Source organism: Serratia sp. CY83965, assembly GCF_052166375.1.
GTDB classification, from domain to species: Bacteria; Pseudomonadota; Gammaproteobacteria; order Enterobacterales; family Enterobacteriaceae; genus Serratia; species Serratia marcescens.
This window is the reverse complement of the sequence record NZ_JBJNOV010000007.1, coordinates 1-56466: the sequence shown is the minus strand read 5'-3', so window position 1 is coordinate 56466 and position 56466 is coordinate 1. Positions and strand designations below refer to the sequence as shown.

Annotated in this window: 50 protein-coding genes and 1 riboswitch; of the genes, 24 read left to right on the top strand and 26 right to left on the bottom strand. The window is 59.3% G+C overall.

The annotated features are described in order from the left end of the window. Positions 1 to 108 precede the first annotated feature (108 nt). Positions 109 to 1125, top strand: a complete 1017-nt coding sequence (gene adhP / locus ACJ8PL_RS15055; RefSeq protein WP_016927758.1) for an alcohol dehydrogenase AdhP — start codon at positions 109 to 111, stop codon at positions 1123 to 1125. Between the two features lie 55 nt (positions 1126 to 1180). On the opposite strand, the gene exaC is transcribed toward adhP, so the two are convergent. After that, the gene (gene exaC, locus ACJ8PL_RS15050; protein ID WP_016927757.1) at positions 1181 to 2701 is read right to left on the bottom strand and encodes an acetaldehyde dehydrogenase ExaC; all 1521 of its coding nucleotides are present in this window, start codon (positions 2699 to 2701) and stop codon (positions 1181 to 1183) included. A gap of 277 nt (positions 2702 to 2978) precedes the next feature. Between exaC and ACJ8PL_RS15045 the strand changes: the two genes are divergently transcribed. After that, the gene (locus ACJ8PL_RS15045) at positions 2979 to 4754 is read left to right on the top strand and encodes a sigma-54-dependent Fis family transcriptional regulator (protein ID WP_416170190.1); all 1776 of its coding nucleotides are present in this window, start codon (positions 2979 to 2981) and stop codon (positions 4752 to 4754) included. A gap of 55 nt (positions 4755 to 4809) precedes the next feature. Here ACJ8PL_RS15045 and ACJ8PL_RS15040 read toward each other — a convergent pair whose 3' ends face one another. Then, positions 4810 to 5727 carry an ABC transporter substrate-binding protein gene (locus ACJ8PL_RS15040; RefSeq protein ID WP_016927755.1) on the bottom strand — a complete coding sequence of 306 codons (918 nt, stop codon included), beginning with the start codon at positions 5725 to 5727 and terminating at the stop codon, positions 4810 to 4812. 149 nt (positions 5728 to 5876) lie between these two features. On the opposite strand from ACJ8PL_RS15040, the gene ACJ8PL_RS15035 reads away from it, so the two are divergent. Further along, complete coding sequence (locus ACJ8PL_RS15035; RefSeq protein ID WP_016927754.1) at positions 5877 to 7073, top strand: MFS transporter; 1197 nt, start codon at positions 5877 to 5879, stop codon at positions 7071 to 7073. On the opposite strand, the gene ACJ8PL_RS15030 is transcribed toward ACJ8PL_RS15035, so the two are convergent. Further along, on the bottom strand, positions 7070 to 9163 hold the full coding sequence (locus ACJ8PL_RS15030) for a putative bifunctional diguanylate cyclase/phosphodiesterase (RefSeq protein ID WP_033640356.1): 2094 nt from the start codon (positions 9161 to 9163) through the stop codon (positions 7070 to 7072). The genes ACJ8PL_RS15035 and ACJ8PL_RS15030 overlap by 4 nt on opposite strands. A gap of 907 nt (positions 9164 to 10070) precedes the next feature. On the opposite strand from ACJ8PL_RS15030, the gene ACJ8PL_RS15025 reads away from it, so the two are divergent. Further along, a complete protein-coding gene (locus ACJ8PL_RS15025) occupies positions 10071 to 13106 on the top strand; it encodes an autotransporter domain-containing protein (protein ID WP_442531258.1) in 3036 nt (1011 codons plus the stop codon). Positions 13107 to 13245: 139 nt separating this feature from the next. Here ACJ8PL_RS15025 and pqqF read toward each other — a convergent pair whose 3' ends face one another. From pqqF to ACJ8PL_RS14985, 8 genes are all read right to left on the bottom strand, one after another. After that, positions 13246 to 15561 (bottom strand): pyrroloquinoline quinone biosynthesis protein PqqF, encoded by a 2316-nt coding sequence (pqqF, locus tag ACJ8PL_RS15020; RefSeq protein ID WP_442531257.1) that lies wholly within the window; start codon positions 15559 to 15561, stop codon positions 13246 to 13248. Positions 15562 to 15563: 2 nt separating this feature from the next. Then, a complete protein-coding gene (gene pqqE / locus ACJ8PL_RS15015) occupies positions 15564 to 16700 on the bottom strand; it encodes a pyrroloquinoline quinone biosynthesis protein PqqE (RefSeq protein WP_033640350.1) in 1137 nt (378 codons plus the stop codon). Continuing rightward, positions 16693 to 16971 carry a pyrroloquinoline quinone biosynthesis peptide chaperone PqqD gene (pqqD, locus tag ACJ8PL_RS15010; RefSeq protein WP_442531256.1) on the bottom strand — a complete coding sequence of 93 codons (279 nt, stop codon included), beginning with the start codon at positions 16969 to 16971 and terminating at the stop codon, positions 16693 to 16695. Before pqqD ends, pqqE begins: the two co-directional genes overlap by 8 nt. After that, complete coding sequence (gene pqqC, locus ACJ8PL_RS15005) at positions 16971 to 17726, bottom strand: pyrroloquinoline-quinone synthase PqqC (protein ID WP_015376769.1); 756 nt, start codon at positions 17724 to 17726, stop codon at positions 16971 to 16973. Before pqqC ends, pqqD begins: the two co-directional genes overlap by 1 nt. 9 nt (positions 17727 to 17735) lie before the next feature. Beyond that, positions 17736 to 18647: a pyrroloquinoline quinone biosynthesis protein PqqB gene (gene pqqB / locus ACJ8PL_RS15000; protein ID WP_442531255.1), complete on the bottom strand. Its 912-nt coding sequence runs from the start codon at positions 18645 to 18647 to the stop codon at positions 17736 to 17738. 58 nt (positions 18648 to 18705) lie between these two features. After that, positions 18706 to 18783 (bottom strand): pyrroloquinoline quinone precursor peptide PqqA, encoded by a 78-nt coding sequence (pqqA, locus tag ACJ8PL_RS14995; RefSeq protein ID WP_004937827.1) that lies wholly within the window; start codon positions 18781 to 18783, stop codon positions 18706 to 18708. A gap of 117 nt (positions 18784 to 18900) precedes the next feature. Then, positions 18901 to 19950, bottom strand: coding sequence for a dipeptidase (locus ACJ8PL_RS14990; RefSeq protein WP_442531254.1), 1050 nt, complete (start codon positions 19948 to 19950; stop codon positions 18901 to 18903). A gap of 81 nt (positions 19951 to 20031) precedes the next feature. After that, on the bottom strand, positions 20032 to 20694 hold the full coding sequence (locus tag ACJ8PL_RS14985; protein ID WP_016927746.1) for an O-methyltransferase: 663 nt from the start codon (positions 20692 to 20694) through the stop codon (positions 20032 to 20034). Positions 20695 to 20787: 93 nt separating this feature from the next. Here ACJ8PL_RS14985 and ACJ8PL_RS14980 point away from each other — a divergent pair, with 93 nt between their 5' ends. Continuing rightward, positions 20788 to 21429: a TetR family transcriptional regulator gene (locus ACJ8PL_RS14980; protein WP_442531253.1), complete on the top strand. Its 642-nt coding sequence runs from the start codon at positions 20788 to 20790 to the stop codon at positions 21427 to 21429. Between the two features lie 7 nt (positions 21430 to 21436). Here ACJ8PL_RS14980 and ACJ8PL_RS14975 read toward each other — a convergent pair whose 3' ends face one another. Both ACJ8PL_RS14975 and ACJ8PL_RS14970 read right to left on the bottom strand, forming a co-directional pair. Beyond that, positions 21437 to 22369: a LysR family transcriptional regulator gene (locus ACJ8PL_RS14975; RefSeq protein ID WP_147882045.1), complete on the bottom strand. Its 933-nt coding sequence runs from the start codon at positions 22367 to 22369 to the stop codon at positions 21437 to 21439. A 69-nt stretch (positions 22370 to 22438) separates the two neighbouring features. Continuing rightward, positions 22439 to 23134 carry an AraC family transcriptional regulator gene (locus ACJ8PL_RS14970; RefSeq protein WP_442531252.1) on the bottom strand — a complete coding sequence of 232 codons (696 nt, stop codon included), beginning with the start codon at positions 23132 to 23134 and terminating at the stop codon, positions 22439 to 22441. On the opposite strand from ACJ8PL_RS14970, the gene ACJ8PL_RS14965 reads away from it, so the two are divergent. Further along, positions 23124 to 24161 carry a cyclase family protein gene (locus ACJ8PL_RS14965; protein WP_232036934.1) on the top strand — a complete coding sequence of 346 codons (1038 nt, stop codon included), beginning with the start codon at positions 23124 to 23126 and terminating at the stop codon, positions 24159 to 24161. The genes ACJ8PL_RS14970 and ACJ8PL_RS14965 overlap by 11 nt on opposite strands. A 3-nt stretch (positions 24162 to 24164) precedes the next feature. Continuing rightward, positions 24165 to 24692 (top strand): carboxymuconolactone decarboxylase family protein, encoded by a 528-nt coding sequence (locus ACJ8PL_RS14960; RefSeq protein ID WP_442531251.1) that lies wholly within the window; start codon positions 24165 to 24167, stop codon positions 24690 to 24692. Positions 24693 to 24768: 76 nt separating this feature from the next. Here the strand turns inward: ACJ8PL_RS14960 and ACJ8PL_RS14955 are convergent, their stop codons facing one another. The 3 genes from ACJ8PL_RS14955 to ACJ8PL_RS14945 form a co-directional block, all read right to left on the bottom strand. Next, positions 24769 to 26238 carry a pyridoxal phosphate-dependent decarboxylase family protein gene (locus tag ACJ8PL_RS14955; RefSeq protein WP_028127421.1) on the bottom strand — a complete coding sequence of 490 codons (1470 nt, stop codon included), beginning with the start codon at positions 26236 to 26238 and terminating at the stop codon, positions 24769 to 24771. 18 nt (positions 26239 to 26256) lie between these two features. Beyond that, on the bottom strand, positions 26257 to 27639 hold the full coding sequence (locus tag ACJ8PL_RS14950) for a diaminobutyrate--2-oxoglutarate transaminase (RefSeq protein WP_004937838.1): 1383 nt from the start codon (positions 27637 to 27639) through the stop codon (positions 26257 to 26259). 505 nt (positions 27640 to 28144) lie between these two features. After that, positions 28145 to 29365: an NADH:flavin oxidoreductase/NADH oxidase family protein gene (locus ACJ8PL_RS14945; RefSeq protein WP_442531250.1), complete on the bottom strand. Its 1221-nt coding sequence runs from the start codon at positions 29363 to 29365 to the stop codon at positions 28145 to 28147. Positions 29366 to 29435: 70 nt separating this feature from the next. On the opposite strand from ACJ8PL_RS14945, the gene ACJ8PL_RS14940 reads away from it, so the two are divergent. Next, on the top strand, positions 29436 to 29843 hold the full coding sequence (locus ACJ8PL_RS14940) for a MerR family transcriptional regulator (RefSeq protein ID WP_016927737.1): 408 nt from the start codon (positions 29436 to 29438) through the stop codon (positions 29841 to 29843). On the opposite strand, the gene eno is transcribed toward ACJ8PL_RS14940, so the two are convergent. From eno to ACJ8PL_RS14925, 3 genes are read right to left on the bottom strand one after another with little or no spacing between them, the layout of a single operon-like run. Beyond that, positions 29840 to 31123, bottom strand: a complete 1284-nt coding sequence (gene eno / locus ACJ8PL_RS14935) for a phosphopyruvate hydratase (protein ID WP_442531249.1) — start codon at positions 31121 to 31123, stop codon at positions 29840 to 29842. The genes ACJ8PL_RS14940 and eno overlap by 4 nt on opposite strands. A 16-nt stretch (positions 31124 to 31139) precedes the next feature. Next, the gene (locus ACJ8PL_RS14930) at positions 31140 to 31568 is read right to left on the bottom strand and encodes a hypothetical protein (RefSeq protein WP_016927735.1); all 429 of its coding nucleotides are present in this window, start codon (positions 31566 to 31568) and stop codon (positions 31140 to 31142) included. Between the two features lie 3 nt (positions 31569 to 31571). Then, positions 31572 to 32537 carry a DHHA2 domain-containing protein gene (locus tag ACJ8PL_RS14925; RefSeq protein WP_421085870.1) on the bottom strand — a complete coding sequence of 322 codons (966 nt, stop codon included), beginning with the start codon at positions 32535 to 32537 and terminating at the stop codon, positions 31572 to 31574. Between the two features lie 40 nt (positions 32538 to 32577). Then, positions 32578 to 32653: riboswitch (Fluoride riboswitch) on the bottom strand. Positions 32654 to 32829: 176 nt separating this feature from the next. Here ACJ8PL_RS14925 and ACJ8PL_RS14920 point away from each other — a divergent pair. From ACJ8PL_RS14920 to ACJ8PL_RS14910, 3 genes are all read left to right on the top strand, one after another. Beyond that, entirely contained in the window at positions 32830 to 34710 is a 1881-nt protein-coding gene (locus ACJ8PL_RS14920) for a diguanylate cyclase domain-containing protein (protein WP_016927733.1), read from the top strand. A gap of 70 nt (positions 34711 to 34780) precedes the next feature. After that, positions 34781 to 35629, top strand: a complete 849-nt coding sequence (locus ACJ8PL_RS14915) for an AraC family transcriptional regulator (RefSeq protein WP_016927732.1) — start codon at positions 34781 to 34783, stop codon at positions 35627 to 35629. Between the two features lie 53 nt (positions 35630 to 35682). Beyond that, a complete protein-coding gene (locus tag ACJ8PL_RS14910) occupies positions 35683 to 36090 on the top strand; it encodes a DUF2000 family protein (RefSeq protein WP_442531248.1) in 408 nt (135 codons plus the stop codon). Positions 36091 to 36139: 49 nt separating this feature from the next. On the opposite strand, the gene ACJ8PL_RS14905 is transcribed toward ACJ8PL_RS14910, so the two are convergent. After that, positions 36140 to 37009, bottom strand: coding sequence for a LysR substrate-binding domain-containing protein (locus ACJ8PL_RS14905; protein WP_016927730.1), 870 nt, complete (start codon positions 37007 to 37009; stop codon positions 36140 to 36142). 181 nt (positions 37010 to 37190) lie between these two features. Here ACJ8PL_RS14905 and ACJ8PL_RS14900 point away from each other — a divergent pair, with 181 nt between their 5' ends. From ACJ8PL_RS14900 to ACJ8PL_RS14885, 4 genes are all read left to right on the top strand, one after another. Next, the gene (locus tag ACJ8PL_RS14900; protein WP_228988389.1) at positions 37191 to 38363 is read left to right on the top strand and encodes an MFS transporter; all 1173 of its coding nucleotides are present in this window, start codon (positions 37191 to 37193) and stop codon (positions 38361 to 38363) included. 77 nt (positions 38364 to 38440) lie between these two features. Next, positions 38441 to 39358 (top strand): phosphotransferase enzyme family protein, encoded by a 918-nt coding sequence (locus ACJ8PL_RS14895; protein WP_162883463.1) that lies wholly within the window; start codon positions 38441 to 38443, stop codon positions 39356 to 39358. Positions 39359 to 39591: 233 nt separating this feature from the next. Beyond that, the gene (locus ACJ8PL_RS14890; protein WP_015377878.1) at positions 39592 to 39909 is read left to right on the top strand and encodes a cupin domain-containing protein; all 318 of its coding nucleotides are present in this window, start codon (positions 39592 to 39594) and stop codon (positions 39907 to 39909) included. Positions 39910 to 40266: 357 nt separating this feature from the next. Then, positions 40267 to 41058, top strand: a complete 792-nt coding sequence (locus ACJ8PL_RS14885) for an AraC family transcriptional regulator (protein ID WP_016927725.1) — start codon at positions 40267 to 40269, stop codon at positions 41056 to 41058. A gap of 41 nt (positions 41059 to 41099) precedes the next feature. On the opposite strand, the gene ACJ8PL_RS14880 is transcribed toward ACJ8PL_RS14885, so the two are convergent. Further along, positions 41100 to 41996 (bottom strand): NAD(P)/FAD-dependent oxidoreductase, encoded by an 897-nt coding sequence (locus ACJ8PL_RS14880; protein WP_442531247.1) that lies wholly within the window; start codon positions 41994 to 41996, stop codon positions 41100 to 41102. Positions 41997 to 42152: 156 nt separating this feature from the next. Here ACJ8PL_RS14880 and ACJ8PL_RS14875 point away from each other — a divergent pair, with 156 nt between their 5' ends. The 5 genes from ACJ8PL_RS14875 (at position 42153) to ACJ8PL_RS14855 (ending at position 48940) form a co-directional block, all read left to right on the top strand. Beyond that, positions 42153 to 42767 carry a TetR/AcrR family transcriptional regulator gene (locus ACJ8PL_RS14875; protein ID WP_016927723.1) on the top strand — a complete coding sequence of 205 codons (615 nt, stop codon included), beginning with the start codon at positions 42153 to 42155 and terminating at the stop codon, positions 42765 to 42767. A 74-nt stretch (positions 42768 to 42841) separates the two neighbouring features. Further along, entirely contained in the window at positions 42842 to 43951 is a 1110-nt protein-coding gene (locus ACJ8PL_RS14870) for an efflux RND transporter periplasmic adaptor subunit (RefSeq protein ID WP_079449708.1), read from the top strand. Then, entirely contained in the window at positions 43948 to 47058 is a 3111-nt protein-coding gene (locus ACJ8PL_RS14865) for an efflux RND transporter permease subunit (RefSeq protein ID WP_240294065.1), read from the top strand. Before ACJ8PL_RS14870 ends, ACJ8PL_RS14865 begins: the two co-directional genes overlap by 4 nt. Next, positions 47051 to 47227 (top strand): hypothetical protein, encoded by a 177-nt coding sequence (locus ACJ8PL_RS14860; protein WP_197724949.1) that lies wholly within the window; start codon positions 47051 to 47053, stop codon positions 47225 to 47227. Before ACJ8PL_RS14865 ends, ACJ8PL_RS14860 begins: the two co-directional genes overlap by 8 nt. Before the next feature lie 177 nt (positions 47228 to 47404). Beyond that, positions 47405 to 48940 carry a phospholipase D family protein gene (locus tag ACJ8PL_RS14855; RefSeq protein ID WP_016927720.1) on the top strand — a complete coding sequence of 512 codons (1536 nt, stop codon included), beginning with the start codon at positions 47405 to 47407 and terminating at the stop codon, positions 48938 to 48940. Here the strand turns inward: ACJ8PL_RS14855 and ACJ8PL_RS14850 are convergent. Both ACJ8PL_RS14850 and ACJ8PL_RS14845 read right to left on the bottom strand, forming a co-directional pair. Beyond that, positions 48900 to 49277, bottom strand: a complete 378-nt coding sequence (locus tag ACJ8PL_RS14850) for a thioredoxin family protein (RefSeq protein ID WP_079449711.1) — start codon at positions 49275 to 49277, stop codon at positions 48900 to 48902. The genes ACJ8PL_RS14855 and ACJ8PL_RS14850 overlap by 41 nt on opposite strands. After that, the gene (locus ACJ8PL_RS14845) at positions 49274 to 49696 is read right to left on the bottom strand and encodes an MAPEG family protein (RefSeq protein WP_079449712.1); all 423 of its coding nucleotides are present in this window, start codon (positions 49694 to 49696) and stop codon (positions 49274 to 49276) included. The genes ACJ8PL_RS14850 and ACJ8PL_RS14845 overlap by 4 nt, the downstream gene beginning before the upstream one ends. A 185-nt stretch (positions 49697 to 49881) precedes the next feature. Here ACJ8PL_RS14845 and ACJ8PL_RS14840 point away from each other — a divergent pair, with 185 nt between their 5' ends. Together ACJ8PL_RS14840 and ACJ8PL_RS14835 are read left to right on the top strand one after the other, a co-directional pair. Then, entirely contained in the window at positions 49882 to 50196 is a 315-nt protein-coding gene (locus tag ACJ8PL_RS14840; protein ID WP_016927717.1) for an ArsR/SmtB family transcription factor, read from the top strand. 245 nt (positions 50197 to 50441) lie between these two features. After that, positions 50442 to 51527, top strand: a complete 1086-nt coding sequence (locus tag ACJ8PL_RS14835) for an NAD(P)-dependent alcohol dehydrogenase (protein ID WP_016927716.1) — start codon at positions 50442 to 50444, stop codon at positions 51525 to 51527. Positions 51528 to 51590: 63 nt separating this feature from the next. On the opposite strand, the gene ACJ8PL_RS14830 is transcribed toward ACJ8PL_RS14835, so the two are convergent. From ACJ8PL_RS14830 to ACJ8PL_RS14820, 3 genes are all read right to left on the bottom strand, one after another. After that, complete coding sequence (locus ACJ8PL_RS14830; protein ID WP_016927715.1) at positions 51591 to 52532, bottom strand: sugar phosphate isomerase/epimerase family protein; 942 nt, start codon at positions 52530 to 52532, stop codon at positions 51591 to 51593. Between the two features lie 10 nt (positions 52533 to 52542). Continuing rightward, on the bottom strand, positions 52543 to 53718 hold the full coding sequence (locus tag ACJ8PL_RS14825; protein ID WP_097102035.1) for a Gfo/Idh/MocA family protein: 1176 nt from the start codon (positions 53716 to 53718) through the stop codon (positions 52543 to 52545). 67 nt (positions 53719 to 53785) lie between these two features. Then, positions 53786 to 54709, bottom strand: a complete 924-nt coding sequence (locus tag ACJ8PL_RS14820; protein ID WP_033640306.1) for a substrate-binding domain-containing protein — start codon at positions 54707 to 54709, stop codon at positions 53786 to 53788. 317 nt (positions 54710 to 55026) lie between these two features. Between ACJ8PL_RS14820 and ACJ8PL_RS14815 the strand changes: the two genes are divergently transcribed. Further along, positions 55027 to 56037, top strand: coding sequence for a LacI family DNA-binding transcriptional regulator (locus ACJ8PL_RS14815; RefSeq protein ID WP_097102031.1), 1011 nt, complete (start codon positions 55027 to 55029; stop codon positions 56035 to 56037). 36 nt (positions 56038 to 56073) lie between these two features. Beyond that, positions 56074 to 56466: hypothetical protein (locus ACJ8PL_RS14810; RefSeq protein ID WP_442531246.1), on the top strand; the 393-nt coding region annotated here is incomplete at its 3' end.

Genomic DNA, 56466 nt, shown 5'->3' with positions numbered 1-56466 from the left:
GATTCATATTTAATTATTTGTTTTTACACAAAACACGCGGCGCTTGCCCTCGCCGAATACAGTCACTACATTAACAACTGTACTTCCCACACTGCTAAGGAAAACACCATGAAAGCTGCCGTAGTGACGAAAAACCATACCGTAGACATTCAGGATAAAGTGCTGCGCCCGCTGAAGCACGGCGAAGCGGCGTTGAAAATGGAGTGTTGCGGGGTGTGCCACACCGATTTGCACGTGAAAAACGGCGATTTCGGCGAGGTGCCGGGCATTACGTTGGGGCATGAGGGTATCGGCGTGGTCTCCGCCGTCGGTGAGGGCGTCACCTCGTTAAAAGTGGGTGACCGCGCCAGCGTCGCCTGGTTTTACCAGGGGTGCGGCCATTGCGAATACTGCGTCAGCGGCAACGAGACCCTGTGCCGCTCGGTGAAAAACGCCGGCTACAGCGTTGACGGCGGTATGGCGGAAGAGTGCATCGTGGTGGCGGACTACGCGGTGAAAGTGCCGGATGGGCTCGATTCTTTCGCCGCCAGCAGCATCACCTGCGCCGGCGTCACCACCTACAAGGCGGTGAAGATTTCCGATATCAAACCGGGGCAGTGGATCGCCATTTATGGCCTTGGCGGGCTGGGCAACCTGGCGTTGCAGTACGCCAAGAACGTGTTTAACGCCAAAGTGATCGCCATCGACGTCAACGACGGTCAGCTGGAGTTCGCCAAACAGATCGGCGCCGATCTGACCATCAACTCCAAAACGCAAAACGCGGAGGAGATCATTCAACAGCAAACCGGCGGCGCTCACGCGGCGGTGGTGACGGCGGTGGCGAAAGCCGCCTTCAACTCGGCGGTGAATGCGGTGCGCGCCGGCGGTAAAGTGGTGGCCGTGGGGCTGCCGCCGGAGAGCATGGATCTGAGCATTCCGCGCCTGGTGCTGGACGGCATTCAGGTGGTGGGTTCGCTGGTGGGCACGCGCGAAGATCTGAAGGAGGCGTTCCAGTTCGCCGCCGAAGGCAAGGTGACGCCGAAAGTGACCAAGCGGCCGCTGAGGGATATCAACGCCATCTTCGACGAGATGAAGGCGGGCACCATTCGCGGTCGCATGGTGATCGATCTCGGCATGGCGAAGTAGGCCACGCGCAACAAGAAGGCCACCTGCGGGTGGCCTTCTTGTCATTACGCCGGGTTCAGAACAGGCCCAGCGGCTTGGCGTCGTAGCTGACCAGCAGGTTTTTCACCTGTTGATAGTGCGACAGCGCCGCCTTGTGGGTCTCGCGCCCGATGCCGGAGTTCTTGTAGCCGCCGAACGCGGCGTGCGCCGGGTACAGGTGGTAGCAGTTGGTCCATACGCGCCCGGCCTTGATCGCGCGACCCATGCGGTAAGCGCGGTTGATGTCGCGGGTCCACAGCCCGGCGCCCAGCCCGAACTCGGTGTCGTTGGCCAGCGCCAGGGCTTCGGCCTCATCCTTGAAGGTGGTGACGCCAATCACCGGCCCGAAGATCTCCTCGCGGAAGAAACGCATGCTGTTGTTGCCGGTAATCAGCGTCGGCTGCAGGTAGAAACCGTTTTGCACTTCGTCGCCGCGCTGGGCGGGCTCGCCGCCCGCAACGATTTTGCCCCCCTCGTTTTTAGCGATGTCGATGTAGGACAGGATCTTGTCGTACTGCTGTTTTGACGCCTGGGCGCCGATCATGGTCTCGGTGTCGAAGGGATCGCCCTGGCGGATGGTAGCGATACGCGCCAGCACTTTCTCCATAAACTGCGGGTAGATGGATTCCTGGATCAGCGCGCGTGAAGGGCAGGTGCACACCTCCCCCTGATTGAAGAAGCCGAGCACCAGCCCCTCAACCGCCTTGTCGATAAACTCCGGTTCCGCCTGCATGATGTCTTCAAAATAAATGTTCGGCGATTTTCCGCCCAGCTCGACGGTGCTGGGGATGATGTTCTCCGCCGCACAGGCGAGGATGTGGCGGCCGACCGGCGTGGATCCGGTGAAGGCGATTTTTTCGATGCGTTTGCTGCGCGCCAGCGCTTCGCCGGCCTCGCCGCCGAAACCTTGCACGACGTTGAGCACGCCCGGCGGCAGCAGATCGCCGATCTCTTCCATCAGCACGCTGATGCCGAGCGGCGTTTGTTCCGCCGGCTTCAGCACCACGCAGTTACCGCCCGCCAGCGCTGGCGCCAGTTTCCAGGCGGCCATCAGCAGCGGGAAGTTCCACGGAATGATCTGGCCGACCACGCCCAGCGGTTCATAGATATGGTAAGCCACGGTGTTCTGGTCGATCTCCGCCGCGGTGCCTTCCTGCGCGCGCAGGCAGCCGGCGAAGTAACGGAAATGGTCGACCGCCAACGGCAGATCGGCATTCAGGGTTTCGCGGATCGGTTTGCCGTTGTCCCAGGTTTCGGTCAGCGCCAGCATCTCCAGCCGCGATTCGATGCGATCGGCGATCGCCAGCAGCACGTTGGAACGCTCCTGCACGCTGGTTTTGCCCCAGGCGTCCGCCGCCGCATGCGCCGCGTCAAGCGCCAGCTCGATGTCTTTGGCGTCGGAACGCGGGAATTCGGCGATCGGCTGGCCGGTCACCGGCGAGGTGTTGGTGAAGTAGTTGCCGGATACCGGTTCGACAAATTTGCCGCCAATGTAGTTGCCATAGCGTTTACGGAACGAAACCAGCGAGCCAGGCAAACCGGGGTGAACATATTTCATGTGAAGCACCTCTCTGCAGATGATAACCGGCGCTATTGCGCTGCGCCTGTGAGTGCGGCCTGTCGCCGCAGCACAGAGAAGCACGCCCCGTGCCAGATTAGCGATGGACGTAGCATTAGTAAAAAAATGGCTATTTATTAAAAAGTTAGGCATTGACAGGGGTAAGGAAATCGAGCGGTGCCGCGGCCGCCGATGATTTTTTGTGTCCCGTGTCGCAACGCCTGGTACACATTTATGATACACATTTGCAACACTCGCGAACGGGGGGGAGAAACGCATGTTGTCTGACGACCGCTTGCCCGCAGAGGGCGCCAGCGTGCTGACCCAGCCGTTGGCGGAATCCTGGCAACGCAGCCAGGGTTATGGTTTGACGCGCACCGATCAACATATCCCGTTTATCAAAGCCGGATTGCTTGAAGAGCTGCGCAGCCGCAACGATTGGGTGCCGCAGCGGGTACAGCCGTTGATCGAGCAGCTGGGTGCGCAAATTACGCGCCAGCCCGCCATTGTGGTGATCGCCGACGCCGGCGGGCTGGTGCTGGAAACCCGCGGCAATACCGACTTTCTGCATAAGGCGTCGCGCTTTGCGCTGGCGCCGGGCAACCAGTGGGGAGAAGCGGAGCGGGGCACCAACGCCATCGGCACCGCGCTGGCGCTGGGCGCATTCTGCGAAGTGCGCGGCGGCCAGCATTTTCTCAACCAAAATGCCGGATTGAACTGCACCGCCGCGCCGATCTATCGTCCGGATGGCCGCATTGCCGGCATACTGGATCTCTCCGCCCCCGCGCAGCGCCCGTACCGCGATGCACAGCGCCTGATCATGCAGGCGGTGCGGCATATCGAACACCGCTGGGTCAGAAGCGCGATCGCCGATCGCCACTGGACGCTGCGCCTGCACGCCGATGCCCGCTGCCTGGGCAGCGCGCAAGAGCTGCTGCTGGTGTTTCACGACGAAGTGCTGATCGCCGCCAATCGGCTGGCGATGATGGAGTTCCGGCTTTCGTCGGCCTCATTTGGCTCCGTTGAGTTCGCCCAACTGTTTCCCGACCTGTTGCGACAGCCTTCCGGCGCACCGCGCCAGACGCTGGCCGGCAATCAACAGCACTATTATTCGTTGCTTGAGGCGCCGCAGCGCCGCGTCAGCGCTCTGCGTTCTGCGCCGCCGGCGGAACGGCACGACGAGCAGCATCAGAAAGCGCTGCGTATTCTCAACGCCGGCCTTTCGCTGTGCGTGACCGGCGAAACCGGCTGCGGTAAAGAGCATTTCAGCCGCCGCCTGTTTCAAGAGAGCCGCTGGCGCAACGGCAACTTTGTGGCGATCAACTGCGCGGCGCTGCCTGAGCCGCTGATCGAATCCGAACTGTTTGGTTATGCGCCGGGGGCGTTTACCGGCGCCAATCCGAAAGGCTACATCGGCAAGATCCGCGAGGCGGACGGCGGCGTGCTGTTTCTCGATGAAATCGGCGACATGCCGGCGGGCCTGCAAACGCGCCTGCTGCGGGTGTTACAGGAAAAAACGGTCACGCCCCTCGGCAGCCGCAGCGCTTATCCGGTCGAATTCGCGCTGGTCTGCGCCACGCACCACGATCTGCATCGGCAGGTAGAGGCGGGGGCGTTTCGCGAGGATTTGCTGTACCGCATACAGGAATACAGCCTGCGCATCCCGCCGCTCAGAGAGCGGGCGCAGCTGGAGGCTTTCATTTTGCAGCTATGGCGAGAGCTGGGCGGCGAGCGGCGCGACATTCGTCTGTTGCCGGAGGCGCTGGCGATGCTGGCGCGCTATCCGTGGCCCGGCAACGTGCGGCAACTGTTGAGCACGCTTAAGGTGATGCTGGCGCTGGCGGACGATCATGCGGTGCTTACCCTGGACGATCTTCCTCAGTCCATCGCGGTGCTGGCGCCGCGGCAAGAGAACGCCGATACCGATCAGGGGGCGCTGCAGGCGGCGATCGACAGGGCGGGCGGCAATCTCAGCCGGGCGGCGAAGGCGCTCGGCGTTTCGCGCAGCACGCTGTACCGCAAGCTGGGAAGGCAGAAAACGGCGGCGGAATGAGGCGGCATGATTGCTCATCAATAACCGGCCCCTCGATGCGGGGCCGGTTCATGCTCTAGTCCCCCAGCCCCGGCGGGTTAATCTCGGAATGGGCAATCTTCTCGTCGCTCTCCGCCCAGCGATCCAGCACCTGCAGATAGCTGCCGTTGGCGATGGCGCTGTTGAGCGAAGCCTGCACCGCGTCCACCAGGCCGTTGCCTTTTTTCAGCGTGACGGCGATGTTGGCGGTCTTCGGCCAGCCGCCGGGCACGATGCCCACCAGCCGGGTTTTGCCGGTCAGCCGCGCCTGATAGGCGCCGGAAACGTTGGGCCCGAAGGTGGCGTCGGCGCGGCCGGACTGAATGGCCAGCGTGGAGGCGGCCTTGTCGGTGACATACACCGGTTGCAGCGGCGCTAATCCCTTGGCGCGGTTCTCTTTGTCCCAGGCCAGCAGCACCGCTTCCTGATTGGTGCCGGAATCGACGATGATCTTTTTACCGGCGATATCCGGCGCGGTTTTGATCTGGGTGATTTTACTGTCGGATTTGACGTAGAAACCCAGCGTATCCTGCCGATAGGTGGCGAAATCGAATTTGGTCTTGCGTTCGTTGGTCACGGTGATGTTGTAAACCGCGGCGTCATATTTGCCGGAGGCCACCCCCAGCGGCCAGTCTTCCCACGAGGTGGGCACCAGCTTGAGTTTCAACCCCAAACCGTCGGCCACCAGGCGCGCGATGTCCGCCTCGCTGCCAATCACCGTTTTATTGTCGCGGGCGTACAGGCCGAACGGCGGGCCGCTGCCCAGCAGAGAAATGGCGACCGTCAGCGTGCCGGGTTCCACGAACCGGAAGCCGGCGGGGATTTTGGCCACGGCTTCGGCGTTTTTCACCGTGTGGATCGGCGTTTCGTTGGCGACGAGATCCACGCCTGGTGCGGCGGCGGCGGAAAAACTCAGCAGCGCCGCAATCACTATCATCTTTTTGCTATATATCATTATGTTAATTACCTTCATTATTATGGGTGTCACACGGTCGTTGCACTATCTCTAAAGGCGGCAGATCTGTGAACGAACAAAATCAACTAACCAATCTTGGAAAAATCATGAGGCGCCTCTGGCGGCGCTGAATCGATCGAGGATGAACCATGTCGTCGCGTTTCGCTACGTTGGGCCGCATACCGCGCGGCGTGTGGGTATTGGGTGGCGTGAGCCTGCTGATGGACGTTTCCTCGGAGATGATCCATAGCCTGTTGCCGCTGTTTATGGCGACGACGCTCGGTGCCAGCGTGATCGTCATCGGGTTGATCGAAGGGCTGGCGGAGGCGACGGCGTTGATCGTCAAGGTGTTCTCCGGCGTGCTCAGCGATTATCTCGGCAAACGCAAAGGGTTGGCGCTGCTGGGTTACGGGCTGGGCGCCATCAGCAAACCGTTTTTCGCCATCGCGTCGTCGTCTGGCATGGTGATGAGCGCGCGCCTGCTGGATCGCGTGGGCAAAGGCATTCGCGGGGCGCCGCGCGATGCCCTGGTGGCCGACGTGACGCCGCCGGAAATTCGCGGCGCGGCTTTCGGGCTGCGCCAGTCGCTGGATACCGTCGGCGCCTTTTTAGGACCGCTGCTGGCCGTCGGCCTGATGCTGCTGTGGCACAACGATTTTCGCGCCATCTTCTGGGTGGCGGCGATCCCGGCGGCGCTGGCGATTGCGCTGCTGTTTTTCGGCCTGAAAGAGCCGGCCGCCGCGATAACCCACAAGCGCACCAACCCGATTACCCGCGCCAACCTGCGGCTGTTGGGGCGCAGCTATTGGTGGGTGGTGAGCATCGGCGCGATCTTCACGCTGGCGCGTTTCAGTGAAGCGTTCCTGGTCTTGAAGGCGCAGCAGGGCGGCACGCCGCTGGCGTTGATCCCGCTGGTGATGGTCGCCATGAATCTGGTCTACGCCTGTTCGGCCTATCCGTTCGGCAAATTGTCCGACCGCATGAGTCATGAAGGATTGCTGAAAGCCGGGCTGCTGGTGCTGATCGCCGCCGATCTGGTATTGGCGCTGAGCGATCATTGGGCGGGCGTGCTGTTTGGCGTGGCGCTGTGGGGCGTGCACATGGGCATGACGCAGGGGCTGTTGGCGGCGATGGTGGCGCACACCGCGCCGGCGCATCTGCGCGGCACCGCGTTCGGCATGTTCAATCTGATCAGCGGCGTGGCATTGCTGCTGGCGAGTCTCGGGGCCGGAACCCTGTGGGAGCTGTTCGGTTCCGCGTCCACCTTTTACGCCGGGGCGGTCATTTGCGTGGTGACGCTGGTCGGCATGAAACTGGCGCCGTTCGGTGAACGGCAGGGCGCTTAGCGGCCCTCGACAGATTGCGGCATCGCCTGCAGCAGCTCGGGCACCTGCTGGGACTCGACCGCCCGGCTGAACAGAAAACCCTGGCCGATATGGAAACCGGCTTCGCACAGCGTTTGGCGCTGCTGCTCGGTTTCCACGCCTTCGGCGATGATATCGATCGACAGCTTTTGACCGAGAATGCCGATGCTTTCCACGATCGCCAGGATCGCCGGTTCGGTGTTCATGCGTTGAATAAAGTCGCAGTCCAGCTTAATGCAGTCCAGCGGGTAGTCCATGATATGGCTGAACGAGGAGTGGCCGGTGCCGAAGTCGTCCAGCGCGATGCGGATACCCATCTCTTTGAGCATTTGCAGCGCGCGCAGTACGTATTTCGAACCGTGCTTGTTGAACGCGTGTTCGGTCACTTCCAGTTCGATCAGGTGATGGGGAATGCGGAACTTCAGCAGGCGTTGCAGGAAGGTTTCGGCGTAGTTGTCGCGTAAAAACTCGATCGGCGACACATTCAGCGAGATAGGCCGCACCGCCACGCCGGCCGCGCGCCAGCGGGCGATATCGGCGAAGACTTTCAGCTGCATGGCTTCGCTGATCTTGGTTGCCAATTCGTAGTCGTTGAACGCCTCGCTTACCGTCGCCGGCAGCTGTACGCCGTTTTGCGGGCAGTGCCAGCGCAGCAGCGCTTCAAAGCCGACGATGCTGCCGTCGATCAGGCAGACCTTCGGTTGGTAGCTGGGGCGGATGCAGTTGTCGCGCACGATCTGGCGTGCGTAGTTGAGCTGGCTGGCGCGGGCGCGGGCTTTGTCCATCATCTTGCGATCGAACATGTAGACGCCGCCGCGGCCGCCGTCTTTCAGTTCATACAGCGCGGTATCGGCGCATTTCATCAGCTCCGAAGCGTCGCGAGCGTCTTTGGGATAGATGGCGCCGCCGATGCTCATGCCGCAATGCAGCGTCTTGCCGCCGTGGGTGATCGGTGTCTCCAACTGCAGCAGAAACTTGTTGGCGATGCGGAAAATATCCTGCTCGTTTTCGACGTCGCTGATCACCACGGCGAACTCGTCGCCGCCGAGGCGGGAGACGAACGAATGCGCATTCATGCAGGCGCTGAGCCTTTTACCCAAGACCCGCAGCAGATGGTCGCCCGCCGCGTGACCCAGCGTGTCGTTCACCAGCTTGAAGTGGTCAAGATCCAGCAGCATCAGCCCAAGCGACTTTTTGCCGTGCAGGGCGCGCTTCATCTCTTGCTTCAGCTTTTTCTTGAATAAGCGTCGGTTGGGCAGGCCGGTCAATTCGTCATATTCGCTGGCGAGCAACAGACGCTGTTCCATCACGCGTTGCGACGTCACGTCGCGCGAGACGCACAAAATCTCGGCCACGGCGCCGTGTTCGTCGCTGACCGGTGTGAGAATGTTGTCCCAGTGCTGTTTTTTACCCTGCGGCGTCACGCTCAATCCCGCGAAGCGCGCATTTTTTCCGGCTCTGACGCTGCGCAGCGCCTTGCTGCCGCGGCGACGGATCTCGGGGGACAGGAGCCCCAGCCAGGGCATGCCAAACTCTTTTTGCGCCGGATCAAGACCGAGCGCCAGGCTGCCGGAGCGATTCATGTGGCGCAGCGTGCCATCGTGATTGATGACTTTGATGCAGTCGACGCTGGCGTCCAGCATGTCTTGCTGGATAGAGAGCGCCTGAACGTTTTGCTGGCGTTGCAGCATTTGCGGATGGATGTCGGTGGCGGTGAGATACCAGCTGGGCTCCTGCGCCATGCCGTCCTGACGGGCGTTAAACGCCAGCATGAACCACCGGTAGGCGCCGCTGCGCTCGCGCAGACGAGCTTCGCCGGCGAACGAGGAGAGGGCAACGATCGCCTGGCGCCATTGCGCGGCCAGGCGATCGCGATCGTCGGTGTGCAGGGCATCGAGCCAGTCTGCGGCGCCGTGCTCACCGGCGATGGCGCCGGTATAGTCGCGCCACTGCTTATTGAAGTAACCGCCAAGGCGGTTGCCGAAGCAAATCAGACCCGGCAAGTCGTCTACGATTTCGCTATAGAGATCAATCGGATTTTTGTTATTGCTCTGCTTGGGCAACAGGGTCATGCGGTATTTCCTCGGAAAATTACCCATATTCGTGCTCTATAGCAGAGCCTCTTTCAATATAGTCTTGCCAATGAAATTAGGAATAGCCAGCGGACGCGGCTAAAAACCGGCCTGGTAGCATGAAATAGATTACACAAGAACGCATTAGGAATACTCCTGTTATTTATAAGCCCCTCTTATATTGCATCGAAAAATAAGTGCTCCGACCACGGTGGGCTATTGCCATAAAAATTAATCAATCTGATGTTTCTATTTGATGAAATATTCAGGTGTTTTCATGCTCTTCCATCGTCTGCACTGTCGCCGCTATGCGTATTCACTGATAAAAATCTCACTTATGGCGGCAATAGCCGTCATTTCATGCACTCTTCAGCGGTTATCGCAGCACCGTCGCTCGGCGCTTAGAGAAAAGTCATGATACAAATCAAGAAATGTTTTGTTTCATCTGTTGACACTTTGCTTACGTATAAGATAGCCTCGCGAATGAAAATCATTAGCAAAACTGGATGATGAGGCAAAATGTACCCACAGCCTGATCCTTACGCCCGGTTCCGATGGTCGGGTCATTCCGGCGCAACGGCGCCGGCAAACGTACATTCGCCTCCTCTCCAGACGCCTGCGCCATAGGCGCCCGGCGCGATGGCATCCCTTTGTCTGTCCGCGCCCATTTGCATCTCTCAGCATGTCTGTTCGTGCGGCCCGCGCCGGGTCCGCATGTGTTATCCGTCGTTTCACGATCATAGGAGGTTTCAGCGCGGTTAAAACGTAAGTTTTCTTCTGGGTATAAATAAACATGGAGCGTAAAATGATACTTAATAAAAGATTGAAGTTAGCGTATTGCGTTTTTCTGGGTTGTTATGGCTTATCCATTCATTCTTCTCTTGCCGCTTATCAGGATCCCGGTCGATTGGGCGCGCCTGACAGTTGGAAAACCGCTGAGTTTAATCGCCAATGGGGGCTTGAAGCTATTTCCGCCGAATTCGCCTATGCCAGAGGCTATACCGGAAAAGGTATAACCATCGGCGTTATCGATAACGCTATTCTTTCCCATTCTGAATTCTCCGGTAAACTGACGCGCCTGGATAACGGCAGTTATAATTTCTCGTATGATAAACAAGATAATATGTCTTTCGGCGATCACGGCACGCACGTAGCCGGTATCGCTGCGGCTAAAAGAAATGGCGCAGGCATGCACGGCGTTGCTTTCGACGCGGATATTATCGGCACCAAATTGAATGATTACGGTAATCGCAACGGCCGTGAAGAGCTGATTCAGAGCGCGGCTCGCGTCATCAATAACAGCTGGGGGATCGCGCCGGATATACGGCGAGACGCCAAAGGCGATATCATCTGGTTGCCGAACGGCAGGCCGGACTACGTGGCATTCGTAAAAAGCGACGTGATCGCCGAGATGATGCGCAGCAAATCCAGCGTGGAATGGGGCAGCGAACAACCGGTGCCCACCGGCGGGCACAGCGCCATGTCGACGCTGCTGCGGGCGGCCAGGCACGGCAAGCTGATCGTCTTCTCGGCGGGCAATTACAACAATTACAATATTCCGGAAGCGCAAAAGTCACTGCCTTACGCTTTCCCGGACGTACTGAATAATTACCTGATTGTGACCAACCTGAGTGACGAAAATCAGTTAAGCGTTTCCTCGACCAGCTGCGGGCAAACGGCCAGCTATTGTGTTTCCGCGCCGGGTTCTGATATTTACAGCACCGTCGGCCGGCTGGAGTCCAATACCGGCGGCGCCGTGAATCGCGAAGCTTATAATAAGGGCGAGCTGTCGCTTAATCCTGGTTACGGCAACAAATCCGGCACCTCAATGGCGGCGCCGCATGTGACCGGCGTCGCCGCCGTATTGATGCAGCGCTTCCCATATATGAGCGCCGATCAAATATCTGCAGTCATTAAAACCACCGCCACCGATTTAGGCGTTGCCGGCATTGATAATTTATTCGGCTGGGGGCGCGTCAATTTACGCGATGCGATCAACGGCCCGAAAATGTTTATTACCAAAGAGGATATCCCGCAGGAATATTATGTGCCGGGTTCCTACAGTGAGAAACAGTTTGTGGTGAATATCCCCGGCCTGGGAAATATCGTCGAACCCGGCACGCCGGTTGAGCGGCGCTGCACGTCGAGCGAATGCGATTTCGATTCGTGGAGTAACGACATCAGCGGGCACGGCGGCTTGACCAAAACGGGCGCCGGTACGCTGGCGCTGTTGGGTAATAACACCTATCGCGGTGATACCTGGGTGAAACAGGGCGTGTTGGCGATCGACGGTTCGGTGGCATCCAACGTCTATATCGAAAATAGCGGCACATTGTCCGGCGAGGGCACCGTAGGCGCCTTCAGAGCGGCTCGGAGCGGCAGCGTCGCGCCGGGCAACGGCATCGGCACGCTGCATGTGTTGCACGATGCCATTTTTGATCGCGGTTCGCAGTATAACGTGGAAGTGGCGGACAATGGCCGCAGCGATAAGATCGCCGCGCGGCGCGCTTTCCTCAACGGCGGCAGTGTGAATGTCAGCCTGGAACGCAGCCAAAACCTGCTGTCGCAGAATGAGGCGCAGAGTCTGCTGGGCAACAAGTACACCATCCTGACCACGACGGACGGCGTTACCGGTAGATTCGAAAACGCCAACCCATCGTATCCGTTTGTTAAAGTCGCGCTGGATTATCAGGGCAATGACGTCGGCCTTGGCATCACGCGCACCGACGCCAGCTTTGACAGCCTGGCCAGCACTGAGAACGAGAAAGCGGTAGCTCGTGCGGTGGAGACGCTCAACGCGACGGAACCGGTCACGGAAACGGCCAAACGTAGCGTGGCGATCCCGGCGGCCGAAGAGGCCAACCTGCTGCAAAGCGATGGGGGCGAGGCGCAAGTCGTGAACGAAGAGGTGAGCATCGTGGCGGGCCATCCGGTCTATGAAAGCTTCCTCGGCTTCACCTCGGCCAGAGAATTGCAACAGGCGACCCGTCAACTGTCCGGCCAGATCCACGCGGATATGGCTTCCGCCCAGATCAACGAAAGCCGTTACCTGCGCGATACCGCCACCGAGCGCTTGCGCCAGGCGGAAGGCCGCCGCACCGCTACCGACATTAAAGCGGATGACAACGGCGCCTGGGCGAAACTGCTGGGTAGCTGGGGGCATGCTTCCGGCAACGACAACGCCACCGGTTACCAGACCTCCACCTATGGCGTGCTGTTAGGTCTGGACAGCGAACTGTTTGGCGACGGCCGGCTTGGCATGATGACCGGGTATACCCGCACTTCGCTGGATGGCGGTTATCAGTCAGATGCTCACAGCGACAACTACCATCTGGGGCTGTACGGCGACAAACGCTTCGGCGCGTTGGCGCTGCGAGCGGGCGGCACCTATACCTGGCATCGCATCGACACCTCGCGCTCGGTGAACTACGGCGCGCAGTCGGATCGCGAGAAGGCCAAGTATAACGCGCGCACCGGTCAGCTGTTCATCGAAAGCGGCTACGATTGGACGAGCGATGCGGTCAACCTTGAGCCGTTCGCCAACCTGGCGTATACCCATTACCGTAACGAGGAGATCAACGAGCAAGGCGGGGCAGCGGCGCTGCGCGGCGACAAACAAAGTCAGTCCGCCACCGCCTCGACGTTGGGTCTGCGCGCCGACACCGAGTGGCAAACCGACAGCGTGGCGATCGCGCTGCGCGGCGAGCTGGGTTGGCAGCATCAGTACGGCAAGCTGGAGCGTAAAACGCAGCTGATGTTCAAACGCACTGATGCGGCGTTCGACGTGAACAGCGTGCCTGTTTCTCGCGATGGCGCGATTCTGAAAGCGGGCGTCGATGTATCGATTAACAAAAACGCCGTCCTGTCCCTTGGCTACGGCGGGCAGCTGTCGTCCAACCACCAGGACAACAGCGTCAACGCCGGTCTGACCTGGCGCTTCTGATCGCGGTTGCATGCTTCGCTTTATTCAGCCCTCATCGTGACGATGGGGGCTTTTTTTTCGCGGCCAGCCGGCCTTCTGCGGCATGAGCGATACTTTCTCCGCGACCTATTCCCCCGGCCGGTGTTCACCGCCGGGTTAATCAATCAGAGGAAAACAAACGCAGCTGCCAATAGCGCAATTGCGTCAGCGTGATCGGCGCAGCGGCGGCAATGGCCGCGCGATTTTCCAACGCAATCTCCCGCGCGCGTTGCAACGGCTCGGCGCTGAGGCCTTGCAAGTTTTGTTGCAGCGCCTGTTGCGTTTGCTCCAGCTCACCAACGCTAACGTGCGTCAGCTCATGATGCATCTGCAGCAAGAATTCGTCGTTTAACTGCCGCAGCTGTTCAGCGGTGAACGTCGGGGATTGCAGCGCGAACAGCAGGCCTTCGGCATGGGTGCAGCGGTGGAAGGCACATTGCACCACGTAGCCCACGTTGCGTTCCACGCGCAGCCGCTGAAAATAGCGCGGCGCGTAAAGCCGGGCCAGCACGCGCAGCGCCCAGCGGCCTTCGGCTTCATCGTTTTGCAGCGGGTAAAACTGCAGCAAGGCGTGTTCGGCGCCGCTTTCCGTCAGCGTGACAGGGGGATGTAAACGCGGCGGCGTTTGCGGCTCAGCCGTTATGGCGTAGGGGAAGTCATACAGCAAATGTGACAGCCGCCGTTTTAACTCGCCATCGCCGCCGACCAGGGTGGCATGCCAGTGTGGCGCCGTTGTCGTAGAGACGTTCAGCGCCGCCGGCAATTGGGCCAACAGGCGGCGAATGGCGATATCGTTTCGTTGTTTTAACTGCGCGTGGCGCAGGTTTCTCGCCGCCTCGTTGATGACGGCCGGCGGCTGCGCCGCCAGAGCCCGGTTCACGACGTTCAGGCCGTGGCAGATCAGCCCGTGGCTGCCCGCCAGCTGCAGCAGCCACACGCCCTGGTGGCGTTCGACGCTTAAATGTCCCTCCCGATGCGCCAGCTCCGCCGCGCCAGGGCGCAGCGCCGCCTGCAAGCCACAGGCCTGTTCTTCGCTGAGCGCGCCATGCGACGCTGGGCGCAGCAACAGCACCGGCTGCGCCTCGCCGGAACGCAGATGCCGCAGCGGCGCCTGGCCGGCCGGCAAGGGCGGGATCGGCAGCGCCGCCGAGGCTGAGAAAAAGCGGAAAGGTTCCGCTGTAGGCGCCAGCGCGGCGCCGGCGAAGGGGCGCAGGGTCAGCGGCAGCCCTTGGATTTCGCGCGTTTCACCGCCCCCCTCGGGCTGCACGGCCAAGCGGCGGCGCGGCGCCGCCATCAGCATAGCGAGTTGCTGCGTCCAGTCGTCATGCTGTTCCGTCGGCGGCAGCCCAAACGCTCTGGCCCGCAGCTGATCGAGCGGCGTCAGACGGTGAAAATCGCGGTTCGCCAGTTGCCCGAAATGCTCGAGCTGGCCTGGTGTCAGCGCGTTCAACGCCTGCAGCCATGCCAGCAAGGCGCTTTCGATATGGGCGGCCTCAGACGCCGAGCCGTGATTGACGGTGAAAATAAAACTCAACAGGGCGCTGTTTTCGCCGCAGCGGGCATAATCCAGCCGAACGGCGTCGCCCCACGCGTGCGCGCGCAGCCGTGCCAACAGCCCGCCAGGGGCGTCGTCCAGCAATAAACGCTCAAGCCGTCGCAGCCAGCCGCGTGAACGGCAGTGCGGCAGGGCAAACACCAGCCGCAGCTGCGGCGCGCCGGGAAGAGACAGCGTGTAATCTTGCCCGGCGGCCAGCGGCGGCAATGTCTCGGGCGGCGCGGCGCTGCCCGACGGCAAGCCGCCACCGTAGCGCTGTGCCAGCGCATGCAGTTGCTCAAGCGATTGCGGGCCTTGCAGCCACAGCGTCATGTTCGGTGCGCGGTAATAATGGTGGTGAAACTGCCGCAACGCCTGCTGCAACGCGGAAATATCGCTGCCGAAAGCGGCGCGGCTGCCGATATGAAAGCGATGCAGCGCGTCAAATCCGCTGAACATCTGCCGCTGCGCCGCTTCGCAGCGGGTTTCAACATCGGCGCGCAGCAGGCGGTATTCGGCGTCGATGACCTCGATCTCCTGGGCGATCGCCTCAGTCGCCAGCTGCGGAGCGGCGAGCATATCGCTCAGCCGCGCCAACCCATCCGCCAGATGGGCGGTGCCCACCTCAAAGAAAAACGCGGTTTGCGTGGCCTGGGTGGTGGCGTTTAAACGGCCACCGGCCGCCTGCGTCCAGCCCATCAGCCCATCTTGCGCGCTGAAGTTCGCGCTGCCGCGAAACAGCATATGCTCCAGCAGATGCGCCAGGCCGGGCCAGGCGGCAGGCGCCTGAAAGCTGCCCGCTTCGATGCGCACCAGCGCGGCGGCGGCGTCGGCGGCAGGGTCGCTTATCGCTTTGACGGCCAAACCGTTATCGAGCTGCCACGAAGCGGCGGTGGATGCCATCGTCAACCCTTGAAGATCAGACGGGAGTTGGTCTGATTGCGAAATCGCAGCTGATCGATACCGATCTGCGAACGGTTCGCCGCTTCCCGCGCCGCCAGGATGGTGCCGTGATGCGGCGATTTGCCGCACACCGGATCGGCGTTGTCGGCGTTGCCGGTCAGCATGAACGCCTGGCAGCGGCAGCCGCCGTAGTCTTGCTCTTTCTCCGAACAGGAACGGCAGGGCTCCGGCATCCAGTCATAGCCGCGATAGCGGTTAAAGCCGAAGGAGTGGTACCAGATATGCTGCAGATCGTGCTCCAGCACCGACGGAAACTTAATCGGTAACTGACGGGCGCTGTGGCAGGGTAACGCCATGCCTTCCGGCGTCACGCTCATGAAGATGGCGCCCCAACCGCCCATGCAGCCTTTAGGCCGCTCCTCGTAGTAATCCGGCGTGACGAACAGCAGGTTAGCCAGTTTGCCGTCGGCGGCCATGCGTTCGCGGTAGCGTTTCACCACGGCTTCTGCCTCGGCGATCTGTTCGCGGGTCGGCAGCAGGCCTTCACGGTTCAGGTGCGCCCAGCCGTAGAACTGGCAGGTCGCCAGCTCGACGTCGTCGGCATCCAGCTGGATCGCCAGTTCGATGATGCGGTCGATCTGGCCGATATTATGGCGATGCAACACGAAGTTGAGCACCATCGGATAGCCGAGCGCCTTGACCGCCTTGGCCATCGCCAGCTTCTGCTGAAATGCCTTGGCGGAGCCCGCCAGCGCGGCGTTCAGCGTTTCGTCGCTGGCCTGAAAACTGATCTGAATATGATCCAGCCCGGCGTCGGCGAAGGTCTGCAGCTTTTTCTCGGTCAGGCCGATGCCGGAGGTGATCAGGTTGGTGTAAAACCCGAGATCGCGGGCGGCGGCGATCAGCTCGGGCAGGTCTTTACGCACCAGCGGCTCGCCGCCGGAGAAGCCGAGCTGCACGCTGCCCATCGCCCGCGCCTGGCGGAACACCTCTATCCACTGCGCGGTAGTCAGCTCTTTTTCCTGCGCGGCAAAATCGAGCGGGTTGGAGCAGTACGGACACTGCAGCGGGCAACGGTAGGTCAGCTCCGCCAGCAGCCAGAGCGGCGGATTCACCGCCGGCGCACGTGGTTCAGTCACGGAAGGTCACCCATTTTTTTTCGTAGGCGCGCTGGAAAAATTCCAGCACGTCGTCCGCCAACCCTTCGGCGCCGGGGAAGCGGGCGTTCAACTGGGCGATGATGCCGTTCAGCGTAGTGTGGCCGTCGACCAGTTGCAAAATGGCGGCGGCGCTGTCGTTCAGCTTGGCCATGCCTTCCGGGTAGAGGATCACATGGCTGTTTTGCACCTGCTCCCATTGCAGGCGGTAACCGCGGCGGAAGACGGGAGTGTGTTCAGGGTTCAGCGTCATTACACCAGCCTCTGGTTGTGCCATACCCGCGCGGCGGTCACGCTGTGGTAAGGCGGGCGGTTCAGGGTGTAGGCCATGCTCATGGCGTCCAGCATGCTCCACAGAATGTCCAGCTTGAACTGCAGGATCTCCAGCATGCGCTGCTGCTTTTCAACAGTGTCGCAATAGTCCAGCGCCAGCGCCAGGCCGTGTTCCACGTCGCGGTTAGCCTGGCCGAGGCGGCTGCGGAAATAGTCGTAGCCGGCGGCGTCGATCCACGGGTAGTGTTGCGGCCAGCTGTCGAGACGCGACTGGTGGATCTGCGGCGCGAACAGTTCGGTCAGCGAGCTGCAGGCTGCTTCCTGCCAGCAGGCGCGGCGCGCGAAGTTGACGTAGGCGTCCACCGCGAAGCGCACGCCCGGCAGCACCAACTGCTCGGATAGCAGGGCGTCGCGCTGCAGCCCGACGGCCTCGCCGAGGCGCAGCCAGGCCTCGATGCCGCCTTCGCTGCCGCCGTAGCCGTCGTGATCCAGAATGCGCTGCACCCACTTGCGACGGGTGTCAGGCTGCGGGCAGTTGGCCATGATCGCCGCATCCTTGATCGGAATGCTGGTCTGGTAGTAGAACCGGTTGGCCACCCAGCCCTGGATCTGCTCACGCGTCGCTTCGCCGTTGTGCATCGCGATGTGATACGGGTGGTGGATGTGGTAATAAGCGCCTTTGGCGCGCAGCGCCGCTTCAAATGCCTGCGGCGTCAGGGGACGTGGTTGCGTCATGGCGATTCCCTACAGTTCGATATTCATGCCGTCCCAGCTCACTTCGATGCCGGCGGCGGTCAGGCTCTGCCGTTCCGCGGAGTCTTCATTGAGGATCGGGTTGGTATTGTTGATGTGGATCAGGATCTTGCGTTTGGCGGGCAAGGTGCTGAGCAGGGCCGCCAGCCCGTGCTCTTCCGCCAGCGCCAGGTGCCCCATGTCTTTGCCGGTATTGCGTCCCACGCCGGCGTTGGCCAGCTCGTTGTCGTGCCACAGCGTGCCGTCGATCAACAGGCAGTCCGCGCGGCGCAGCCACGGCATCAGCGCCTCGTCCGGCTCACCCAGGCCCGGTGCATACAGCAGCCCGATCCCGCGAGCGGTATCTTCGATAAACAGCGCCACGTTGTGGCCCGGCAACGGGCGATCGCGGTACGGCGAATAGGGCGGCGCGTTGCTGAGCAGCGGAATGGCGGTGAAGCGCACGTTTGGGCAGACCGCCGTGCGGAACGGTTCGCCGGGCGTCACCGGGTGGTGAATCAACCCGCCGTTCCAATGGGAGAGCATGGGAAACACCGGGAAGCCGATGCTGAGATCGTCATGCACTTCAGGGGTGCACCAGACGTGGTGTGGGCAGCCCTCACGCAAATTGAGCAAGCCCGCGCTGTGATCGATCTGGCTGTCGGTCAGCACGATCGCGCCGATACCGGTGCCGCGCAGCACGTCGGGATTATTCAATTCGGGCGAGGCCAGCAGCTGATGGCAAATATCCGGGGAAACGTTGCACAGCACCCAGTTTTTACCGTCGTCGCTGATGGCGATGGAAGACTGGGTGCGGCGCGTGGCGTTGATGCTGTGGTCGCGAACGCCCCGGCAATTGTCGCAGTTGCAATTCCACTGGGGAAAGCCGCCGCCCGCCGCCGAGCCGAGAACTTTTATCTGCATGTCTGAACCAGAAAAAGAGGGAAAGAAATGCCCGCGCGAAAGGCGGGCAGACAGGCGATTAACGGTTGGAAATGTACAGCGTCACTTCCAGCCCCAGACGCAGGTCAACAAACTCAGGTTTAGTCCAGGTAGTCATAGCGGTGCTCCTTTACATGCATCGTGATAGTTCGAACCCAATGAGAAATTTTCGCATTAGGCCGGCCCAATGTTGGCGAAATGTGACGAAGATCGCAACCTTTAAAGCGTAACCGGGTTATTCACCCCAGGTGGCGGCGAGCGCGTTCAGCCAGTTGCGCCAGGTCAGCTTCTCCAGCAGCCGGTTATCGAACCCGGCCTGCGCCAGCGCTTGCGTCAGGCGCGGTAGGCCTGCGGCGTCCTCCAACGGTTGCGGTACGTTGACTCCGTCAAAATCAGAGCCAAATCCCACGCGATCTTCACCAAGTTTAGCGATCAAATACTCAACGTGTTTAACAATTTCTGTTAAGCCTGTCGTTGCACTGTCACGTTTACCGTCCGCCCGCAGGAAGGCGGTGCCGAAATTGACGCCGACCATCCCGCCGCTCTGGGCGATGGCGTACAGCTGTGCGTCGGTGAGGTTGCGCGGCTGCGGGCAGAGGGCGTGGGCGTTGGAGTGGGTGGCGACCAGCGGCGCGCGGCTCAGCGCGGCGGTTTGCCAGAAGGCTTTCTCGTTCATGTGCGAGACGTCGATCATGATGCGTCGGTGATTGCAGGCGCGGATCAGCGCCTCGCCGGCCGGCGTCAGGCCGGGGCCGGTATCGGGTGAGCCGGGGAACGGCCCGCTGACGCCGGTGCCGAAGACGTTAGGCAGATTCCAGAATGGCCCGATGCTGCGCACGCCCAGCCGGTAGAAGGCCTCCAACTGCGTCAGCTCCGCATCGATCATGCCGGCGCCTTCGATATGCAGCACCGCGGCGATTTGCCGGTTGAGGCGGCACTGCTCTATCTCGGCGGCGGTGCGGCAGATGCGCAGCCGCCCCTGAGAAGCCTGCTCCAGCTGCTGCAGGATGGCGATTTGCCGTTCGGCGATCGCCAGCGGATCGAAGGCGGCCTGCGCCTCGTCCTGCGTTTGATTACGCATCTGGGCGATATAGCCGACCGGAGGAATAAATACCGCGAACAGCCCGCCGCAGAATCCGCCGCGCTGCATGCGGGAGAAATCGAGGTGGCCCGGCGTGACGCGGGAATAAAAGGCGGCGACCGGATCGTCGTCATGCTGCAGCCACAGATTGAGCAGCAGGTCGTTATGGCCGTCGAAGACCGGCCAGAGAGGGGGAAGCGTCATGGGCGTTTCACTGCGTCAGGCATCGTGAACGCTATGTTCTCCCATCGAGCGAGGGGGAACAACCCTCGCTCGATGGGGATTTTAAAGCCGAATTGTCAATTCGACGTCATCCGCGAACGGCGTGGAGAGATAGCCCGTCGCCGGATCGCGCACCCGCGCCAGGTAATCCGGGCTGTCATCGGCGTTGTCCGCGACGATCAGCGCACCGGGCCGCAGACGGCTCTCAAGCAGGTCGAGAATATCGGGATAAAGTCCCTTGGCGCCGTCGAGCAGCAGCAGATCGACCGTGGCCGGCAGATCGCCGCGCAGCGTTTCCAGGGCGTCGCCGACGCGGATCTCCACCAGGTCGATGACGCCGCCTTCGGTCAGGTTGTCGCGCGCCCGCGCCGCTTTGCTCGGTTCAAACTCGCAGGTAATCAATCGGCCGCCGCCGTTATCGCGCAGTGCGGCGGCCAGGTGCAGGGTCGAAATACCGAACGACGTGCCGAATTCGACGATGTTTTGCGCCCGGCAACCCCGCGCCAACATGTAGAGCAAGGCACCGGTCGCCGGCGACACGGCCAGCGGGAAATCCTTCAGGCGGTGGTAGAGTTCGCGGTACTCGGTTTTGCTCTGCATCAGCCGGCTTTGCTCTGCGTCCGGCACGTCGCGGAACAGGGCGGCAAGCGCCGGCGACCGGCGGGATGCCTGTTGGAACAGGCGGTTTAGCAGCGGCGCCAAGGGGGCAGTGGTCAGGGTACTCATGGCAAATTTCCTGTCGTAAATGGAGCGCGTTAGCGCATGCCGTTATAATATGACGAATTATTCGCATTCCTCTATTCGCATTGGCCGCCCGCTATGACTGAACGCCGCAGTAAGCAAATTTCCTCGAGAAAACAACCGCAACAGGCGCGCTCCGCCGAACTGGTGTCCGCTATTCTGACCGCCGCTATTCAGGTTTTGGCGCAGGAGGGGGCGGCGCGTTTCACCACCGCCAGGGTGGCCGAGCGTGCCGGCGTCAGCGTCGGGTCGCTTTATCAGTATTTCCCCAATAAGGCGGCGATCCTGTTTCGTTTGCAGAGCGACGAATGGCGGCAGACCACGGATATGCTGAGCCGTATTTTGGCCGACCGCGAGAAAACGCCGTTCGCGCGCTTGCGGTTGTTGGTGCAGGCGTTTATCCGTTCGGAATGTGAAGAGGCGCAGATGCGCGTAGCGTTGAATGATGCGGCGCCGCTTTACCGCGATGCGCCGGAGGCACAGGCGGTAAAGGCAGCCGGCAAGGATATCGTGCAGGTTTTCATGTGCGAAGCGTTGCCTGATGTTCCGCAGGTCACTCGCCGGTTGGCGGGCGATCTGATCGTCGGCACGTTGGGGGCGGCGGGCAAGCAATTCTCCGAAACGCCGCGAACTGATTCCGAGATCGCGGCTTATGCCGATGCGATGGCGGACATGTTCTGCGCTTATCTGGCCGATTTAAACGGGCATCAGAGGACGTAAACGCTTTTTAGGTGACATTGTCACTCGCCGGGGGCTGCGCCTGCCGACGACAAACCGACAGCACCAACTGCCGCAGCCAGCGGTGATCCGCCTCGGCGTCCAGGCGCGGATGCCACATCTGCGAGACGGTGATGGGCGGCGTTTTTACCGGCAGCTCGAAGACGCGCAGCGGGCCATCGGCAGGCTGGGCCTGCAGGAAAGAGGCGGGAAGCAACGCCAACAGATTCGAGGCCTGCGCCACCGCCAGCGCGGCGGGAAAGCTCGGCACCACGGCGGCGATATGGCGTGCCAGCCCCAGCTCCGCCAGCGCGGCGTCTACCGGCCCGAGGATGCGCCCGCTGCGCGAGGCCACCACGTGGCCGCAGGCGGCGTAGTCGGCGACGTCAATCTCCGGCTGTTGCGCCAGCGGGTGTGCGGTTCTCATCACGCCAACGAAGCGATCGCGGAACAGCGCCTGCAGGCGGATTTCCGGGCCCATGTCACCCAACACGCCGATCTCCAGATCGACCAGACCTTCACGCAGGGGGCGGTCGCTTTTCTCCGGCTTGGGCGCAAAGCGCAACCGCACCCGCGGCGCCTGTTCGGCGGCGGCGGCGATCAGCGCCGGGCCGAAGGCCTCAACGAAGCCGTCATTGGCGCGCAGCGTGAAGGTACGATCCAGCGCGGCGGGATCCAATGCTCCCTGCGCCGGACGCAACACAGCGCGGGCTTCGAACGTCGCGTGCCGCGCCCGCTCGCGCAGCGTTTCGGCATAGGGCGTCAGCACCATATGACGGCCGGCGCGCACCAGCAGGGGATCGCCGGTGGCCGCGCGCAGTCGGCTGAGGGTACGGCTCATCGCCGAGGGGCTTAAACCGAGACGGCGCGCCGCGCCGGCAACGCTGCCCGCCGTCAGCAGCGCGTCGAGCGCGATCAGCAGGTTGAAATCAGGGTCTGTCATGCGTGCGCATCCTGTCGTGCTGAATAGGGGGGAAGGCGTTCGATGCAGTTTGTGCGTACGAATGCTGCATCAGTCGCCATGCATTATGCCTGAGCCTGTTTTCGGGGTGCCATGACTTACCGCTAAAAAACCGGAGGGGGACTGGCCCGTTTGCCGTCTGAACATGGCGATAAACGCGGAAGGATCGTGATACCCCAGGGTAGAGGCGACATATTTGACGGCTCTCCCTTCCTGCAACAGCGTCATCGCCATGAGGGTTTTGCTTCTCAGCTTCCATTCATTGAAAGAGATGCCGGTGGCGGCGAGAAATCGCCGCGAGAGCGTACGCTCGCTCAAGCCCAGCATGCCCGACCATTGCGTCAGCGTGTTGAAATCGTGCGGCGCGGCGCTCATCTTTTCGGTCATGATCTTGATCACGTCGTCGCTGCCGAGCGGCAGGTAGCTGTCAAAACGCTCCGACAGCGCCAGCTGCTCAAGCAATGCGGTAACCAACGTCTGGTCCTGAGGCGTGTGCGGATAGCCAATGCGCCTTTCTGAAAAATCGGCCAGCACCGCTTTGACGATCTTATTCAGCCGCAGGGTTTGCGGTTTGCTCGGTAAGGATTGGCATAGCGGGGGGCTGACATGAAGAATGACATAGTCAATTGCACTCTTTGCTACGGATTCATGTTCGGTATTAATGGGGAGCCAAATGGCATATTCCGGAGTGGATAAATAAATATTGTCCTCAATATTTATTTCCGCCAACCCTTTCATGGAATACATCAGTTTTCCCCATGGCAACGCCTGTAAAGGGAATTGCGTTCCTGCCGGCCAGGATTTATTTCTGAACCAAATCGATATTGGGATTTCCCCGGTCAATTCTGACGGTTTCATGACGCCTTCCTGTCCGTTCATGGCTGCGTCTTCCTATTATAACAATAAGTTGTCTGATAATCGGCATTTCTATTCTATGGGGAAAGCTTACTCTGGGCAGGTCATTCCCCTGGATAAAGGTAACAATATGTACGGTAAAATCATTGATCTTTCGGTGCCGCTGATGAGCGGGATCGCTTCCGATCCGGAGCGGTTTCTGCCGGAAATCGAGTATGTTGACAACAAGCGCGGAGCGTTGCAGCTGGCGGAATCATTTCCCGGCCTGGATCCCCTGGCGCTGCCGCGTCAGGAGGGCTGGGCGGTGGAATTTGTCCGCATGAGCACCCATGCGGGGACGCATATGGACGCCCCTTATCACTACCATTCGCATATGGACGACGGTTCGGCGTCAAAAACCATTGATGAAATACCGTTGGAATGGTGTATCGGCCCTGGCGTCAAATTGGATTTTCGCCATTTTCCAGACGGTTATGTGGTCACTGCGCGTGATATTGAGCGTGAATTAGCGAGGATTGATCATCCGCTCGCCGTCGGCGATATTGTTCTGGTCAATACGGCGGCCGGTGGGCGGTACGGCAGTGAAGATTTTATTCATCGCGGTTGCGGCATGGGCCGTGAGGCGACGCTGTATCTTACTGAACGCGGCGTCAGAGTGGTTGGCACCGATGCCTGGAGCTGGGATGCGCCATTCAGCCATACGCGCACCAAATTTGAACAAAGCGGCGATATTTCGCTTATTTGGGAAGGGCACTATGCCGGCAGTAAATATCCTTATTGCCAAATTGAAAAACTGTGCAATCTTGAATTGCTGCCCCCCTGCGGATTCAACGTGATCAGTCTGCCGGTCAAAGTTTATAAGGCATCCGCCGGCTGGGCTCGGCCGGTTGCAATTATCGATGAACGCGCGGGGGAATAAACGATGGCCAGAATAAAACTGCCGGCAGTGAGTGAATTAACGGCTGAGCAACAGCAACAATATGCCCGTTTTCCCGCCAATCTTACGCTGGGTCTGTTGAAAACCAGCCGTTCGGCGCAGGGATATCTGTCGCTGGGCGCTTCTTTTCCGGCCGGGCGACTGTGTGATAAAGATCGGGAAATGATCATATTAAGGGTTGGCGCGTTAAGCCACAGCGCTTATGAGCGTATGCAACACTATCCGTTGGCGATCCTTGCGGGGTGGCGCGATGACGACATCGAGAAAATAGAGCAGGGTGTTGGCATCGACGTCAGAGGGGCGGCGATCTTGCATTTTGTCGATGAATGCGTGCAGCAGGTGAAGGTTTCTGCCGACACGTTTAACGCGGTCAGGCGCTATTATGATGAGGTTCAACTGGCTGAACTGGCATTAATGATTGGGCACTACATGATGACGGCGCGCTTTTTGGAAACGCTGGAAATCGATCTGGACCTACAAGCGACATCCTGGGAAAACATGTCAACGGATTGAGTACGCGCACGGCGTGAGCGCGATAAAAAAGCCGATAGCCTGGGGCTATCGGCTTTTAATGCGCAGTGGCGGAGGGTTACGCCGGCAACTGCTGGGCGGTTTTCTCGACCAACGCCAGCAACAGCTTGATGTCTTCCAGCGTCACGATCGGGTTCAGCAGCGTCATCTTCAGGCAGGTTACGCCATCGAACTCGGTTACGCCGACGTTGGCGCGGCCCGATTCCAGCAAGGCGTCACCGATACGCTGGTTGAACAGCGCGACGGCCGCGTCGCCATTCGCCGCCAGCTGCGCCGGACGGTAGCGGAACAGCACGCTGGCCAGCTGTGGCTGCATCACCAGTTCCAGCGATTCCTGATCGGCGATGTAACGCGCCACCTGTTGCGCCAGCGTGACGCCATGATCGATGATCTCGGCGTATTGCTTCTGCCCCAGCGCTTCCAGCCCCATCCACAGCTTCAACGCATCGAAGCGGCGGGTGGTCTGCAGCGATTTGGACACCAGGTTCGGCACGCCTTGCGCCTCGTCGAACTCGGAGTTCAGGTAGGCCGCCTGATAGCGCATCAGCTCGTAGTGGCGCGCGTCTTTCAGCAGGAAGGCGCCGCAGCTGATGGTCTGGAAGAACTGCTTATGGAAGTCCAGGGTGATGGAGTCCACCAGCTCCAGGCCGTCCAGGTAGTCGCGGTACTGCTCGGAAAGCAGCAGCGCGCCGCCCCAGGCCGCATCCACGTGCACCCAAATCTGCTGCTCCGCCGCCAGCCGTGCGATGTCGCGCAGCGGGTCAATGGCACCGGCGTCGGTGGTGCCGGCGGTGGCGACGATCGCCATCACCTGCTCGCCGTTGGCCTTGGCCTGCGCCAGTTTTTCCGCCAGATCGTTCACGTCCATGCGGGCGAAGCGATCGGTTTTCACCAGGGTGACGGACTGGTAGCCGAGGCCCATCAGCGCCATGTTCTTCTGCACCGAGAAGTGGGCGTTTTCAGAACAGAACACTTTCAGCTTGCGCAGATCGCCCACCAGACCGTCCTGCTGCACGGAGTGGCCCTGACGCGCGAAGAATGCATCGCGCGCCAGCATCAGCCCCATCAGGTTGCTCTGGGTGCCGCCGCTGGTGAACACCCCGGCGTCGCCGGGCTGGTAACCGACCTGGGCGCGCAGCCACTCAATCAATTTCATTTCGATCAGCGTGGCCGACGGGCTCTGATCCCAGGAGTCCATGCTTTGGTTGGTGGCGTTGATCAGCACTTCGGCGGCCTGGCTAATCACCAGGCTCGGGCAGTGCAGGTGCGCCACGCATTGCGGATGGTGCACCGACAGACTGTCTTTCAAAAAATACTCGATGGCGCGCTCGATCGCCGCCTGGTTGCCCAGGCCTTGCGGGGTAAAGTCGAGCTTGATGCGCTCGCGCAGTTCGGCAACGCTTTTGCCCTGATACATCTCGGGCTGTTGCAGCCACTGCACGACGGCTTCACTGCTCTGCGCAATCGCCTGGCGGTAAGCCTCGGCGCTGTGCGCCGAGGAAGCCAGAATCGGGTTTAACTTGGACATCGCGGTCATTCGCTCCAATCAGACTGGCTTGACGCCGGCGGCCAGCAGCGCCTGCTCAAATTTATCCAGGAAAATACCCAGCTCATCATTGGTGATCAGCAGGGAAGGCAGCAGGCGCAGCACGCAGCCGTTGCGCCCGCCGCGCTCCAGGATCAGACCGGATTCGAAGCATTTCTTCTGCAGCAGCGCGGACAGCTCGCCATCGGCCGGGTAGCAGCCCATGTGATCCTGCGCTTCGTTCGGCTTGACGATCTCGATGCCGATCATCAGGCCCAGACCGCGGACGTGACCGATCACCGGATAACGTTTCTGCAGCTCGGCCAGTTTGCCTTTCAGCCACTCGCCCTGAGCGGCCACTTTGTCGGCGACCTTATGCTCTTTCAGGTACTGCAGGGTGGTCAGGCCGGTGGCCATCGCCAGCTGGTTGCCGCGGAAGGTGCCGGTGTGGTGGCCCGGTTCCCAGGCGTCGAACTCTTTTTTGATGCCCAGCACCGCGAGCGGCAAGCCGCCGCCGACCGCTTTCGACATCACGATGATGTCTGGCTCGATGCCCGCGTGTTCGAAGGCGAACAGCTTGCCCGTACGGGCGAAACCGGCCTGAACTTCGTCGATGATCAGCAGAATGCCGTGTTCCTGGGTCACTTTGCGGATGCGCTGCAGCCACTCGGCCGGCGCCGGGTTAACCCCGCCTTCGCCCTGAACGGCTTCCAGGATCACCGCAGCCGGTTTACGCACGCCGCTTTCCACGTCGTTGATCAGGTTGTCGAAGTAGTAGGTCAGCGCCTTGACGCCGGCTTCGCCGCCGATGCCCAGCGGGCAGCGGTATTCATGCGGATAAGGCATGAACTGCACTTCCGGCATCATGCCGTTGATCGCCGCCTTCGGCGACAGGTTGCCGGTGACCGACAGCGCGCCGTGGGTCATGCCGTGATAACCGCCGGAGAAACTGATCACGCCGGAACGGCCGGTGTGCTTTTTCGCCAGCTTCAGCGCGGCTTCCACCGCATCGGCGCCGGACGGGCCGCAGAACTGCAGGCAATACTCTTTGCCTTCGCCAGGCAACAGAGAGAGCAGGTAATCGGAGAAACGATCTTTCAACGGGGTCGTGAGATCGAGAGTATGTAACGGCAAGCCGCTGGTAATGACATTTTGGATGCTTTGCAGGACGTCGGGGTGATTATGTCCAAGAGCCAACGTTCCCGCCCCGGCCAGGCAATCAAGATATTGATTATTCTCAACATCAGTGATCCAAACGCCCTGGGCTTTCGCAATTGCCAACGGCAGTTTGCGCGGATAACTCCTAACATTCGACTCAAATTCGGCTTGACGCGCCAAATAGGTTTCATTGTTTCCGTTTAATGAGTTTGCAACTAAAGTATCAATACGGACTTTATCCGTCATCATATCTCTCCTACAACCGAAGGTCTCAACACGCAACGATTGAATTAATGAATTAGAAAAGTAACTGCCTTGTGAAAAGCGCGACCAATATATGGCTTTTTCGCCTGGGACTCAATAGCCGATTTTGTTTTGAATTGTTTAGTTTTTTCTTAGGCTCATCAATATGTTGTTGATTTGTTGACCGTTGGTTTTGCCAGCAGAAAACAACATTTCCTTAACATTGCGTAAAAATCCCTTTCTGCTTTCCTTTGTCCGCCTCTTTAATGCATTTATTATTAAGGTGAATTTCCGATTAATAACATAAATAGAAAATAGCGGCTTATTTTCATCTATTCACCACCTTAAGTCCTATAGCGGTTATATACACAAAATTTGTGATGAATATAAGTCATCGAGCGTTAAAAGCGCGGTATCCAGAGTGGTGATTTCTTGCAGATTTTACGTAGCGCGATCGAAAAAGCGGAATTTTTGTGCGGCGCCGGCGAGTCTGCCGGCGCCGTGGTCATTAACGTTGCCGTAACCAGACGCGATAGCGCCGCAGAGTGCGGCGGGTGCGCCATCTATCGATGAGCAGCGACCACAGTGGGGAGTAACGCACGTTGCGCGTCCGATCGCGGCTCAGGGCGTGCATGCGGCGCTTGATCAGCGCCATGCGGGCGAGCAGCGTCAGCGTTTTGTCGCGCCATTTTACCGGCGCGGGCAGTGCATGAGGGGCTTCGCCGGTTTGCCAGCGGTGCGGCAGATCGGGAATTTCCGCCATGGCGGTGGCGATGCCGACTAGCGCGACGCCGCTGTTCAGCACCTGTTGCGCCACCGACGGGCGGGCGATGCCGCCGGTGGTCATCACCGGCATGCGGGCTACTGCGGCGAGATCGCGGGCGAAGGTCAGAAAATAGGCTTCGCGCGCCAGGGTGCTGTCGTCCGCCGCTTCGCCCTGCATCGCCGGGCTTTCATAACTCCCGCCCGATAGCTCCACCAGATCGACCGGCAGTTTGTTGAGCATCAACAATACCTGTCGGGCCTCGTCCGGCGAAAAGCCGCCTCGCTGAAAATCGGCGGAGTTCAGTTTGACCGCCACGCAAAAGCCTGGCGAGACACGCTGGCGCACCGCGCTCACCACCTCCAGCAACAGGCGGGCGCGATTCGCCAGCTCGCCCCCCCAACGATCGCTGCGCTGGTTGGACAACGGCGACAAGAACTGGGAGATGAGGTAGCCGTGCGCCGCATGGATCTGCACGCCGGTAAACCCGGCCTGTTCGGCGGCGTGCGCGCTGGCGGCGAAGCGGGCGATCACCTCGGCAATCTGCGCTTCGCTCATGGCCTGCGGCGGGGCAAACTGCTTGCTGTACTTGCCCATCGCCATTGGGATGGCGGAGGGCGCCCAGGCGTTGCCGCCCATGTTGGCCATCACCTGACGGCCCGGGTGGCTGAGCTGCATCCATACCTGCGCGCCTTCCTGGCGCGCGGCCTTGGCCCAGGTTTCAAACGGGGCGAGCGGCGTATCCTGTTCCAGCACCACGCCGCCGGGGCCGGTCATGGCGCGGCCGTCGATCATCACGTTGCCGGTGATGATGAGGCCGGCGCCGCCGATACCCCAGTGGCGATACAGACGCCATAGCGCGGGGCCGGGCAGTTGGCCTTCATCGGCCAGATTTTCTTCCAACGCGGCCTTGGCCAGACGGTTGGGTAAGCGGCTGCCGTTGGGCAGAATCAGCGGGGTAAACATCGGGTACGTTCCTGTCGCAGGGTGAATGGCGCTATACTAGGTTTAAAGTTAACTTTAAGGTCAATAGGGCATGAAAATCGGAGAGTTGGCGGAGCGCGCCGGCATGGCCGCCTCGGCGATACGTTACTACGAACAGCAGGGTCTGCTGCCCAAAGCGGTGCGCGGCGTCAACGGTTATCGGGTGTATAGCGAAAGCGCGCTGGAGCGGCTGCACCTGATCCAAATCGGCCAGAATCTGGGGTTTTCGCTGCAGGCGATCCGCGGGGTATTGGCGCTGCAGGGCAGCGCTTATGAGGATGGGTTGATACAGGGCGTCGACAGCCGGCTGGCGGAGATCGAGCGGATGATGGCGACGCTGAACGAGCAGCGTGAGACGTTGATGGCGACGCGGCGTATTCTGTTGGAATCCGGCGTGGCGGGATTATGCCGCGCAAAAAATGAAAAACAGGCCGGTGCGTGGCCGGCCTGCAAAGATTAACGGCGTTTAAAGGCGGCGCGCCCGGCATATACCGCCGCGCTGCCCAATTGCTCCTCAATGCGCATCAGCTGATTGTATTTTTCGATGCGCTCGCCGCGGCACGGCGCGCCGGTTTTCAAATGGCCGGCTCGCATCGCAACCGTCATATCGGCGATAAAGCTGTCGACGGTTTCGCCGCTGCGGTGCGAGATAAAGGCGCCCCAGCCGTTTGCCTGGCAAAGCTGCACGGCGGCGAAAGTTTCGCTCAGCGTGCCGATCTGGTTCAATTTGATCAGCGCCGCATTGGCCAACCGTTCATCAATCCCGCGCTGGATGTATTTCACGTTGGTGACGAACAGATCGTCGCCAACCAGTTCCACCCGATCGCCCAGGGTGTCGCTGAGAATGCGCCAGCCGGCCCAATCGTCCTCGGCCAAACCGTCTTCAATCAGCACGATGGGAAAATCCTGCACCAGCCGCTGGTAATAGGCCGTCATCTGTTCGGCATCCAGTTCAGCGTTTTCGCTGCGCAGGCGGTATTTGCCGTTGGCATAGAATTCACTTGAGGCCGGGTCCATGCAAATGGCGATATCGTCTCCCGGTTGATAACCGGCTTTCTCTATCGCCTGCACGATCAGCTCCAGCGGTTGCCGGTTCGAGGCAACCGCCGGCGCGAAACCGCCTTCGTCGCCGACGCCGACCGACAGGCCTTGTTCCAACAGGATTTGGCGCAGCGCCTGATAGACTTCACTGCCCCAGCGCACGGCCTCGCGCAGCGATGGCGCGCCCTGCGGGGCTATCATAAACTCCTGAAAGTCCGCCCCTTGCCAACGGGCGTGCACGCCGCCGTTGATGATATTCATACAGGGCACCGGCAGCAGGTTGGCGCCGATGCCGCCCAGATAACGATACAGCGGCAGTTGCGACAATTGCGCCGCGAGGCGGGCGGCGGCCAGAGAAACGCCGAGCAGGGCGTTGGCCCCCAATCGGCTCTTGTTCTCGCTGCCGTCCAGCGCGATCAGCCGGCGGTCAATCTCCTCTTGTTGGCGCACATCCACCCCGCGCAGCGCCTCATTGATCGCCGTTTTGACGCTGTGCACCGCCTCCAGTACGCCTCTGCCGCCGAAACGGTGCGGATCGCCGTCGCGGTGCTCCACCGCCTCGCGTGAACCGGTGCTGGCGCCGGAGGGAACCGAAGCCCGTGCCACGACGCCCGCCGCGCTCATTTCGACTTCGACGGTCGGGTTGCCGCGCGAGTCCAGGATTTCTCTGGCGGTTACGCTTTCAATCTCATAGCTCATGGGTAGTCACCTCATTCTAGGGAGTGGGCACGTGCTTTATCAGCACGTCGATCGACAAATGGTTAATGAACTCGAAGCCGAAGGAGGCAAAGACGCCGAACGGACGGTTCTGATGGCCGAGCAGCAACAGATCGACCCCTTCGCGGGCAATCAGGGCTTCGACGTCTTTGAAGCGATGGATGCTGACAATTGCGCGCACCTCCAGGGGGATTGAGCAGTCTTCCACCAGACGGCTGAGCATGGCTTTGGCGGCGATCACCTCGCTGGACTGGCGATCTTTGGTCAGCGAATCGCTGAGGTAGTCCAGCTCGGCATAGTCGGCGCTGATGTGCGCCACGGTAATGCGCGTATTCATCTGCTGATTGAGGCGTTCGGCATGACGCAACAGCAGCCGGCCGTCGCGTTCATCCTGCACCAGCAGTAAAGCATGTTGGTAGAGCGGCATGACTTATCTCCCTGCGTTAGCGATCTGGCGGGTTAACCACGGTAAAACCTCTTTTTTCCGGCTCGTCATGCCGGGCAGCGACACCTGACGAATGTCGAGCACCCGGTTCGGCGAGAAATACAGGGTGGAGCGACGGCAGGTGATATCGGTGACCAATAGCGCGACCATCGCCAGCCCGGCTTCCTGCTTCGCGTGTTCAAGCGCCTGTTGCAGCGCGGGCAACAGCGGATCGATGTCGCTCATGGCCCGCACTTCTATCTGCGACAGCAGCAGCGAGACGCTATGGATGCGATAATTCTTGGCGTCGCGCTGCAGCAACTGCGCGGCGGATTGTCCCGAAAGATCGGTTTTGGCGGCCAGCAGCCCGGCGGTGAAGGCGTCATAGTCAACGTGAGAAATTGCGCGCAACCGCGAAACCGCCAGCCGATCCAGTTCGGTGGTGGTCGGCGCGCTCAGCGCGACGGTATCGCTCAAAATCGCGCCCAGCAGCAGCGTGGCCTGGGCGGAAGAAAGCGGCATCGGCCTTTCCGCCGCCAGGATCTGCAGGATCACGGTGGCGCAACAGCCGACGGCGCGAACCCAGACATCGGGCGGGTTGCGGGTGATTAACGTGCCCAGCCGGTGATGGTCGATAACGCCGACCACATCGCTGTCGGGCAATGAGGCCGGCCCTTGTTCGACGTCGGTAAAATCGACCAGCCAGACTTTACGGTCACGGAGATCGCCTTTCAGCAGCGGAGGCGCTTGTACGCCGGCGGCGGCCAGTATGTAGCGGGTTTCCGGCGTCAGTTCGCCAAGGCGGAAAGCGACGGCCGGTTTGCCGAGGTGATTGAGCCAGTCCGCGACCACCAGCGCGCTGCAGATGCTGTCGCTGTCGGGATTTTTATGGCCGAAAACGTACAGCGGCATTTCCCGCACGGTGAGATCAGGCTGGGGCGGAAAAGGGGTAAAACGTGAGGTTTCATTCATAGCGACTCCTGACATACCTGCCTAAAAAATAAAGCGAAGTTGTATATCAGGCGTCATCATCCGGTTCGAGCGAACGCGGCGGTTGGGAAAGGTGGAACACCATCACCTTGTGAGCGACTGTAGCGCAGCGCGGTGGCAAACGCAACGCCCGGCAAAGCTGGCGAGAATGCGCAATCGGATTGATACTGAGTGAGTCTATGATGGACAAGGATATTTGCCGCTAACCGACGAAAACGCTGAACGGACTCACGCCGGCTATGCCGGGTCCGTCGGTGACACATTGGGAGACAACATGCTCGAACCCTGCTTCCCCGAAAACGAAGCTGAACGCCTGTCGGTATTGAATTCGCTGAACGTGCTGGATTCAAACTCGGTGGAGAAACTGGATCGCATCACGCGGCTGGCGGCGAAATACTTCGGCGTGACCATCGCGTTGGTGTCATTGATCGACCGGGATCGTCAATGGTTTTTATCGCGTTACGGTCTGGATGCCCGGGAAACGCCGCGCAATATCTCGTTTTGCGGCCATGCTATCTTGCAACGCGAAGCGCTGGTGGTGCCCGATACCGCCAACGATCCGCGCTTTTTTGATAATCCGCTGGTGATTGGCGGACCGCGGATCGGTTTCTACGTTGGGCAACCGCTGCTGTCGCTCGACGGGTTGCCGCTCGGCACCCTGTGCATTATCGACAGCCAGCCGCAGCCGTTTTCCCCGGAACAACTGGCCGACCTGCACGACTTCGCCGCCGTGGTGGAGGAGTATTTGCAGAGCATTGAACGCCACGTCTATACCGAAAACCTGAAGTCCAATCTGCAACGCTCGGAAGCCCTGTTCGAACAGACCTTCGCCCAGGCGGCGGTAGGGATGGCGCTGGTGTCGCTGCAGGGGTATTGGCTGCGGGTCAATCCGCGCATCTGCGAAATGTTGCGCTATTCCGAGCGCGAGCTGATGGATCGCACCTTTCAGGACATTACCTATCCGCTCGATCTCAACACCGATCTGGAAAAACTGCAGCAGCTGCTGAGAAACGAGATCAGCACTTACTCGCTGGAGAAACGTTATTTCCGCGCCGACGGCTCGATCGTCTGGGTGCAGCTGACGGTGGCGTTAAATCGGCTGCCTAACGGCAAACCGGATCATTTCATCTCGGTTATCGTCGATATCAGCGAGCGCAAGGCGGCGGAGGCCGATCTGTTCGCTCTGCAACACGAGCTGGAACAACGCGTTGAAATCCGCACGCGGGAGCTGAACGTGGTCGTCAAGAAACTCAACGAAGAGATTGAAACCCGGGTGCTCGCCGAATATCAGCTCAGCGCGGAGAAGGAACGCCTGCGCGCCATTACTGACAATATGCCGGCGTTGATCAGCCAGATCGACGGCAATGAACGCTACCTGTTCGCCAACAGCGCCTACAAAACCTGGTTTGGCCTGGAAGAAAGCCGCCTCAGAGGAATGACGGTGCGCGATTTTATGGGGGAGAACGTTTATCAGATAGCGAAACCGATGATAGACAGGGCCTTGGCGGGGGAAATGGTGAGCTTTGAAAATGAGCTCCAGACCCAAAAGGGACTGCTGATGATCCACACCACGCTGGTGCCGTGCGAAACGCAGGGGTTTTACATTCTGTCCATGGACATTACCGAGTTGAAGCGGCTGCAGCAGCGGCTGGAATATGACGCAACCCATGACATGCTGACTGGATTGACCAATCGACGCGCGTTTCTGCGCCGGTTGTCGGGCACGCTGCAGGCCTGTTGCCATCAGCGGCAGATGGCGCTGTTGTTTATCGATCTCGACGGGTTCAAAACCCTTAACGACAGCTATGGTCATGACTTCGGCGACGCGATCCTGAAGACATTCGCCACATTGCTCAGCGCCTGCGCAGGCGAGCACCACAGCGTCTCGCGCCTGGCCGGTGACGAGTTCACGGTGATCCTGTGGCCGTTGACGGATCCGCGGCGCGAGGTCAGCGAATTTTGCGAAAACGTGTTGGCGCAACTGGCCAAAATTACGCAGATCGGGCCGCAGAAGGTACGGCTTTCCGCCAGCATCGGCGCGGCCATTTCTCCACGCGGCGATGTGACGGAGGAGATGCTGTTGACCCGTGCCGACGGCGCGATGTATCAGGCGAAATCGGCCGGAAAGGGCACTTATGCCATCTGCGAGCTGTGAGCGTGCAACGGTGGCGGTCTCAGGGTAAGCTGTTTTTCTTTTCCTGTGAGCAGAACTCCGGATTAATTGCATGGCGTCCAATCATCAACATACAGACTGGCTCGAACTGCGGCGCGATGACGAAACGGGTATTGAGAGCGTCAACGCCCACTTTCAGGGGCATGCCTACGATCCTCACGATCATGATGAAATGCTGGTGGGCGTCACGCAGCAGGGCTTGCAGCGTTTCAATTGCCACCGCTCGCTGCACACCAGCCGGCCGGGGCGCGCCATGCTGATCGAGCCGGGCGCGGTGCACGATGGCCATGCGCCGCAGGCCGAAGGGTTTACCTATGCGATGCTTTATCTGCCGCAGCGCTGGGTCTCCGACGCGATGCAGCGCCGCGGATTGGGGGACGCTTCAGTGCTGGAAGGCGCCTTCCACAGCACGTTGACCGACGATCCGATGCTGGCGACCGCGATACAACAGGCTTTTTTTGCGTTGCATCAGAGGGAAGGCCGGCTGGCGCGCGATCAAAGCCTGGACCAACTGCTGACGCTTTTGGCGCGGCATATACGCGTCAGGCCAACGTCCCAACGCGATGACGCTTTGATTGAGATGAATCGTTTACGGGACTACTTGCACGAGCACATGGCGGATAATCCCAGTCTGGAGGAACTTGCGCTTCAGTGCGGCCTGGATCGTTTCCGTCTGACTCGCCAATTCACCCGCGCTTTCGGCCAGTCGCCGCATGCTTACCTGATCCGGCTGAGGCTGCGTGCCGCGCGACTGTTACTGGCGCAGGGGGAAGAGCCGGCGCAGGTCGCCATGCGGGTAGGCTTTGCCGACCAAAGTCATTTGGGCCGCTGGTTCCGGCGCGCCTACCGTTTATCGCCGGCGGCCTATCAACGGCAGTGCACAAACGTTCTATACCGCTGACTCGCTCATCGCCGATGATGCGCTTTTAAGAGCACAACGGAGTAGAGCGAAACATGTTTGATACCAAGATAGCGTTTATCGTGCGCGACGATCTGCAAACCTGGCAGCGGCTGAACGTGGTGGCCTTTCTGGCGACGGGCATCGCCGCCGCCGCCCCGGAGATCATCGGCGAATGTTACGTGGATGCGCAAGGCAGACGCTACGGCGGCATTTCCGGGCAGCCGATGCTGTTTTTCGCCGCGGATCTGCCGGGCCTGCAAAATGCGCATCGCAAAGGGCTGGAACGGGAATTGACGCTGATCCCCTATGTGCACGCCATGTTCTCGACCGGGCACGATGCAGCCAACCGGCAGGTTTTTCTCGCCGAAGACGCGGACAACCTGGATTTGGTCGGCCTGGCGCTGCGCGGGCCGAAGAAAGCGGTGGATAAGGCGATAAAAGGCCTGACGCTGCACGCCTGAGAAATACCGTTAGCGCAGTGCGCTTTTGCGGCGGGATCCAATACGGCGCTTAGGCCTGGAACGTCTGCAGCCAGGCGGCGAACTTTCTCACGACCTCATCGTCCCGATCGCGCAGCAGCAGGGAATAAACGCCGGTTCGAATCGTCAACGCCGGGAAGGGCGACACCAGCCGACCGGACGACAGATGTTTGGCGCAGAACAGGTAAGGCACGACGGCCAGTCCCAGGCCGTCTTCGGCCGCCTGAATGGCGGCGAAGGTATGGTCGAGCGTTAGCGGCGGCGGCGAGGCGTCCAGCGCCGTTGGATAGGTATTCAACCAGCTGCGCCACAAATCCTCCCGGGCGCGGATGCGAATGGCTGTATGCCCGGCCAGATTGTCTGGCGCACCGATCGGCATGGTGCGCAAATAGCTCTGGCTGCAGACCAGCAGGCTGTCTTCCTGCAAAAAAGGGATCGCCTTCAGCCCTGAGAAGTGCGCGGGGTCGCGCCTGATCGCCAGATCAAACGGCATATTGCGATCGACGGCCCCAGTGGCGGTGGTGATATCAACCGCGACCTCCGGATGAATCTCGTTGAACGTCGCCAGTTTCGGCATCAGCCAGTGCATGGTGAACGTCGGCAGGCTGTGCACCACCAGCCGTTGCCGACCGGCGCTCGCTTTCAGCGCGCTTTCCGCGGCATACAGTTCGCTTATCACCCGAGATGCGGTGCGGGAAAAATTCTCGCCGGCCTGCGTCAGCCGCACGGATTTGTGTCCGCGATAAAACAGCGTGACCCCCAGCTGTGCTTCGAGACTGCGAATATGGCGGCTGACTGCGCCGGTGGTGAGAAACAGCTCATCCGCAGCGGCGCTGAAGCTGCCGAGACGGGCGGCGGCTTCGAAAGCGGACAGGTGCGGCAGGGAGTGGATTTTTTTCATAGGTTGAGTCTAGCTCAACCAAATGAGGGAGGAAAGATCGTTTGTCAGCCGTTGATTTTGCTCACTATGATGAGGCATTTCCTTCTGATTGCTGAGTTTATGATGCGGATCTTTTGGCTATCGGTCATGTGTGTTAATGGCGTTATCCTCACCCTGCGGTTGGCAGGGAGGCGGCGCTGAAATGCGAGCTTTCTTTTTGCTTTGCGTGAGCCGGGCTGGCCTCTGCCTGGGCACCATGATGTTTGCCGGCGCGCTGCCGACCATCAGAAGCGAGTGGCAGCTCGACGCCGCCTCCGCCGGTACGGTGCAGACGGTGTTCAGCCTGACCAACGCCCTGGCGTTGCTGGTGGCTTCCTGGTGGTGTGATTCGCTGGGCGCGCGTCGCGTGTATCTGCTGTTTTCCTGGCTGGGCGCCGGTGCGCTGATGCTGTTCGCCGTGTTTGCCCATTCGTATATCGGTGCGCTGGTGTTGATGGCCTTCGTCGGCCTGACGCAGGGCGGCGCCTATACGCCGGCGCTGCTGTTAGCGATGGGGATGAACGGCCCGGCCCGACGCGGTTACGCCATCGGCATGATCCTGGCGGCCAGTTCGTTGGGGTATTTTCTGTCGGTTTTCATCGCCGGTTGGAGCGCCATGCGCTGGGGCGCCGGCGTGGCGTTTTCCCTGTGCGCCGCCGGTGCGTTACTGGGGGCGCTGGCGGGTTCGTTGGCCCTGGTCGGTTATCAGGAACCGCAACCGCGCACGCTGGGAAGGAAGACGAAACGAGAAAGCTATGCTATCACCTATGCGACCCTGCTGTTGCTGATCGGATATATCGCTCACAGCTGGGAACTGCTCGGTAACTGGGCCTGGGCACCCAGCCTGGTCAGCGAGGCGTTGAGCGTTTTCTCTCTGGATCCGCTCAGCGCAGGATTGATCGTCGCGGCGGTGATCCACCTGGCCGGCATGATCGCCACGCTGATTGTCGGCACCGTTTCCGACTATTTCAATCGTGCATCGGTGTTGATGTTTATGGGCGCCGCGGGCGCGTTGGGATCGCTGCTGATGGGGTGGTCGGCGAACTGGGGGCCAGGCTGGACGCTGCTGTTCGTCAGCATCGGCAGTTTCTTTATTCTCGGCGACTCCGGCGTGCTGTCGGCGGCGATGGCGGACAACGTGCCGCCGCAACAGCTCGGTAGCGTGATGGGCTGGCGATCGTTGCTGGGGTTCGGCATCGGTTCGTTCGCCCCGTTATCCTTTGGCGTCGTGATGGATACCACCCAGAGCTGGGGCACGTCTTATGCCGTGTTGGCCTGCGGCGGCGGGGTAGCCTGCCTGGCGGCAGGGTTGCTTTGGCGACAACATTTGAAATGAGGCACGGGCATCATTAATGAATGAGAAAACATCAGGTTACCGCTCAGCGCGATTTATTGATAATGGAATGTGAAAAGATGGATATCACCGCGATTGCCGCTCAGTTTGGGTTGGATGCCACACAGCCGCCGCTCAGTCTTTATCCCTATGCGCCGGTTTATAAGATAGGGGAACATGTGCTGAAACGTACCCGTCCGACGACGGATGAAGCCCATGCGCTGGCGGCGTATCTCGCCGAGTTGTGTTATCAGGGCGTAGATATCGTAGTGCCGACGGCGTGTCCGCAAGAGATGGAGGGAAGCATGTGGGTGGTTTATCCCTTTATCTCGGGAGAGAAATATGCAGGCCGCGATGAACAGATCGTGGCGGCCGGCAGGCTGCTTGGTCGAATACACGCGCTGTCTCCGACAAACCATAACGCCGGGCTGACGACCTATGACGAGTACGCGCTGACTGAAGAAGACATCTTGGCGGATCTGGATGTGATCGCCGACCATGCGGCTGGGCAGGGGATTACTCTCGATATCACGGCGTTCAAAGCACGCATGCTGCAGATTGCCGAACGGCAGATGGCGCTGAAAGAACAGGCTCTTCCTTGTGTGGCGACGCCCTATGACTTTAAAGCCGATAACTTGGTGTATGTCGCGCCGGATAGGCCGGTGCTGATCGATCCCGATAACGCGCTGTTTTTACCGCGGGTATTTGACCTGGCGTTGGTGCTGCTGCTGTTCCACAATACCCTGGCTTCAGCCCCCGGTCGTGTCTTCAGCGTGTGGGAATGGCGACTGTTCTTGGCGGGTTACGGCGAGTCTGTCACGCTGACGGCCGATGAACTGCAGGGCTGGCATCAGGCAGTGGAACATCTGTTTCTCGACGAAGTGCTGTGGCTGATGGCGGACTTTGCCGATGGCTGGCGCGATCCCCGGCAGACGGCGCTGTTCGTCTCGCTGTTCAAGCTGCTGGATAATCTTTCCGACTACGGATTAACACCGTAATGCGCTCAACGTTGCAGCGGTTTTTTGCGCCGTCGGCGAGGCTCTTATATATTTAGTAGCATGCCTGAGGCAGGTTAGGCATGAAACGGCGGTCGATCGGGCCGCTGCAAGTACGACAGTTAATCCGTTCGCCAAGAGGCTGCGAGCCTGTGCTTTCGGTAGGGACAGCCGCCAATCGTTTTTACGGCGACCGAAGGCGGAGCAGCTACTCACCGGTCACGAGGACACTTACCATGCATAAGAGAACACTGGCGTCACTGCATTACGAAAACATGCCTTACGATGGGGTACACTTTCACATTTTGAAACGGGAGACGCCTGGCCATACGGCGTTGCTGAAGCTGGATGCGGGCAGCCGGCAACCGGCGCGTTTTCACCCGGGCTGGGTGAAACTGATGGTGCTGAGCGGTGAACTGAAGGTTGACGATCAGACGTTGCAACCCCATGAGATGTTGATCATTCCTGCCAATACCGCTTATACGGTACAGGCCATCACGGAAGTGATTTGTCTGGCGATTTCCGAGCTGGACGGCGCCGAGTTGGCCCGTTGATGAGATAACCACGTTGGATGGAGGAGAGCCTAGGCGCTCTCCCTATCCCTTCAGCATTAAGCCGCCCCCCAGGCCGAGCTACCTGCTGATTGATGCATACACCTCCTGATTTATGCCACCGCGCTTTCCCTCTCCATCACTTTCGGCCGCGTCGCCCCCGCAACGAGCCGCCATCGCGCAGCGCATGCGCAACGTCATCGCCTCCGTTTTACGCAGAACGATGAAATTTTGGTGTAAATAGTGAGTTTCTTCGCATAAGGCCCCTGGTGTGGCTTGCGAGAACGTCACTATATGGAGGATCATGCGGTCCCTCTATCAAATAAAAGACATTCGCGTTATCAAAAGGGACAAACGATCATGGGATTCGAAGTCGACAACGCCGAAACGAAACGCATCGACCTCAGCAGCCACGAAAATTCCTCGTTCGAGGTGACGGGGCTGGTGAAACACTATCCGGCGGGCTTCGTCATTCCTTACCACTCGCATAAACGCTGTCATTTGCTCTATTCGCAACAGGGCGTTATGGCGGTCGAGGCGAGCAGCGGGCGCTGGATCGTGCCGCCCACCACCGCGGTTTGGTTGCGGCCGGGGGTAGAACATCAGATCGTCATGCAGAGCAACATCTGCGTTTACGGGATTTTGGTCGATGAAATCACCGCCGCGCGTTTGCCGCTGCGCGACGGCGTATTACAGGTTTCACCGCTGTTGCGAGAACTGATCGCCCAGTTGGCGACGCTGGCGCCTGAAGGGGCGGAGACCAAACGCAATGCGCTGCTGAGAGCGTTGTTCCTGGAGGAACTGAGCCTGCAGCCGCAGCTGGCGCTGCATCTGCCTTGGCCGGCAGAGGCGAGAATGGCCGAAATTTGCCGGCAGTTGGTCATCACACCGGCCGACGAACGCGGTATTGAGGCCTGGGCCGATTCACTGTCGATCAGCGTAAAGACCTTTCAACGTCATTTCAGTCAACAAACCGGCATCACCTTCGGCCAGTGGAAACAACGTCTGCGGCTGCTGTCGTCCATTCCGCTGCTACTGGCCGGCAACTCGATCATCCACGCCGCCTTCGAAAGCGGTTACGAGAGTCACAGCGCCTATTCGGTGGCGTTCAAAAAATTGTTTGGCGTTTCGCCTTCGCGCTTTACGCTATAGCCTTATGGCAGGAGCCGCTTGGAGATCGTTGTTGCTTGCACTCAAGTGAGCATCGACTGCTGAGCGAAGATACCCGCCATCGCGCCTTGCCATGTCGCCGTGGTGGCTGAGGGGATGCCGGCGTTGGCAAGGTCACCGGCGGCATAGATGCCTGGCATACTGGTTTCGTGGCGCTCATCGGTCTTAAGGACGATGCCGGTTGGCGTATTGAGCGTGGTGAGGCCCAGTGCGTCATGAAGGTGTGTGGACGGCCTGGTAAGCGGATGTGCGAAGAGAATATCGACTGCGACATCGGTGCCGGTATCGATCTTGATGGTGGCAATCTGGCTCCCGTGACGTGCGATTTCGGCGATCCGACCATCAACGAGAGGGACCTGACGGGCCGCCAGTTCGGTCCGTATGTCGGGAGGGATGTCGTGTCCATTGCTGAAGACAGTCAACCTGTCGGTCCAGTCGTGAAACAGCCTGACCTGATTCATCGACTGCGCTCCAGACCAGACGAGGCCCCAATGCTGGTCAGCAACTTCGAAGCCATCGCAATAGGGGCATGGGATGACGGATGTGCCCCAGCCTTCAGCAAAGCCAGGAATGTCAGGCATCTGGTCAACAATGCCATAGCTCAGGATCAGGCGGCGCGCACGTAGGGTTTCAGTATCGCCAGTGAGGACGGAGAAATTGTCGATAGTACCGGAGATGCTGTCCGCGCGGGCATTAACCATCTTGATGGCAGGGTAGCGCGCGAGTTGCTGCCGCGCCGCGGCCAGGATCTCGGACGGTGGTTTGTCATCGTGGCCGAGCACACCGTGTGAACGGTTAGCGAAGCGGTTGCGCTGAAGGCCGGTATCGAGAACGGTGACCGTGCGACGGGCACGGCCAAGCTGCAGGGCTGCGGCGAGACCGGCAAAGCTGCCGCCGATGATGATGACGTCATTATTCATGGTGAGATGTTCCGTTTTGTTGATTCAGTGGAGTGCCCGGGGTCGCTGTATCATCCGGCGAAAAATCTGTCAGAGCGCAAGTGTATTTAGGATTGTGACCATATTACAAGTTGGTCACTCGTTGTCAACCGAGCTTCATTGGGCTAAGATGGGAAAATGACTAAACAGATGAATGAAACTCCTTCCAGGGGACCTTCCGACCACAGTGTCCGCGATCAGGTCGTTGAGGCGGCCACTGAGCATTTCGGTCACTATGGCTACGAAAAAACAACGGTTTCCGACCTCGCCAAAGCAATTGGTTTTTCAAAAGCTTATATCTATAAATTTTTCGATTCCAAGCAGGCGATTGGAGAAGTGATCTGCGCTAATCGGCTGGCGATCATAAGGGACATTGTCAACGCAGCGATTGCGGATGCGCCGACAGCCGCAGAGAAAATAAGGCGATTATTCAAGGCATTGTCAGAATCTGGCTGCGATTTGTTTTTTCATGACCGTAAGTTGCACGATATTGCGGCCGTTGCTGTGCGTGACAAATGGCCCTCAGCACAAGCTCATGAGCAGCACCTGCGGCAGCTCATTGAGCAGATCATTGTTGAAGGGCGCCAGGCAGGTGAGTTTGAAAGAAAAACGCCACTGGACGAGGCGGCGGATGCAATTTTTATGGTCATGCGTCCCTATATCAGCCCGGTTCAGCTGCAATATAATTTGGAAACCGTCCAAGCAGCGGCGGTATTGCTGCCATCACTGATCCTGAGAAGTTTGTCACCCTGACTTGTGACCATTGACAATAATAGTCACAAGTATAAGTATGGGTTCCTGTCCTGTTTAATTCATTAAGGGAACCCATGCTCGGACTTAAACCTGTCACCTTTGCTGTCTGTCTGTTGCCGTTTGCCCTTGTGGCCTGCGGTGAGGCTTCCGATAACAGCGATCCACGCAGTCTGCCACCTCTGGTCAGGTCTGCCGCAGCGATCAATGCAACCGACTTTTCCCGTGCTTTTACGGGGGTGGTTGTTGCACGAATTCAGAGCGATCTTGGTTTCAGGGTTCAAGGCAAAATCCTGGAACGTCTCGTCGATACCGGTCAGGCCGTGAAACGTGGTCAGCCGTTAATGCGTCTGGACCCGGTTGATCTGAGCCTACAGGCTCAGGCTCAGCAACAGGCCGTCGCAGCAGCAAAAGCGCGAGCCCGACAGACAGCGGATGATGAATCGCGTTATCGCGGTCTGGTCACCACAGGCGCTGTGTCGGCATCCGCTTACGATCAGGTTAAGGCTGCCGCAGAGACGGCCAGGGCTGACCTCAGTGCCGCCAAGGCGCAGGCGAATGTGGCGCAAAACGCCATGGGCTATGCAGTCCTGGTCGCTGACGCCGACGGAGTGGTGATGGATACGCTGGCCGAACCTGGTCAGGTGGTCAGTGCCGGACAGCCAGTTATCAGGCTGGCGAGGGCAGGACAACGCGAAGCGGTCGTCCAGTTGCCTGAGACGCTGCGCCCGGTAATTGGAAGCGTGGCACAGGCCTCTCTGTACGGCAGCGATACACCCTCTGTTTCTGCGAAGCTACGGTTACTCTCTGATGCAGCCGATCCGCTGACGCGCACGTTTGAAGCAAGGTACGTGCTCGACGGTCCATTGTCTGGTGCCCCTCTGGGGGCCACTGTCACCATCCATATTGCGCAGAACAGAGCATCGCAGCCGTTGCTGCAGGTGCCTTTAGCGGCTGTTTTTGACGCGGGTAAAGGCCCGGGGGTCTGGAGCATTTCAGGAAATCCCGCCAGAGTGACATGGCGGTCCGTGCAGGTCGTGAGCCTCGGGGATGATGCAGCAAGCGTCACCGGCAGCCTTAAGCCTGGCGAACAGGTCGTGGCGCTGGGCGCTCATCTACTGCATGATGGTGAAACAGTCCGGCTGGCGAAGCAGAGCGATATCCGTGTCGCCGGGAGTCGTCCATGAGTCGCGGACGTTTCAATCTTTCCGCGCTCGCCGTCCGCGAGCGCTCCGTTACGCTGTTTCTTATCCTGTTGATCACCGTTGCCGGTATTCTCTCGTTCCTTGGGCTGGGGCGCGCAGAAGACCCGCCTTTTACGGTCAAGCAGATGACCATCATTTCCGCCTGGCCTGGAGCAACGGCTAAGGAAATGCAGGATCAGGTGGCCGAACCGCTGGAGAAGCGTCTCCAGGAGCTCAAGTGGTATGACCGCACAGAGACCTACACGCGTCCCGGTCTGGCTTTTACCATGCTGTCATTGCTGGACAGCACTCCCCCCTCAGAGGTCCAGGAAGAGTTCTATCAGGCACGCAAAAAACTCAGCGACGAGGCTAAAAATTTGCCGGCAGGGGTGTCTGGACCGATGGTCAACGATGAGTTTTCGGATGTCACGTTTGCGCTCTTTGCGCTGAAGGCGAAAGGAGAGCCACAGCGGCTACTGGTGCGCGATGCCGAGTCATTACGCCAGCGCTTATTACATGTTCCCGGGGTAAAAAAGGTCAATATTATCGGTGAGCAGGCCGAGCGGATATTTGTCTCATTTTCCCATGACCGTCTGGCAACCCTAGGGGTCTCTGCCCAGGATATCTTTGCAGCCCTGAACAACCAGAACGTGCTGACACCTGCGGGCTCGATAGATACCCGTGGCCCGCAGGTTTTTATCCGTCTGGATGGGGCTTTTGACACACTGGAAAAAATTCGTGAAACGCCGATTGTGGTGCAAGGGAGGACGCTGAAGCTTTCCGATGTGGCGACGGTCGAGCGTGGCTACGAAGATCCGGCGACCTTTATGGTGCGTAATCAGGGCGAACCTGCACTTCTGCTGGGTATCGTGATGCGTGAGGGTTGGAATGGTCTGGAGCTGGGTAAAGCGCTGGATAAGGAAGCCGCCAGCATCAATGCGGACATGCCACTCGGCATGACATTCGTAAAAGTCACCGATCAGTCAGTTAACATCAGTTCCGCCGTAGATGAGTTCATGATCAAATTTTTCGTCGCGTTGCTGGTCGTGATGGTGGTCTGCTTTCTCAGTATGGGTTGGCGTGTGGGTGTGGTGGTCGCTGCTGCTGTGCCCCTGACGCTGGCTGTCGTCTTTGTGGTCATGGAGGCGTCAGGTAAAAACTTCGACCGTATTACCCTGGGCTCGCTCATCCTGGCCCTGGGGTTGTTGGTGGATGACGCCATCATTGCCATTGAAATGATGGTGGTGAAAATGGAGGAGGGGTACGACCGAATCAAAGCCTCAGCCTATGCATGGAGCCACACTGCTGCGCCGATGCTGGCGGGCACCCTGGTGACGGCCGTTGGCTTTATGCCCAACGGTTTTGCACAATCCACGGCGGGTGAATATACCAGCAATATGTTCTGGATTGTGGGAATTGCATTGATTGCTTCCTGGGTGGTGGCAGTGGTGTTTACCCCTTACCTTGGGGTGAAAATGCTGCCGGATATCAAAACGGTTCAAGGGGGGCACACAGCTATCTACAACACCCGCCGCTACAACCGTTTTCGTCAGTTGCTGGCGCGGGTCATCGCGCGAAAATGGCTGGTCGCGGCTTCTGTCGTCGCGGTATTCACCGTTGCGGTTCTCGGCATGGCGCTGGTGAAAAAACAGTTTTTCCCGACGTCTGACCGGCCAGAGGTCCTTGTGGACGTCCAGATGCCATATGGCACGTCCATTGAACAGACCAGCGCCGCCGTGACGAAAATTGAGGACTGGCTGAAGCACCAGAAAGAAGCAAAAATCGTGACGGCTTATATCGGGCAAGGGGCACCACGTTTTTATCTCGCCATGGCACCGGAGCTACCCGATCCCTCTTTTGCGAAAATTGTTATCCTGACGGACAGTGAGGGATCCCGTGAGGCGCTCAAGTTCCGTCTTCGCCAGGCTGCGGCTGATGGACTGGCTCCTGAGGCGCGAGTTCGCGTGACCCAACTGGTGTTTGGCCCCTATTCACCCTATCCGGTTGCCTTCCGTGTGACAGGGTCAGATCCGACTGTATTACGAGGCATCGCGGACAAGATGAAAATGGTGATGCAGGCCAGCCCGCTGATGAGAACGGTCAACACGGATTGGGGTTCACGCGTGCCAACGCTGCATTTCACCCTGAATCAGGACCGCCTGCAGGCAGTGGGGCTGACGTCAAATGCAGTGGCCCAGCAGCTTCAGTTCTTGCTTTCGGGTGTTCCGGTCACCGCGGTGCGCGAAGATATCCGTTCGGTGCAGGTCGTGGGACGCGCTGCCGGCGATATCAGGCTTGATCCGGCGAAAATAGAGGGTTTCACCCTGATCGGTTCTGCCGGGCAGCGTATTCCGTTATCGCAGGTTGGCGAGGTCGAAGTGCGCATGGAAGACCCGGTCCTGCGACGTCGCGACCGTATGCTAACCATTACCGTGCGAGGCGATATCGCCGAATCCCTTCAGGCACCTGATGTCTCCACTGCGATTTTCAAACAACTGCAGCCCATCATCACAACGCTTCCGAATGGATACCGGGTTGAACAGGCTGGCTCTATTGAGGAGTCAGGGAAAGCGACCCAAGCGATGGTGCCGTTATTCCCTATCATGATAGCCATGACATTGCTGATCATTATCCTTCAGGTGCGTTCGATGTCGGCGATGGTGATGGTCTTTATGACCGCACCGCTGGGGCTGGTCGGTGTGGTGCCAACCTTGCTGCTCTTCAACCAGCCCTTTGGCATCAATGCGCTGGTTGGTTTGATTGCCCTGTCAGGGATCTTGATGCGCAACACGCTGATCCTCATCGGGCAGATTCATCACAACGAGCAGGAAGGGCTTGAACCCTATCATGCGGTCATTGAGGCAACGGTACAGCGCTCCAGGCCTGTACTGCTGACGGCGATGGCGGCCATTCTGGCCTTTATCCCGTTAACCCACTCGGTATTTTGGGGAACCCTGGCCTATACCCTGATAGGCGGGACACTGGGTGGGACCATTATTACGCTGGTGTTCCTGCCTGCTATGTATGCCATCTGGTTCCGGATAAAGAGCCCAACGGCAACCTTGCCAACCGAAAACCATTCCACGTCTGAAGGATTAAAAAATGTCTGAACATAAAGCCGTTCTGATTACCGGCGTTTCATCAGGCATTGGCGGGGCTGCCGCCTTGGCTTTTAAAGCCAGAGGTTGTCAGGTATTTGGTACCGTCAGGTATATCAATGGCGTTGCGCTGACAGAAATGGATGTTCGTCATTTAAGGAGCATGCCTAAGCGGGAGTAAATTCAAGCCGATAGATGTGCCAGTTGTGCAATACGGCGCAACTGGCATGATTTTGATAGTACCGTAAGATATTTTTTCGTTTTCCAAGCGGACCTCGCGCATAGCGCGCTTCTCCTATAGATTGAAGCAACCTAATGACGTATAAAGCAAAGCAGTCAACCTCCGAGGCCGCTTCCCGTGATAAAAATTGTCGTGTATCTGATTATCGCCGTGACGATCGCCATTATTGCGGCAAGAGTCATCTTTCGTTTGCCGGATATTTCGCAGCGTTCGCCGCAGGCGGCGCTGCCGGCGGATCCTACCGCGCTATTGCCGGCACGGGCCGCCGAACAGATGGCGGCACATCCCGGCCTGAGCGGCGTGGTGCCGCTGGTCAGCGGCCACGATGCGTTCGCCAGCCGCCTTGCGCTGGCGCGGATGGCGGAAAGGTCTATCGATGCCCAGTACTATATCTGGCATAACGACACCTCCGGGCAGATCCTGCTGAAAACCTTGTATGACGCCGCCCAGCGCGGCGTGCGCGTGCGGCTGCTCTTGGATGATAACGGCGTCGCCATGGACGAGACCCTGGCGGCGCTGAACGCCCAGAAAAACGTCGAGATCCGTCTGTTCAACCCATCAACCGTGCGCACGCCGAAGTTGGCCGGCTACGCCTTTGACTTTATGCGCATGAACCGGCGCATGCATAACAAGTCTTATATCGTCGACGGCGCTGTGGCGATCATCGGCGGCCGCAACATCGGCGACGAGTATTTCCAGGTCGGCGACGAAAACTATTTCCTCGATCTCGATGTGTTGAGCGTCGGCAACGTGGTGGCGGAAACCGCCGAGGTCTTCGATCGCTACTGGAACAGCGCTTCGGTGTTTGGCGTTGAGCAAATTATCCGAGGCAAAGGCAATCTTTCTGCTTTCCTGACGCAGGCCACCGCGACCGAAAGCAGCGACCGGGCCCGCAAACTGGCGGTGCAGCTGGAAACCAGTGCGGTGCGTTTTCGCGATGGCGCCGTGCAGCCGGAATTCACTCAGGTCGAGCTGGTGGCCGACGATCCGGCGAAAGGGTTGGGTAGGGCTTCGCGCGATCGTTTGATGGTGACGCAGCTCAGCAAGATCATCGGCGGCGTCAACCAGCAATTGGATCTGGTCTCCGCCTATTTCGTGCCGGGCCGGGAAGGGGCAAGCTTTTTTGAATCGCTTGCCAAACAGGGGAAGTCCATCCGCGTGCTGACCAACGCGATGAACACCACCGACGTGCTGGTGGTGCATGCGGGCTATGCCAAATACCGACGTGAGCTGCTGCAGGCGGGCGTGGAGCTGTTCGAGTTGAAATTGCGCGCCGGCCAACCGACGGGGCGCAAGGAGCTTAAACCGCTAGGGCTGTCCGGCGCGGCGCTGCACGCGAAAACCTTCGCCATCGACGATAAGCGGGTGTTTATCGGTTCGTTCAATTTCGATCCGCGCTCGGCGCACCTGAACTGCGAAATGGGATTCTTGATCGACAGCCCGACGTTGGCGGCCGACACCCGTCAACTGTTTGATGGCCCGCTCGAGTATGCCGCCTATCGGCCGACATTGACGCCCAAGGGCAAAATGGTGTGGAACGAAGCCTTCGAAGACGGCCACACCGAGGTGCATCAACAAGAGCCCGGCGCCGGCTGGGTAAAACGCATCGTTCTCACCGTGGCCGGCTGGCTGCCGATCGAGTGGATGTTGTAACGGCGGCGAATGCCGCCGCCACCCGTTGAGTCAACCGTTGCAAGGGAACCTCGCCCGCGATGATTGCGATGAGGCGCGCATCCTCAAACAGGGCGAGGGAGGGCACGGATTTGATGCCGAATGCAGGGGCGAGCGTCGGCGCCTGCGCGACGTCAATGCTGCCGAAGGCGATCTCGTTGGCGTGACGGTGCAGCTGTTCAACGATCCCCTGCATATTCTGGCAGGGGCGGCACCAGGATGCGGAAAAGTAGAGGATGGCCCGCTGCCCCTCGGGTTTGTCCGCGTCATAGAGGAAACGGGTCACCTCATGGGGCTCCGCCAGGTTCGTGATCGTCATGGCAGGCTCCTGACGATCTCCATCCCCATCCAAAACATCGTGACGATTTGTGTGAAAAAGAAAACGAAGCGCCAGGTGGCGACGTTTTCCGTCTGCTCGAAACCGATGTGAACCAGACTCTGCGCCATGCGCGCGCCGAGCAGGACCAGAGACAAGACATTCAGCGTTGTGCTTTCCACCTGAAATACGGCTATCGCCACAACGAGGGCCGTATAAACCGGCAAATTCTCAATGCAGTTGCGATGCGCCGCAATGGCGCGCTGGTAGCCATCGCTGCCCTGCGGTTTGTTCGCTTGCCATTCGCTGACCGTGGCGCGGCCGGTTAAAATTCTGGACCAGCGATAAACGCCGACGGTGCCGAATAGAATCAATAATGTCCAGCCGGCAAACGCCAGCAGCACCAGGGTTGGCATATTCATAACGCATTCTCACTTGTGTAGGGGAAGGCCGGCGGCCTCAGGGAGAGCCAATCGGCTTGAACACAAGGTTATATTAGTATTACATAAATTAGCAATACCTAATTTAATAAATGCTAATGTAATGCTGTGCCAGCGCCTGAAAGCCGCTATAATGCGGCTGAATGATGACGGGCCGGTGATTGACCATGAATGCAAAAGCTAAGCAGGATCCCTTTTTGATCGACGGAGCGGTTGAAGCCGCCAGGCTGTTGAAAGCGATAGGCAATGAACACCGCTTGCTGGTGCTTTGCCTGCTATTGAAACACGATGAGATTGCCGTGGGGGAGCTACAACAGTTGGTGCCGCTCAGCCAATCGGCGCTGTCGCAGCATCTGGCGAAAATGCGCAATGAAGGTCTGGTAACGTACCGACGCGAAGCGCAAACCCTGTTTTACCGCATCGATGACCCAAACGTGGCGAAAGTGATCGCCACGCTCAGAGAGATTTACGCGCCGAAGTGAACAGGGCGTTTTTGGAAAGAGAAATGATGCAGCGTCTGTCGATATAAATTGGCCGTGTTTTTCGGCAGAGTGATAAAGCAGAGTTTATTGGATGTTATTTTATTGAATTATATTTTTTATATTATTTACCGATAAAGATTACTGGCGTTTTTAATTATTTCCCAAGGCAGTAAAATCGGAAAAAATGACCGATTGGATTATTCTTTTCTGTAGCCACTTCGGCAGAAACCAAAGGATCTTCCGCCATGCGCATGATGAAAGCCGCCGCCTTTATCGAAAAGGGGCGAATAGAACTCATTGAAAAACCTATTCCTTCCCCTGGCCCCAACGATGCCTTGCTCAAAATAACCACGACGACAATCTGCGGCACGGATATTCATATCCTCAAGGGAGAATACACGGTGCCGCGCAGGTTGACCATTGGCCATGAGCCGGTCGGCATTATTGAAAAGTTGGGAAGCAATGTTAAAGGCTTCGAAGAAGGGCAGCGGGCATTGGCCGGCGCCATTTGTCCCTCGTTCACGTCTTATGCCTGTCAGGATGGATTTCCCGCCCAGGACGGTTCTTATTTACCCGAATGTCGCTGCCACGGCTATAAAGCCACGGCGGGTTGGCGCTTCGGCAATGTTATCGACGGTGCCCAGGCTGAATATGTACTGGTGCCTGATGCTGAAGCCAATCTGGCGCTCATACCGGACGGTCTGACAGATGAACAGGTGCTGATGTGCCCGGATGTGATGTCTACCGGTTTTAAAGGCGCGGAAAATGCCAACATTAAAATTGGTGACACGGTGGCCATCTTCGCCCAAGGACCGATCGGTTTATGCGCCACTGCGGGCGCTCGCCTGCAGGGCGCCAGCCTGATTATTGCCGTCAGCAGCTCTCCCGAAAAGCTGATGATGGCGGGAAAGATGGGGGCAAACGTCTTGCTGAATTATAAGGAAACCGATGTGATTGATGAAATATTCAAGATTACGGCGGGGCGTGGTGTGGACGCCAGCATCGAGTGTTTGGGGACGCAGGCCACCTTTAATCAGGCGCTGCGTGTCTTAAAACCCGGTGGCACATTGTCCAGCCTTGGCGTCTATAGCGACGATATTCAATTGCCTGTCGAGGCGTTTGCCTATGGGCTGGGCGATCATACGATTCGTACGGCTCTGTGTCCCGGCGGCAAGGAGCGGATGCGCAGAATGATGAACGTCATTCAGCATGGCGGTTTGGATCTCACACCGTTCGTGACGCATCGTTTTCAGCTGGAGAATATTGCCGAGGCTTATCATATGTTCTCTGAAAAGCGCGATGGCGTGATTAAGTTGGCGATAACGCCGTAACTGTGCAACGCAGGATGAATCTGGCGCAGCGACTGCAGCGACCGCAACCGGCTGCGCCTGGTGTTACCTGCTTATCGTCTGCTGCAGCGCCTGAACGGAAGAGGCGATGCCGGCATCGACCGACATGGTCAAGTCTTCCATTTCCAGCGACACCCAGTCGTTGTAACCCATCATGCGCACCACCGAGAAGAATTCCTTCCACCACTGCAGATCCCGGCCGCAGCCGACGGCGACATAGTTCCAGGCCCGGCCGGCCACCTCGTCGATCGGTTTGGTTTCCAGCAGTCCGTTAACTTCGACGACACCGCGCTCCAGGCGCACGTCCTTGCCGTGTACGTGGTGAATCGCGGGACCAAGGGCGCGGGCCACCGCGATGGGATCCGCGCCCATCCAGATCAAGTGGCTGGGATCGAGGTTCAGGCCCACCATCGGGCCAACGGCTTCGCGCAGCCGGAACAGCGTTTCCGGGTTCCACACCAGCATGGCGCTGAAGTTTTCCAGCGCAAAGCGCTCGACGCCGCACGCTTTGGCTCGGGCGACCAGCGCCTGCCAATAGGGGATCGCCACCTCATTCCATTGATAGTCCAGACAGTTTTTCACCGTAGGCGGCCAGCTGACGGTATAGGTGATCCAGTTGGGGACGGTGTCATGCGGGCTGGCCGGCGGCAGGCCGCTCATCATGACGATTTTCTTCACCCCCAGCAGGCCGGCCAGTTCCAGCGTATTGTCGGTTTGGCGCAGATGGCGCTGCCCCAGCTCGCCCGGATCGAGCGGATTGCCGGAGACATTGAGCGCGGCGATCTCCATGCCGCGGCTGGCCAGCGCTTGCTGCAGCTGCCGGCGTTTGGCGGGGTTGGCCAGCAGTTCCTCGGTATCCAGATGGGGCGCCGGGGACCAACCGCCGGTGGTCATCTCCACGCCGCGCACCCCCAGCTCCAGCAGCCGATCCAGCATCGGTTCGAAGGGTAAATGGCCCAGGCTGTCGGTACAGAACGAAAGTTTCATGGTGCTTTCCTTATTGGTAATTAACCCAGGTGGCGCCGTTGCCGGCGGAACGAACGCAGTTTTCAATCCAGCGCACGCCTTCCAATCCGGCATCGATATCCGGATAGATCAGCGCGGCCAGCGTCTGCCGATCGCCGCGCTGACTGGCGCTGATGGCGATGGCGAACTTGAGGTAAATATTGGCCCAGGATTCGGCTAGCCCTTCGGTATGCAACGCGCCGAGCCGCTCTTCGGCCAGCGCGCTGTCGTCCAGATAGGGCATGCCGTGGTGCAGCGTTTGGTTGGGCCGCCCCTGGATCTCATAGCGCAATTCGCCGGGCGTGGAATCGCTCCATTGCAGGCTGGCGCGTGAGCCCACCACGCGAATGCTTTGGCTGTCCATCGCGCCTGCGTTGATGGCGGAGGCCCACATGCGCCCGACGGCGCCGTTTTCGTAGTGCATCAGCACCATGGCATTGTCTTCCAGCGGGGCGCGGGAAGGGATAAAGCTCTGGCGATCGCACAGCAGGGAGGCAATTTTCATGTCGGGCATGACCAGCTGTGAGATGTAGAAGGTGTGGGTGGAAATGTCGCCCAGCACAAAGGAGGGGCCGGCGATTTTCGGATCGACGCGCCACTTTTGCGCCTCGAACGTGTCCGCGCTTTCGTTGGCGTTGAAGCCATGGGTGTACTGCAATTCGACCATGCGTATTTCGCCGATGTCGCCGTTCGCGATCATGGCGCGCATCTGCATCAGCAGCGGATGCCCGGAGAAGCCGTAGGTTACGCCGACGATCAGGCCTTTCTCCGCCGCCAGCGCCTTGATTTCTCTCGCCTCCGCCGTAGTGAAGAACAGCGGTTTTTCGCAGATGACATGCAGGCCGGCATTCAGCGCGGCGCGCGTGATTTCATAGTGGGTGCCGTTAGGGGTGGCGATGGTCACCACCTCAACGCCATCTTCGCGGTTGGCCTCTTGTTTCAGCAACTGCTGATAGTCGTCATAGCAGCGTTCGGCGGGCACGCCGAGATTGACGCCAAACTCACGCCCGCGCGCCGCGTCGATATCAAAAGCGCCGGCAACCAGCCGATAGGCGGTATTGTCGCGCAGTGCGCCGGAACGGTGCTTGTAGCCCACCTGACTGAGCCGGCCGCCGCCGATCATCGCCCAACGCAGCGGGCGAGGGATGCTTCTTTCACCATTTAACATGCTGACTCCTGACACCGTGGCTTTGCACTCGGGTGCAAAGCGGGTTGAAAAAGAGAGTGGCAACGGTTTATTTCTGGTTCATCTGCGCAAATTGCGGGTAGTTTTCTCGCGTCACGGTGGCATAAGGCACCCAGTTGTAAGACTCGGTTTTGGCGTGATCCAACATCGCTCGGGTCACTTGCACCGCGCCGATCGCCTGGGCTTTGGCATCCTGGAAAATGGTCACTGCCAGGTCGCCGTTTTTGATAAATTGCAGGCCGTCGGGCGTGCCGTCGATACCGGCAACCCGTACGCCGTTCTTTTTGGCCTGCTTCAGCGCCATGATCGCGCCGATGGCCATCTCATCGTTGTTGGCGGCGATCGCATCGATCGGTACGCCGTTCAGCAACCAGCCGGAGACCACGTCGACCGCTTCATTGCGTTGCCATTTCGCAGTCTGTTTCTCTACCACTTTCAGCTCTTTGTGTTTGGCGATCACCGCTTCCACCGCGCGGGTGCGCTCGCGGGTTTCTTCGTTGGAGAGGGCGCCCATCAGGATCGCCACGTTGCCGCGGTAATTCATTTTTTTCGCCAGGGCCTCCATCTGCAGGCGGCCGCTGAGCGCCGAATCGGAGCCGACGTAGGCCGTCGCGCCGCTCAGCGGCACTTCGGGTTTGCGGTTGACGAAGATAAGGGGGATAGCGGCGCGTTTGGCGGCCGCTATCATCGGCTGGACGCCTTGCGTATCGACCGGGTTGAGGATAATGGCGTCCACGCCCTGATTAATCAGATCGTCTACCTGCTGCACCTGCAGGGCGACATCGCCTTTGGCATCGACGAACTGGCCTTGCAGCTGCTGCGCAGCCAGTTCACGCGCCATTTGGCTGCGCAGGATGGAGACGAAGTTGAGATCGAAATTGGCCAGCGCCACGCCGACCTGATAGCTCTTGGCCTGAGCGGTCATGACAAACAGCGAGCAGGCTAACATCAACAACAGTCTGGTTTTTTTCATTACGGTATCCTGTTGAGAAGAGAGGTGTTATGTAAAAACAACGTTTTTGCAACCGGGTGCAAATCAGAAGGAAAAACGGCGACGAGTCTCTGAATGCCACCGTGAATGTCGGCCATGGATAAAATTTGGTCAACAGGGGAAAGGTGAAAACAGCGCGGACGATCACAAACTCTTTACGCTTTGCACCCGATTGCACAACAAATTGCAATCGGGTGCAAAAACGATACATAATTGCAGCAGATATGCCGACAGGCGCTTAGGGGATCTGAGCGAGCAGGGTATAGTTTGACTTCACCGAAGCAGGGATCGACGCAACCATGATAAAACACCACAAAGCCACCGCCAGCGACGTCGCCGAAAAGGCCGGCGTCTCTAAATGGACGGTATCGCGCGCCTTTACGCCTGGTGCGTCGATCTCGGACAACGCGCGTGAAAGCGTGTTGGCGGCGGCCGCCGAGCTGGGCTATCGGCCAAACCTGCTGGCGCGCAGCCTGTCGCAAAAACGCACGCACATCATTGGCGTAGCCATCGACGAGATGAAGAACCCGCATTCGATGATGATGCTCGATATGGTCACCAAACAGCTGCAAACCCGCGGCTATATGGCGCTGCTGCTGAACATCACCGCGGGCGAAAACTACCGGGCGGTGATGGCGATGGCCGACCAGCTGCAGGTCGATGGCATTCTGTTCCTGGCGACGGTGTTAACCAAAGAGTGGGCGGCGATCGCGCAAGATCTGCATCAGATCCCGCTGGTGCAGGTGTGCCGCAATACGGAAAGCGAACACATTGATGTGGTCAATATCGACGGCTACCGCGCCGGCGAAGAGATCGCTGCGCTGCTGATAGAGCAAGGGCATCGGCGCTTTGGTTACATGAAGGGGCCGGACACGCAAAGCAGTCATTTACTGCGCATGGAAGGCTACCGCGACAGGCTGATGGCCGCCGGCTTTCAGTTGAATCGGGTGCTCACCGCCGGCCACTACGATCGCCAACGCGGTTTCCAACTGATGAGCGAATACCTGCAGGCAACGCCGGAAAGCGAGCGGGTTGAGGCGCTGTTCTGCGAGAACGACGTGCTGGCGCTGGGGGCGCTCGAAGCGCTCAGGCAAACGGCGCCGTCGTCCGCGATGGCCGTGGTGGGCTTCGACGATATCGATGAGGCCGGCTCAGCCAACTGGGCGCTGACCAGCTACAGCCAACGCATCGACCGGCTTGTCGAAGAAGCCTTGAATCGCCTGATCGACAATCGCGCCACGGCAGACGGCGCCTGGCGGCACGGGGAATTGCGGGTTCGGCGGTCGCATTTGGGAGATAAACAGGCGTGAGGCTTTTTTGAGTGACGGCGTCACTTTTGAGGTTTGATGAGAACTCGTCGCGATACAAAGAAAAAACTCTATAGAAGAGAAAGCGTTACATCCAAAGGACCCATCGCCAGCGGTGGTGAATACCGTTGGGGACGCCATGGCAAACAGGCGGACGATGAGCAGTTGCCGCTGCGTGAAAGCATGCATGGGCGGATACAACATGGAATGGATTACACGCCGCTATTTCAATTTCTGCTCAGTAAAGTGGGCCACCCCTGGAATGAAGTACATAGCGAAGCGGTTAGTCGATTGGACAAACCAGCGCCCATTTTTTACCTGGTGGCGCTGCACCGTAAAAACTGGCGGAGCTATGTCTGCTGTGGTGAGTCGAGCTATTACAGCGGACTGTGTGTCGATGAACGCGGGATACTGCAGAAAGTGAACCCGGCA

What these genes read in the sequence shown, in the direction of transcription:
- ACJ8PL_RS14980 (WP_442531253.1), top strand. Translation starts at nt 20,788, where the DNA reads ATGACTGAACGCCGCAGTAAGCAAATTTCCTCGAGAAAACAACCGCAA.
- ACJ8PL_RS14860 (WP_197724949.1), top strand. Translation starts at nt 47,051, where the DNA reads ATGTCTGAACATAAAGCCGTTCTGATTACCGGCGTTTCATCAGGCATT.
- ACJ8PL_RS14845 (WP_079449712.1), bottom strand. Translation starts at nt 49,696, where the DNA reads ATGAATATGCCAACCCTGGTGCTGCTGGCGTTTGCCGGCTGGACATTA.
- exaC (WP_016927757.1), bottom strand. Translation starts at nt 2,701, where the DNA reads ATGAAATATGTTCACCCCGGTTTGCCTGGCTCGCTGGTTTCGTTCCGT.
- ACJ8PL_RS14930 (WP_016927735.1), bottom strand. Translation starts at nt 31,568, where the DNA reads ATGCCGCTCTACCAACATGCTTTACTGCTGGTGCAGGATGAACGCGAC.
- ACJ8PL_RS14970 (WP_442531252.1), bottom strand. Translation starts at nt 23,134, where the DNA reads ATGTATTCCATGAAAGGGTTGGCGGAAATAAATATTGAGGACAATATT.
- ACJ8PL_RS14870 (WP_079449708.1), top strand. Translation starts at nt 42,842, where the DNA reads ATGCTCGGACTTAAACCTGTCACCTTTGCTGTCTGTCTGTTGCCGTTT.
- ACJ8PL_RS15040 (WP_016927755.1), bottom strand. Translation starts at nt 5,727, where the DNA reads ATGATATATAGCAAAAAGATGATAGTGATTGCGGCGCTGCTGAGTTTT.
- ACJ8PL_RS14850 (WP_079449711.1), bottom strand. Translation starts at nt 49,277, where the DNA reads ATGACGATCACGAACCTGGCGGAGCCCCATGAGGTGACCCGTTTCCTC.
- ACJ8PL_RS15045 (WP_416170190.1), top strand. Translation starts at nt 2,979, where the DNA reads ATGTTGTCTGACGACCGCTTGCCCGCAGAGGGCGCCAGCGTGCTGACC.
- ACJ8PL_RS14925 (WP_421085870.1), bottom strand. Translation starts at nt 32,537, where the DNA reads ATGAATGAAACCTCACGTTTTACCCCTTTTCCGCCCCAGCCTGATCTC.
- ACJ8PL_RS14865 (WP_240294065.1), top strand. Translation starts at nt 43,948, where the DNA reads ATGAGTCGCGGACGTTTCAATCTTTCCGCGCTCGCCGTCCGCGAGCGC.
- ACJ8PL_RS15030 (WP_033640356.1), bottom strand. Translation starts at nt 9,163, where the DNA reads ATGACCCTGTTGCCCAAGCAGAGCAATAACAAAAATCCGATTGATCTC.
- ACJ8PL_RS14955 (WP_028127421.1), bottom strand. Translation starts at nt 26,238, where the DNA reads ATGTCCAAGTTAAACCCGATTCTGGCTTCCTCGGCGCACAGCGCCGAG.
- ACJ8PL_RS14915 (WP_016927732.1), top strand. Translation starts at nt 34,781, where the DNA reads ATGGCGTCCAATCATCAACATACAGACTGGCTCGAACTGCGGCGCGAT.
- ACJ8PL_RS14840 (WP_016927717.1), top strand. Translation starts at nt 49,882, where the DNA reads ATGAATGCAAAAGCTAAGCAGGATCCCTTTTTGATCGACGGAGCGGTT.
- ACJ8PL_RS14975 (WP_147882045.1), bottom strand. Translation starts at nt 22,369, where the DNA reads ATGACAGACCCTGATTTCAACCTGCTGATCGCGCTCGACGCGCTGCTG.
- ACJ8PL_RS14895 (WP_162883463.1), top strand. Translation starts at nt 38,441, where the DNA reads ATGGATATCACCGCGATTGCCGCTCAGTTTGGGTTGGATGCCACACAG.
- ACJ8PL_RS14830 (WP_016927715.1), bottom strand. Translation starts at nt 52,532, where the DNA reads ATGAAACTTTCGTTCTGTACCGACAGCCTGGGCCATTTACCCTTCGAA.
- ACJ8PL_RS14920 (WP_016927733.1), top strand. Translation starts at nt 32,830, where the DNA reads ATGCTCGAACCCTGCTTCCCCGAAAACGAAGCTGAACGCCTGTCGGTA.
- ACJ8PL_RS14910 (WP_442531248.1), top strand. Translation starts at nt 35,683, where the DNA reads ATGTTTGATACCAAGATAGCGTTTATCGTGCGCGACGATCTGCAAACC.
- adhP (WP_016927758.1), top strand. Translation starts at nt 109, where the DNA reads ATGAAAGCTGCCGTAGTGACGAAAAACCATACCGTAGACATTCAGGAT.
- ACJ8PL_RS14820 (WP_033640306.1), bottom strand. Translation starts at nt 54,709, where the DNA reads ATGAAAAAAACCAGACTGTTGTTGATGTTAGCCTGCTCGCTGTTTGTC.
- pqqB (WP_442531255.1), bottom strand. Translation starts at nt 18,647, where the DNA reads ATGCAGATAAAAGTTCTCGGCTCGGCGGCGGGCGGCGGCTTTCCCCAG.
- eno (WP_442531249.1), bottom strand. Translation starts at nt 31,123, where the DNA reads ATGAGCTATGAGATTGAAAGCGTAACCGCCAGAGAAATCCTGGACTCG.
- ACJ8PL_RS14950 (WP_004937838.1), bottom strand. Translation starts at nt 27,639, where the DNA reads ATGACGGATAAAGTCCGTATTGATACTTTAGTTGCAAACTCATTAAAC.
- ACJ8PL_RS14900 (WP_228988389.1), top strand. Translation starts at nt 37,191, where the DNA reads ATGCGAGCTTTCTTTTTGCTTTGCGTGAGCCGGGCTGGCCTCTGCCTG.
- ACJ8PL_RS14815 (WP_097102031.1), top strand. Translation starts at nt 55,027, where the DNA reads ATGATAAAACACCACAAAGCCACCGCCAGCGACGTCGCCGAAAAGGCC.
- ACJ8PL_RS14990 (WP_442531254.1), bottom strand. Translation starts at nt 19,950, where the DNA reads ATGACGCTTCCCCCTCTCTGGCCGGTCTTCGACGGCCATAACGACCTG.
- ACJ8PL_RS14890 (WP_015377878.1), top strand. Translation starts at nt 39,592, where the DNA reads ATGCATAAGAGAACACTGGCGTCACTGCATTACGAAAACATGCCTTAC.
- ACJ8PL_RS14965 (WP_232036934.1), top strand. Translation starts at nt 23,124, where the DNA reads ATGGAATACATCAGTTTTCCCCATGGCAACGCCTGTAAAGGGAATTGC.
- ACJ8PL_RS14885 (WP_016927725.1), top strand. Translation starts at nt 40,267, where the DNA reads ATGGGATTCGAAGTCGACAACGCCGAAACGAAACGCATCGACCTCAGC.
- pqqA (WP_004937827.1), bottom strand. Translation starts at nt 18,783, where the DNA reads ATGACTACCTGGACTAAACCTGAGTTTGTTGACCTGCGTCTGGGGCTG.
- ACJ8PL_RS14985 (WP_016927746.1), bottom strand. Translation starts at nt 20,694, where the DNA reads ATGAGTACCCTGACCACTGCCCCCTTGGCGCCGCTGCTAAACCGCCTG.
- ACJ8PL_RS15035 (WP_016927754.1), top strand. Translation starts at nt 5,877, where the DNA reads ATGTCGTCGCGTTTCGCTACGTTGGGCCGCATACCGCGCGGCGTGTGG.
- ACJ8PL_RS14880 (WP_442531247.1), bottom strand. Translation starts at nt 41,996, where the DNA reads ATGAATAATGACGTCATCATCATCGGCGGCAGCTTTGCCGGTCTCGCC.
- ACJ8PL_RS14960 (WP_442531251.1), top strand. Translation starts at nt 24,165, where the DNA reads ATGGCCAGAATAAAACTGCCGGCAGTGAGTGAATTAACGGCTGAGCAA.
- ACJ8PL_RS14945 (WP_442531250.1), bottom strand. Translation starts at nt 29,365, where the DNA reads ATGTTTACCCCGCTGATTCTGCCCAACGGCAGCCGCTTACCCAACCGT.
- ACJ8PL_RS14835 (WP_016927716.1), top strand. Translation starts at nt 50,442, where the DNA reads ATGCGCATGATGAAAGCCGCCGCCTTTATCGAAAAGGGGCGAATAGAA.
- ACJ8PL_RS14905 (WP_016927730.1), bottom strand. Translation starts at nt 37,009, where the DNA reads ATGAAAAAAATCCACTCCCTGCCGCACCTGTCCGCTTTCGAAGCCGCC.
- pqqF (WP_442531257.1), bottom strand. Translation starts at nt 15,561, where the DNA reads ATGGCATCCACCGCCGCTTCGTGGCAGCTCGATAACGGTTTGGCCGTC.
- ACJ8PL_RS14825 (WP_097102035.1), bottom strand. Translation starts at nt 53,718, where the DNA reads ATGTTAAATGGTGAAAGAAGCATCCCTCGCCCGCTGCGTTGGGCGATG.
- ACJ8PL_RS14875 (WP_016927723.1), top strand. Translation starts at nt 42,153, where the DNA reads ATGACTAAACAGATGAATGAAACTCCTTCCAGGGGACCTTCCGACCAC.
- pqqD (WP_442531256.1), bottom strand. Translation starts at nt 16,971, where the DNA reads ATGACGCTGAACCCTGAACACACTCCCGTCTTCCGCCGCGGTTACCGC.
- ACJ8PL_RS14940 (WP_016927737.1), top strand. Translation starts at nt 29,436, where the DNA reads ATGAAAATCGGAGAGTTGGCGGAGCGCGCCGGCATGGCCGCCTCGGCG.
- pqqC (WP_015376769.1), bottom strand. Translation starts at nt 17,726, where the DNA reads ATGACGCAACCACGTCCCCTGACGCCGCAGGCATTTGAAGCGGCGCTG.